This is a genomic window from Dyadobacter endophyticus (genome assembly GCF_014641595.1).
Classification (GTDB): domain Bacteria; phylum Bacteroidota; class Bacteroidia; order Cytophagales; family Spirosomataceae; genus Dyadobacter; species Dyadobacter endophyticus.
Map to the genome: position 1 here is coordinate 115344 of NZ_BMIA01000001.1, position 57671 is coordinate 173014.

Sequence of the window (57671 nt, forward strand, 5' to 3'; positions counted from 1 at the left end):
ACTCCGGGATGTACGGGATATGGTAGTGCGTATGACCTACCTGCCAGGCCTTTGTGGTCAAATCGGCAAACACAGAGGCTGCAAACGCGGGAAGCAATGCATCATATTGTAGCCTGCCCAGCAGGAATACTTCCAGTCCGAAAATGGCACCGGCCAATGGCGTGCCAAATACCGAACCAAATCCTGCTGCGATACCGGCAATCAGGATCAGCTTCCTATCCCGCGGGCGAAGCCGTAAGATCCGGGTGAACTGGTCTGATATCGAGCCCCCGATCTGCAGTGCCGTCCCCTCACGACCTGCCGATCCGCCAAACAGGTGTGTAGCAATTGTTCCGATCAGCACAAGTGGGGCCATCTTCAGGGGAATGATCTTAGAGGGATGGTGGATGTTTTCCAAAAGCAAATTATTACCCCTTTCCACATCTTTGCCCAGGTAATAATACAGGCATCCAATCGCAAAGCCCGCAACCGGCAGTAACCAGATCACCCAAGGGTAGCTTTCACGCCAACTGGTCGCCCAATCCAGCGATACCAAAAAAAGCGCAGACGCAGAGCCGACCAGAATGCCGATCAGGGCAGAGATCAGAAGCCACTTAATCAGAAAAAAAATAATGGGGTTTTTCCAGAAAAGAAAAGCAAGAGGACGCGGAAGCCGAAAACGTGGTGCTGACATATGTATATACCTATTAGATGAACAAAATAATTTTGATCCTAATAGGCGCCATCATCCCAATCGGGCGGTTCCAGCAGGAAGACACCATTTCCTGTATTGATACGCAAAATAACGATATAATACACAATCATCCAAAGAAGGAGCTGTAAAGATTATCATTTCCAGCAGTCACAGGCTTGTTAAAGCCACAACCTGAACCAAAATTCCAGGCAGTTTTATCCGCTCGCAAGACGGAACCCGGTTTACCAGAACTTTAGCCCTCGGGAATCATGCAGGATCTTCGACAGTCAGAGGTCCGACGCTCAAATCTTTCCCAAGGCTACCTTATAATCAGGATCTTCCAGAACACTAACCTCAATGACCGATTCGGCATTCCTGAGTAGTTGTTCTGCAATCCGGGCTTAGGTGACGCAGATGAAGCTCACTGACGTAGTCCACATCCATATTGTTGATCACCGAAAGGGGCATGTCCGGATATTCGGCTTGATTCGGGTCTTGAACTATACAAATCCCGCTACTTCTTTTGATTGCCCACATGCCTGAGGTGCCATCATCCAGCATTCCCCTTAATATGATCCCGACGGCATGGGAGGTAAAATGGAGTAATTGCTTGAAATTAATTTAAACAAATTTTGTCTCGCGCGTTGAAGCTACACAGGTACTCGGCCGCTTTTTTTTCAACTCGATACGGACCGATGTGAGGGCATTGATGGATCATTTGTGCCGTTTCAGATCAGAGTGGATATGCCTCAGTATAGTTTCAGCTAAAAAGTTTTCTTTGAAAAATCTCAGAATCGCGTGGGAGTTTTTCAAATTTGGCGGTCTATCTTCATAACAAGCCTTACCGCGCTTATCGGCAGGGTAAAAGAGTGAGAGAATTATTGCACGTATATAAATCCACGTAAGCCGAAGGCAACCGCTGATGATCCGGAACCTAAACCAAGATAATTCTGACGACCAAGTTCTGTTAAGCAGGATGAGGCTAGGGGATTATTTAGCTTTCGGGTCCATTTACGAGCGGTACTGGGCCAGACTTTTCAATGCGGCCTGTAAGCGCATGGGAGACGAGGAATCTGCCAAAGATATTACACAAGATATTTTTCTACAGCTTTGGCAACGCAGACAGGAGTTGGAAATTGATAATCTGCCAGCTTATCTGTTGACAGCGGTCAGAAATAATGTTTTCAAATACATGGAAAAATACCAGAGGTACACACCTATTTCCGAACTGGTCGAGCAACTGTTGTCATCGAGCGAGTATACCGATGGTCAATTGGCGGTAACCGAACTGACGGCGCGTTTTACAAAGCTGTTGGAGCGGCTCACCCCGTCACAGCAGGAGATTTTCAGGCTGCGGTTTGAGGAGGAAATGGGTACTCTGGATATTGCGAGGCGACTGAACATTGCCCAGAAAACGGTCCAAAATCAACTGACCAGAAGCATGGCGCATATTAGACAGGTAATCGGACTGATCGCTATTATGATAGTGGGCTGCCCCTGAAAGTGCCCAGAATGGTCTGTAGATGGTAAAACACACAAGCGTATCGACAAATGAGCAAGGAAGAGTTTTTGCAAATACTAGAAAAATACAGAAAAGGGTGTGCTACCGAAGAAGAGGAGGCCTTTTTGCTGGCATATTATGAGCTGTTTGAATCTGGTCAAGAGCGCACCGATCTGAAAGATGCGGAGGAAGTCAGAGGTCTGAGAGAAAGTATCAAATCAGAAATTGACCTGCGAGCTGCTGCTCTCACGGAAGTCGGCTCGGGAGGATCGAAACAAAGGATGCTGTATCGCTATTCGGCCTGGCTTGTAGCTGCAACATTTTTGATTTTCAGTAGTCTGTACTTTTTTGAAAGCCGCAAACCTGCTCAGGTAACGAAGATATCCCAAATGGGCCGGGTTCAAAAGAGCAGCCGGATTGTGCCGGGAAGCTACCAGGCGACCCTCACGCTCGGGAATGGTGAAATAGTAAGGTTAGACGATCAGCATACAGGATTGATTCGACAGCAAGACGGTGTTTCGGTGCAAAAGCCCGAAAACGGGCACTTGGTTTACAACGCCGGTAAAACTGCAAACTCAGCTAATCATACTGTTTCGACGCCGAGAGGCGGGCAGTACCAGCTCACTTTATCGGACGGTACCAGCGTATGGCTGAATGCGGCCACCTCAATCCGATTTCCGGCGGTATTCTCAGATACGATCCGAAGCGTTGAACTGCGTGGAGAAGCCTATTTCGAAGTGGCGCACGATGCCGACAGGCCGTTCCAGGTACGGTCAGACGGACAGTTGATCACGGTCTTGGGCACGCGCTTTAATGTGGCTGCTTATTCAGACGAACCTTCGACACGGACTACGCTGCTTGAAGGAAAGGTAAAAGTGATGACAATGAGTCCACAGGGCCAGCAGCGTACAGGTGAGGGTAAGGTTTTAAAGCCCGGGCAGCAATCGCTGCTGACAGGTGGCCTAATGCAGATAGCCGATGTTGATCCTGAAAATTCTGTGGCCTGGAAAAATGGTTATTTCAGATTTGATAAGGCAGATATCCGAAGTGTAATGAGGCAGATAGCCCGTTGGTACGATGTGGAAGTGGAGTATCGGGGCAAAGTGGGGGCGGATCTTTTTGCTGGCGAAATAAAACGTGACGAGGACATTGCCAACGTGCTGCGCATCATTCAACTCAACAATGTGGATGTACGGGTGACTGGGCGCAAGATCATTGTTAACTATTAATACGCTGCTTTTCAACATATACTTCCTGAATTTTACTACTTATATCTTCATAATCCTATGCTCCTCACTACCTACCGAAGGCTCGGTAGACGAGACAGGTCTGCCCGTGCGCAAAATTTATTTGCCACGCGGGTCACGCTGCTCGCTTCCCTGGCCCTGCTGCTAAACCTTAATGCGAAAGCATTTGCGCAAAACATTACGATTAAAGGTGAAAATATCTCGCTTGAAAATGTGCTGATCTCTATCGGTAAGCAGAGTGGACATTACTTTTTCTACAAATACAATGAAATCAAAGATGCACATCCCGTGTCGTTGGATTTGAAAAATGCAACGCTTGAAAGTGCGCTGAGCGAAAGTTTCCGGGGACAGCCTTTTGAGTACAAGATTGAGCGGAAAACGATTATCGTCAATAAAACCAAAGCGGAGCCAGCGGCCAAGCCAACAAAAAAGGAAACATCCGGGCGCGTTGTAGATGAAAAGGGCCAGCCGCTGCCCGGGGCGTCGGTGCGCGTGCAAAATTCAGATGCCGCCACGGCCACTGATGAAGCCGGGGTATTCACTTTTACGGATTTGCCTGCTGACGCGACGCTGCTGGTGACTTATACCGGTTTCGCCAGCCAGTATGTTCGCATTGCTGGGCAAGGCTCCATTACAGTGGTAATGCGCGAGGATCCTCAGAACCTGAATGCACTGGTGGTTGTCGGGTACGGGGCCCAGCAGCGGAAAGATATCACGGGTTCTATCAGTTCGATCAATGCAGAGAATATCAAAGACCAGGCGGTTTTTACCCTTGATAATGCGATGGCCGGACAAATGCCGGGTGTGCAAATCACCCAGGCGACGGGAGCTCCTGGGGGCGGCTCGTCGGTGCGAATCCGTGGCGCAGGTTCGTTGAGTGCAGGCAATGACCCGTTGTATGTCATCGACGGCTTTCCGGTTAGCGGGGATTTTAACCAGACCAATAACCCGCTTAATACGATCAATCCGTCGGACATTGCCGATATCCAGGTGTTAAAAGATGCGTCGGCTACGGCGATTTACGGCTCGCGCGGTTCAAACGGGGTTGTTATCATTACGACCAAATCGGGAAAAAGTGGGACATCCAAAATTGATTTCATTGTGAGCACCGGAATCCAGCAGGTAGAACGCATTCTGGACGTACTGAATGCCGGCGAGTATGCCGTTTACCTGAATGAAGCCCGTAATAATGCTTGGGTTAATTCGGGTCCAGGCAGAAGCGCCTCGGATCCCAATAGTGCCAGAACAAACAATGTGATGTACCAAATACCTGAGATCACGGCGAACCCTGCCGCGCTGGGAAGCGGTACAAACTGGCAAAGGGAAATTTTCCGCACAGCCAGCGTCAACAACTATCAGCTCAACTTCTCAGGAGGCAATGAGCGGACGCGCTTTTTTGTATCGGGAGGGTATCTCAACCAAAAGGGTATCATCCTTAATTCGGGAATGAAGCGCTATTCATTCAGGATCAATGTAGACTCCCAGGTACATACCCGCGTCAGAGTAGGCGCGAACCTGACGCCTTCCTATGTGACCAACGAGCTGGTAAATGCTGAGGGTAATTGGCAGGCGGGTGGCATCGTGCAGTCTGCAATTACGGCCGCACCCTTTATGAAGCCTTACGATTCTGAGGGGAACTACACGAAGATTACCGGTTTGGGCATAGGTACCAGCGAGGTTGATAATCCGGTAAAGCTCGCCAGGGAATCGTCTTATAAACAAGGGACTTTGAGATTGTTGGGAACCGCATTTGCAGAAATGACAATCCTCGACGGGCTTACCTTTAAAACATTGGTTGGTACTGATTTGCGTAGTTTTAAGGAAAATATATTCAGCCCTTCTATTGTCAACCCCAACAGCGTCAATGCTACAAAAGTGCCTACTGCGAATGCAGTCACTACGGACAACAAAAGCTGGCTGGCAGAATACACATTGAGCTACACCAAACAGTTTGGTAAACACGCATTGAGCGCATTGGCGGGTTACACGGCACAAAAAGACTATCTGGACAATAGCAGCATCGCTGCGACAAATTTTGCAAATGACCAGATTAAAACCATTAATGCAGCAGGACTGATCACCAGCGCAGCTACAACGCAGGAAGAATGGGCGCTATTGTCGTATCTGGCTAGGGTCAACTACGGCTACAACGACAAATATCTATTGACGACAACAGTGAGAAGGGATGGTTCTTCGCGTTTTGGAGCCGATAACAAATGGGGTTTTTTCCCGTCTTTGTCGCTCGGCTGGCGGCTGTCTGAGGAGCATTTTCTGAAAAACCTTAAATGGCTCAGTGAGCTTCGTCTTCGGGCCAGCTACGGGCTTACGGGCAATAATTTTATCAGCAACTACGGTCACATTGGGCTGACAGGGATTGAAAATTATATTTTTGGTGGCAGCGGCGGATCGATCGGCAATGGCATCAGGCTGTCCAACATTCCCAACAGCTTGCTCGGCTGGGAGAAAAATAATCAGCTTGATATCGGCCTCGAAGTAGGGTTGGCCCAAAATCGTTTTTCACTTACGCTTGACTATTATCTCAAAAACACTTCCGACCTTCTGCTCAATGTGCCTGTTCCCACACTCACTGGTTATTCGACAGCACTTCAGAACATCGGTAAAATCCGCAACCGTGGTCTGGAATTTGCGGCCACGAGCCGAAATCTGGTGAATAGGCTCAAATGGACGACGGACTTTAACATCTCGACAAACAAAGTCAAGGTTTTAGAGCTGGGGCCCGACGGTTCCCCCATTATTTCCCGTCAAACGACTTCTGCCAATGCATCGACGCATATCACGGCCATTGGCGGCGAGCCGGGCACTTTCTATGGTTACCGTGTAGCGGGCGTTTATCAAAACCAGCACGAAGTTGAAAACCTGCCGAATATTTCAGGAGAGTCCAAGCCCGGGCAGCTTCGGTTCGCAGATATCGACGGCGATGGTCGCATTACCAGCAACGACAGAACAGAGCTGGGCAGTCCGTTCCCGAATTTCACCTATGGGATGACCAACAAGCTGTCATTCAAAAACCTGGATTTCTCGGTAACCATTCAAGGGGTCCAGGGCTTTGAGGTACTGAATATGGCGCGCAGATATTACGGAAACTATGCAGGCTCCTACAATGTGCTCAAGAGCTCCTCCCAGGGATGGCGGTCGGAGCAGGAGCCGGGCAACGGCACTTCACCGATGGTCGACCGTAACTTTGGGGCTATGCCTGGAAGCAACCTGGTCAATAACGTAACATCCTTGTTTGTGGAGGATGGCTCATTTCTCCGTGTTCGGAATATTACCCTGGGCTACACAATCCCCGGGGGGATGCTAAGTCGGCTCCGGCTAGCCAACGCGAGGGTGAATTTCAGCGTACAGAATGCCTTCACTTTTACCCGTTACGAAGGGTACAACCCAGAGGTGAGCATACAGGGCGGTAGTACACTGGTGCCCGGCGTAGATGCGGGTGGTTACCCACTGGCGCGCACGTTTATGTTGGGAATAAGTCTTGGCCTTTAAATCAGAAAAGCGATGATAAATAACATTAAAATGAGGCTTTTGGTAGTTCTGTTGCTGTTTGTTGCCTCGGGGTGTAGCGACAATTTTCTTGACCTGGCACCTGTTTCACAGCTCAATGGAAACAGGTTCTTCAAAACCGAAGAGGATATTAAAAATGCCCTGACCGCCACATATGGTGCATTACAGGCACCTGGACTTTACTATTCTTCTATGCATGTGATCGGCGACCTGCGTTCGGACGATACCTGGATCCCGAATCCGAATGCAGGAGCAAACTTGCAGGAGGTCGACGAATTCAAAAATAATGCCTTCAATACGATTAGCAGCTCTACCTGGAGTGCGCACTATCAGGGCATCCAGTCGGCGAATATTGTCATTGCTAAAATCGCTGATGTTCCGATGGAAACTTCCTTAAAGGCTCGGTATATTGGAGAGGCCAAGTTTTTAAGGGCGCTTATGTATTTTAACCTTGTCCGCATTTTCGGCGACGTTCCACTGGTGTTGGAAGTGATTAACAACCCATCAGAAGGCTATGCCTACGGGAGGGAAGCTGCCGGAAATGTTTATGAGCAGATTGTCAGCGATTTAAAAGAGGCCGTGGCAGTATTGCCCGAGCAGATCGCCAGCGCGGAGATCGGACGCGCTACCAGGGGTGCTGCGATGGCGCTACTGGGCAAAGTTTACCTGACCCGGGCGCAATGGGACCTTGCTGCGCAAACATTGAAAGAGCTCATCGACAAGGGGACCTACCAGCTCCTGCCCAACTACACCAACCTATTCGGTGCTGCGAACGAGAATAACAGGGAATCTATTTTTGAAGTACAATTCAAAAAGGGCTCGTCGGGCGAAGGAAGTCCCTACACAAACCAGTTTGCCCCGATCGGATCGGGAACGGCGGTGACAGGGCTTGGTAATCCCTTAGGACAAAACATTCCTACCGATGCGATTGCGGCCGCTTACGAAACCGGGGACTTGCGAAAAAATGCGTCGATGCAAACCACCTACACACTCAACGGCAATACCGTTACGCACAACTATGTGGCGAAATACCTGGGGCAGCCGGCCGCGAATCTGGATAGCGACAACAACTGGATCGTGCTTCGGTACGCGGATGTACTGCTGATGTACGCGGAGGCCTTGAATGAGCTTGGCTTTGAGGCAAACGGGGAGGCATTTCTTTACCTTAACCAGGTGCGTAACCGTGCCGGGCTTGCCTCCAAAACGAGCAGTAATTCTGATCCGTCACTTCAAATCGCCTCACAGGCGGCGTTCAGACCCGCGATCGAACAGGAGCGGCGGATAGAGCTGGCATTCGAGGGCCATCGTTGGTTCGACCTGGTTAGGACCAACCGTGCGCTAGTTGTGCTGGCTCCGCTGGGAATGAAGGCGCACCATGTTTTGCTGCCAATACCCCAAAGCCAGATCGAGATTAATCCAGGTCTAGTGACCCAAAACCCGGGTTATAACTAATAAACCAAGCAGCGCGCACCGCAAACAAGTGCACGCTGTGTCCTTTTTTTCTTTTAGCAATGAGAACCTACTTTTTCTTTTGGTTGATCCTGATTTTGAAGTCCATGGCAGGCTTGGCGCAACCAGCCGTGACCCTTAATATTAAGGCCGATGGCTACCGCGGGATTTGGTACAGCAATCAGCCGTCTCGCGATGAATTTGCATATAAGTATAGCGGGGGACTGGGCACCTATCCTGCAAACCACTATCCGTTTTCAGTGTACGCGCAGAAGGTAAACAAGACCTTTTTTTGCTATGGCGGCACGGACGAAAACGGAAAGACGCTACTCCACATGGTATCCTTTTTCGATCACAAAACCGGGAAAGTTCCACGGCCCACCATCGTTCTTGATAAGCAGACGGACAATGCGCACGACAATCCGGTGATCAATATCGACGAGCAGGGGTATATCTGGATTTTCTCTACCGCCCACGGCACCAGTACGCCCTCGTTTATCCACAAAAGTACTAAGCCGTACGATATCGATACTTTTGAGCAGATCTTTGCGACCAAAGAACTAGCCGGCGGCAACGTGCCACTGAATAATTTCTCTTACCTGCAAAGCTGGTATGCTAGGGGAAACGGGTTTCTGAATCTGTTTACCCACTACGACAGAAATGTGATTCCGGATCAACCCCAAAAACCGAGGCGAACTATCTCCTACATGACAAGTCGAGACGGTATACATTATTCGGAATGGAAAGATATTGCCATGATCGGAGAAGGACACTACCAGACTAGCGGGAAGTTCGGGGACCGGAAAATCGGTACTGCATTTAACTATCATCCAGTCAAAGAGCGAGAAAACGGGTTGAACTACCGGACGAACCTGTATTATCTGGCGACCGACGATTTCGGAGAAACTTGGCAAGACGCGGCGGGTGCGAAACTCACGGTGCCTCTTACCCAAATTATGAACCCTTCGCTGGTATACGACTATGAATCCGAAGGCCTGAATGTGTACATTAATGACCTCACATTTGACAATAATGGTAACCCGGTCATACTTTTTCTTACAAGCAAAGGGTTCGAACCCGGGCCTGCTGGTGGCCCAAGGCAATGGCGCACTGCCCGTTTTGATGGCACGTCTTGGATAATCCTACCCGTAACCGCATCCGATCATAATTATGACATGGGTTCGCTTTATATTGATGAAAAGGGGAAATGGCTGATCGTCGGGCCAACAGCGGCCGGCCGTGAGCCTTATGGAACTGGTGGGGAAATGATACTTTGGACGAGTACTGATCAAGGCCGGTCCTGGACATCGAAACAACTGACGACCGCAAGTCGCCGAAACCATTCCTATGCCCGCAGGCCTGTGTCTGCCCATGATGATTTTTTTGCTTTCTGGGCGGATGGAAGCAGCCTATCAAAGTCAGTCTCGCATCTTTATTTCTGTAATAAAAAAGGAGATGTGTTCAGGTTGCCGTTAAAAATGAGCAAACGAAATCAAAATCCTGAACCAGTATATAGGTAAGTACGTGTTAAAGTATTATTTGCTTATCCGGCCCAAGCTCGGCTCAAAACGTTCAAATCCCGAAGCTCGAAAGAAACACCGTGTAAGGGCTCAAAACATATCCTGTCCGCTCAGCCTTCCACGATTTGCCCGTCGGCCATGTAAATTCTGCGATCGGCCCGGCGGGCGAAATCTTCGTCGTGCGTGACGACCAGGACGGTTTGCTGTCTTTCTTTGGCCAGCTCTTTGAACAGGCCAAAAACAGTTGCACTGTTGGCGCTGTCCAGGTTCCCGGTAGGCTCGTCGCCCATCACAATCGAAGGATCGTTGATCAGCGCCCTGGCGATGGCTACACGCTGCTGCTGGCCGCCGGAAAGCAATGCTGCCCGCTTGGCGGCCTGGCTGTCCACGTCCAGCAGTTTTAATAAATCCAAAGCCCGCTGTTCGATCTGCTCCTTGGGGTACAAACCCAGCTTGCGGGCCGGCAGCATGACATTTTCCAGGGAGGTAAATTCGGGAAGCAAGTAATGAAATTGAAACACAAAGCCGATATGCTGGTTACGGAATGCGGCGAGCCACCTGTTTGTCTTGCCTTTCATCTGTTCTCCGTTGATCATGATACTGCCTTCAAAGTCGGTATCCATCGTGGAGAGCAGGTATAGTAAAGTCGATTTACCACTACCTGACTTACCCGTAATAGCAACGAATTCCCCTGCCTTCACCTGGAAGCCGACATCTTTGAGTACCTGGTTGCGGACAGGTTCTATAAAATACTTATTCAGGTTTGCAACTTCGAGTACGTTCATAGAGCTATCCTCTTAAAATGGAAATAGGGTCCATCTTCGCGGCTTTTCTGGATGGCAAATATCCCGACAAGGCCGTCGTCAGTATACCGAATGTGAAGCCGGTGATATAGTAAACAGGTTTAAAACTGACGGGCAAATGATCGAGCGTGATCATTACGTCGCTGTTGAACGGGACTTTGGATACCGCATAGGAGATCAAAAAACCAAACACCAGGCCCATCACCGCGCCGGCAGCCCCGATCACCAGCGCCTGCGTTAAAAAGATGCCCCTGACATCCGAATCGGAAAAGCCGGTCGCTTTCAGGATGGCGATTTCCTTCATTTTTTCATAGATCATCATCGTCAGGATGTTGAATATACCGAAGCCTGCCACCAGCAAAATAGTACCCGCCACCCCGTAAACAATCATCCTTCTGAGCACATCCCCTTCCAAAAGAGAGGCGTTGTCCTTTTTCCAATCCGAGCCTTGATAATGGTACCTTGCCTGCCACTGCCCGGACATTTCCGGGGCCAATTCCTTGTCGAAAAGCTTCACTTTAATTTCCGTCAGATACGACGCGGGCACACCCAGCAGCTTTTGGACTGTCTTGATGCTGGCATAGCATTGCTGCTTGTCAATGTCGGTGAGGCCCGTTTTGAAAATCCCGGCTACTATCACCGGGAAATTTCCACCTTTTTCGGTGGTGATAAGGGTCTGATCGCCCGTTGTCACGTTCAGTCGTTTGGCCAGCCCTACGCCCATCAGGATGCTATTGGTTTTAACGTTGACTTCTTCATAGCTGCCTTCGATGACTTTACTGGACAGATTAAACAGCTGATCTTCCCTTTTCAGGTCAACACCGTTGATTTTGCCATTTAGTGAAGAAGAGCCAAGCCTGAAAAACACTTGCGTAGTGATCGCGCCCGAGGCGGCCTGAACGCGCGGATCGGCCCGCAGCTCCCCTAGCACCTGGTTAGCATCTTTTAAATTAAGCAGGATGTCTTTGGGTTTCTGATGGTGTACCTGGTTGATAACGCCCGGAAAACGCCTGTCCAGTAACGACTGGTCTGCTATCTGCACTTCATTGTACATCCGGAGATGGGGCGACTGCTGGAAAACCACATCCTGGGTATACTCGTTGGTACCCTGGATAAAGCTCACCATAAAAATGAACACGGTGATACCGAATGCAACGCCTGCGGTCGCAACCAGCGTCTGCCGCAGTTTGGCCTTCATATAAGTGGCGGCAATAGATGCCGACAAAGCGATATTGGTAAGCCGCTGCTTCATATCCGTTACGGGGCTTTTTCATAAACAAGGTCACCGGCTTTCAGCCCACTTTTAATCTCAATCCACGGACCGCTCCTTGCACCAGTATTCAATTTCTGTTTAACCACCTTACCGCCAGCCCCTGCTGTCCATATCGAGTCGCCCGGCAGCAGAAATGTGCTGGGTATGGCCAGCGCGTTGGCCTGGCGTATGAGGATATTGGCCTCGACCGAAGATTGCGGAAAGAAAGCGGCGGTGCCAGCTACACCGGCTTCTACCTTGAAACTGCGGTTTTCCTTTTGAATTACAGGCACAATCTTGCTTACTGTTGCCGTGAACTGTTTGCCTGCAAAGGCATCGGTTTCAAAAAAGACCTTTTGTCCCAGCTTCACCTGGGCAATATCCCTTTCATCTACCAGCAGTTCCAGTTTGAACCGACCGGCGCTGCCCGTTAGCAGGATTGGATCGCCGGCCGCCGCAGTGCTGCCTTCTGTGTGATAAATGCTGAACACTTTGCCGTCGATACTGCTGGTAAGGACATTGGTTTCCCTAAGCTCGCGCAGCTGGGCAAGCTGTTTGCTAACAGAAAGGACATTTCCCCTTTGGTCATCGCGTAGTGCCCGATACTGGTATTGCAAATTGTTATACTCCGTCAGGCTAGCCTGAGCTTTAATGGCGCGATGCCTGGCTTCCTGAGCCGGAACGGCCTTTTCTGCGGCAAGCTCCCGGTAATTTTGGGCTTCTGCCGAATCCTGCTCGTACTGCTTCCTGGCCAGAACTGCCTTTTGCCGCAGCTCCCGCGCCCTTGCCGAGCTGTCGGATGCATTTTGGCGCGCGAGCCTGAGCTGTTTGTCGAGTATGTCCAGCTGGGTATTTTGACTGGGTTGCCCCAGCACCGCCAATACCTGGCCTTTTTGGACCTGATTCCCCTGTGCAACCAGGATTTTCAGGATATGCTCGCTGGTGACGGCCTTGATCACCTCATATTCCGCAGGCATGATCTCGCCCGAGGCGTAAACAGCTTCATTGATGGCCTGGGTGGTCACCTTGAAACTTGCCGGTTCCTTTTTGCATGAAGACAGGGCTGCTAGGCCTGCCAGCGCCAGTATACAAAACTTTTTCATACACTTTAATTGCCTTGTAAGTATTCAAATTCAACGATTTGGATCAGGCATTGCATCCGGGCTGCCAGGCGCTTGCGTCTAACGACAGTCATTTCATCCTGTAACTGCTTCATTTGTATCATATCCATAATGCCCTTTTGTAATTTTTTTGTCGAGAGCCCGATATTGTCCCGGGCGAGCGCTTCCTTTTTTTGCAGGCTTGCGAGCTCCTGCCGGGCACGGTCATAGCCGATTTTTGCGGCCAGGAACGCCTTGTTGCCGCTGCTGATACCGGCCTGTCGTTCGGCCTCGGCCAGTAGCACACTTTCCTTGTCCTTTTTGAGCTGGTAGTGCATTTGCGCCATATCAAAGATGGGCATTGAAAGCCGGAGCCCTACATACCCTGAAGAAAACCATTTCGAGCGGGTGATAAAGCTGGCCTCACTGCCAAAGCCGAGCCGGCTATAACCGCTGACGGCAGATAGTTTTGGATATAATGCGGCCGTGGATTCTCTGACAGCAGCCCTGGCGATGTCAACGGTCAGGCTGTCTTGTGTAAAATCGGGTAAGCGTTGCGCATTGAAATCAGTTTGTGGAGCGGCTTCCGGAAACAAAATACCACCCGTATCGATCGGAATTGAATCGGCGAGGGGGAAGCCCATCCAGAATTTAAGGTCCAGCAGTGATTGCTGGTACGAAGCCTGGATACCGGCCGCTTCGTCACCCAGGTCTTCGAGTAATGTGAGTGATTGGTTTACCGCGATCTGATCCGTAATACCCTTCTCAAAGTTCAATGCGATTAACCGGTGGCTTTCCTGAAAATCCCGGACCCTGCCTTCCGCCGCATGGTAATCCTGCTGGTGCAGGACGGCAGCATAGTAGGCCATGCGGACATTTTTGGCCACCAGTTTTTGTTCTGAATGGTTCTGACTGGCCTTTAGCTGCTGTTCGAGCATCGAAGTTTTGATCTTCTTCCATCCTTCTGCATCGACCAGGCTGAGATTGGCTTGCAACCCGGCATTTCCCATCCAGGGTGTCCCCAGACGGACGGGAATAAACGTACCCTGCGGCTGACCGAGCAGTTCACCGGGAAAAACCTGGACAGGTATCTGCCAGTAATGATCCAATGAGGCCGAACCGGTTACTGCCGGCAGCAGCATGGCTTTCGACTGGCTGGCAGCCGTAGTGGCGACGGCCAATCGCTGTCGACCCGCCGATAGTTCCCGGTTATGAGCGGCTGCATATTCCAGACATTTATCCAAAGTCCAGACGGATTGTGCTGTACAAAACCGGGTTGCCATCATTGAAAGAGACAACCCAAGTCCCATTGCTAGCATCTTGTTCTTTAAGTTCATCATAAAAAGAACTAAAAAGTTAAAATTTTAACCGTCAAGCTCAATCGTCCGCTTCCAGCGTTCGAGAATAATGGGAAATTCGACCAGCAGCATCTTATAAAGAATAGCAACTTCACCCAATTCCTTATCGAACTGGTCCTGAATACCGCGCGCCCTGCGGACATCGTCCAGGATGCTAAAGAACTGCTGATAACGGGAGGTCATCTCTTTCTCATTGAAAAGGCTACGCATGTTCACAAAGAAAAAACGCCTGCGCTTTCCGCCGACAGTCCGGAAGCTGGCCATCCCTGACGCCGTCAGCATTTTAAGTGCGTTCGAGACGGCACTTTTACTCACATTGAAATACGCGACTAAATCCTCGAAAACCGCGCCCTCCTTGCCTGTTAGCAGTAGATAGGTGAAAACCCTTGCAGCTACCGGTGTTAGGCCCATATGCTCCAGGTGGCTGCTATGCTGTTCGATTCGTTCTCTATGCTGCTCCAAAATCCCTGTTATCTAACTAACAGTAAAAGTAATGTCATTTGGTTCTCAAAAACAAGAACCAGATGGTAATTATTTGTTAGTTTGATTATGCAACTACCGGAGCGACCTGAGATACAGTATGCCGGCACAGCCCGAAATGATGGAAGCGAGCAAAATACCGTAGCGGGCGCTGTCAACGTGAACGGGATCGGTGAAAGCAAGGCCGGTGATGAAAAGCGACATCGTAAAGCCAACCCCGGCCAGAAGGGCCACCCCAAATATATGCTTCCAGGTCGTCTGGGCGGGAAGCCGGGAGATACGTAGCCTCACCATCAGCCAAGTGAACGAAAACACGCCGATCAGCTTCCCCACAACAAGGCCGGAGATTACGCCGATGCTGACAGGGTTAACCAGTGAAGCAAAGAAGTTGCTTCCGATGTGCATACCGGAATTAGCCAGGGCAAAGACCGGCATGATCAGGAAGGCCACCCAGGGATGCAGCCCGTGCTCTATTTTTTGAAGCGGGGTCTCTGCATCCTGGCTAATTGTCTTGATCCGCTCGATGATATGATGCTGCTGGGCGGTCATAAGCGGCCCATGCAGCGGGATAGCCCGCTCGAACTGGTCGGTATAGTCCTTGATCTGATCAATGTATTCCGATTCGCGGATCTTGGTGCGAGCAGGTATTGAGAAAGCAACCAGGACACCCGCAATGGTTGCATGTACGCCCGAGAACAGGAAGCAAGCCCAAACAATGACACCCAGGATCACATAAATCAGCGTACTTCTCACACCCAGGAAATTAGCAGCGACCAAGGCGGTCAAAAAGATGGCAGCGAGTGCCAGATAAGCAAAGGATATTTGAGCAGTGTAGAAAAAAGCGATGACCAGGACTGCACCAAGGTCATCGGCTACGGCCAGCGCCGATAAAAATACCTTAACCGGAGCTGGGATGTGCTTACCTGCCAACGATAAAAGCCCGAGCGCAAAAGCAATATCGGTGGCCATCGGGATACCCCAACCTGAAATCGACGGCTGGTTAACATTGATGATACTATAAATCAACGCCGGGACCAGCATCCCGCCCAGGGCAGCCCCCATAGGAAGGCTTGCTTTTTTGACCGAAGACAGTTCACCTGCCATGAATTCGCGTTTGAGCTCAAGGCCGATCACAAAAAAGAACAAGGCCATCAGTCCGTCGTTGATCCAGACATGTAAGGGATGCTTGAAGGAGCCGTCTCCTAAACCAATGGAAAGCTCAGTTTCCCACAGGTAATGGTAGGACTCTGAAAAAGACGAGTTGACCCAAACAAGGGCTGCTATGACTGATACAAAAAGGATAATGCCGCCTGTAAATTCCTGGTGAATGAAGCGGTGAACAGGTTTTAATAAACGATCGATCGGAGATTTGGGCATCGGTAGCTGGTAAACTTTGGCCAAATATAGACTAAAAAAGGAGCTTTCGCCTGCGTCTCTTCTGTTCTGGCCAGTTAAGAAATAGTCCGATTATCTCCCTGTTTTTGGGATCGGGGGGCTAAGGCGATCATTTCACCTGCGGACTTACAAAGCCTGGAAGCCACAGCGCTAAAAAGAAGAAAACAACGCTAAATACCATGGCCAGCACGTAAATCCATCGCAGCTCCCTGAGCTTTGCTTGTCCTAATTTCTGTTAACGGGTACCTGTTGCGCTATGGAAAAAGGTAGGCCGAAATTTTGTAACCTAGATAGAACATCAAGCTACCTGCAAGCAGCCTCAGGACAGAGTTATTCCTGATCAGTACATAAGGCACGCTGCCAATAAAGCAATAAAAAATGTAAATCCAGATCGGGATCGGTAAAAAATAGAGGATCAGCCCCATAACAAACATCGGACCGTGAGCTCCTTCGGCGTACCGTTCATCCCTGCTGTTTTTGGTTTCGTTATAGCAATAGTCTCTAAAGCTTGAAAAGAAATCCCTGAGCGTAATTCATTATGGTTATATAGAAAACAAAAAGCGGCCTGTCCAAGCAGATAGGCCGTTTCAATTTACCCTCCATAAATAGTAGTGGAAATAGGACGCAAAAATGCATAAAAAGCCCGCATCCCGCAAATCAGAAGGGCTCTTCATGCCGCATAAAGGCATCTGGCCACCTGCTTTGCTGGAAGAGCCAAACCAGTACCAGGTTATAGCCACCGGCGAAATGTAAAACAAACTTGTCTTTTCGATGAACATACGCTACATTAGAATAACAATTAACGACATTGGTGCATGGTCAAACTATTTAAACTCTTGGGCTGGGCATTGGTATTGTCAGGCATCTGTGTGGTGTTCCTGGATCGTTCCCCTAATGCGGAGCTTCCGCTGCTGGTTGGGCTTTTCACGGTTTTTATCGCAGGGAAAAAAACAGAGGACGAACGGTCGCAGCAGCTGAAATCCTCTTCTGCTTATATCGCTTTGGTTCTGAGCTATGCCACCAAGCTGATCAGCTCAAATCTTTATGAGCATCATATACTTAGTTTCAGTCTGTCCGATATTAACTATTTTCTGATCCTGGTCTTTGGCATGGCGATCATTCTGTTTTACGCAAGGCTATATCTGTCTGCCAGATAAGGTATTAAAGCATGAAGAACTTTTGAAAGTCCGGCGGGCTAATGAAAATATCACGCAGGCCGAACTTGCAGCCGGGGTCGGTGTTTCCCGGCAAATGATCAATTCGATTGAAATCGGGAAATATGTCCCCTCTACGCTGCTCGCCCTTAAAATAGCCTCGGTCTTTGGTGCCAGCCTGGATGATATCTTTAAGCTGGAAGAAAGTGATTGGCAATAAAAGGCCTGTATAACTAATCTGGTTCCGTCGCATATGGGTTATGACTTTGCCATCAGGTTAAAGATCAATCCCGCAACTGGTCAATAGGAGTTCTTGCCATTTTTATCGAGTTGCTTCCAGACAAATCCAGGCCGCAAAAAACAAGCGGGCACGTTAATCCTGCGCTATCTGAATTTTGAATATAAGTTACAATCTAATGGCGTCTTATCGGCAGGATTTTGCTTTCTTTGGTACTTGCCCAATAGTATTTCTAAAATCTTAATATATCCCAATTTAATGGAGGAGGTTGTCAATTTTATCAATAGTTTGATATGGAGTAATGCACTTATAGCCCTTTGTCTTGCGACAGGAATTTACTTTTCAATAGTTACCCGTTTTTTGCAAGTCAGGTACATCAGAGATATGGTTGCACTGCTTTTCGGTGGTAAATCCTCCGATGTTGGCGTTTCTTCTTTTCAGGCATTTGCCATCGCCATTTCTGGCAGGGTAGGCACAGGCAATATCGCCGGTGTAGCCACAGCAATTGCCATGGGCGGACCTGGCGCGGTATTCTGGATGTGGGCCATTGCGTTTTTGGGGGCGGCCTCGGCTTATGTTGAAGCTACGTTGGGGCAAATTTATAAAACCGTCCAAGATGGTCAGTACCGTGGCGGCCCGGCTTATTATATTGAAAAAGGGCTCGGTATCAAATGGTACGCCAACCTTTTTGCATTCGCTACGATTCTAAGCTGTGCCCTTTTCTTGCCGGGCGTGCAGAGTAACAGTATCGCCACCAGCGCGCTCAGCGCATTCAATATCCCGGTCGAAATGACAGGCGGGGTCGTTACCATTTTGCTGGGACTAATCATCTTCGGCGGCGTGAAGCGCATTGGCAAAGTCGCTGAATTCGTAGTGCCGTTTATGGCCGGGGCCTACATATTGATGGCATTGATTGTTATCGGGCTAAATATCGGTGAAGTGCCTTCCGTATTCGCGTTGATATTCCGGTCAGCGTTTGACCTTGAACCTGCTTTCGGCGGGATTTTCGGAATGGCGGTTTTGTGGGGCGTCAAAAGGGGAGTTTATTCCAATGAGGCCGGACAGGGGACCGCTCCGCATGCGGCAGCTGCGGCCGAAACAAGTCATCCTGCCAAACAGGGTTTGGTGCAGGCCTTTTCGGTATATGTCGATACGCTTTTTGTTTGCACCGCCACCGCGCTGATGATCCTTTTTACCGGCCAGTACAACGTTGCCGATCCTGACGGCGGCTTTCTGGTCGAGAACATTCCCGGCGCAGCTATGGGTGCAGCATTTACCCAGAGTGCTATTAATGTGCATTTTCCTGCATTGGGTAGTGGTTTTGTAGCCGTAGCGTTGTTGTTTTTTGCATTTACCACCGTCATGGCCTATTACTACATTGCCGAGACCAACCTAAGTTATCTGCTGAAGGGAACAAGCAGCAAAGCATACCTATGGGGACTTCGCATCCTGATTATGGCTGCCACATTTTACGGTTCGGTCAAAACCGCCGAATTAGCCTGGACGGTGGGTGACATTGGGGTAGGACTTATGGCCTGGCTGAACATCATCGCCATTCTACTGCTGCGCAAACCAGCGTTGGTGGCGTTAAATGATTATCAAAGGCAAAAAGACAGGGGCCAAAATCCTGTGTTCAATCCCACAGAACTTGGGATCAAAAACACACAGGAGTGGGATTGAGAAGGGGCGCTGCGGATGTAATGTAAATGAGAAAATTTAGATATAAAGTTATCTATCTTGATGTATAATCAAGATAAAAACCGCTCGCTTATGTTAAGTGATAGAACGATCTACGGTCTGATAGTCTTTTACTGGCGCATTTATGGCCGTATTTAGTTCAGGCCTGGCATGCGTACAGCGTCGCTAGACCATTCTGCGAGATTCCCAGACCAGCCAAAAACCAAGTCCTTACGGGCGGGCTGGCGTTTTTGAGTGGCGTGCTTTGGACTTGGCTGTATTTTAGGCATTAACAATTTATGGAACATGGATCAGGCCCAAAAAGAAGAATTGCCACTGGATTGGTGGCACTTTATGATTATCGGAAGTTTTTTGTATTCGATGTTTTATACAGTAGCCGAGAAAATCGTGACGGTTGAAGGGCTACCATTCCAATATTTTGTATTGTCTTGAGTGCTAGCTTTTGCCATAGAAGCTGCACTATATTTTTCCATACGGAATTGGTCGGGACGCAGCAAGACTGCTGCGGTCGTGAGGATCGGATTTATCTGGCTAGGGGTTTGTCTATTTGTTGGCCGCTAAATTAAAGAGTATGAACTGGGTATTGGCTTCGGTAGGTATTTTGCTGATTTTGCTGGGTATAGCTATCTGGCGTTTCGGACTAGTTGGTTGGTTGAGCAATGTCCCTAAGGGAGGTGAAATCATTGACAAAAAGAAAGCGGCCAGACTTGGTGGGAGTTATTTAAGCCTAGTTGGGATATGCTTCATGGCTTTTGGATACGCTGTCGGAAATTTACCAGATCAGACGATAATGTTGATTGTAGCATGCTATATTCCAGTCAACATGGTCGTCTTGGTTTCGTACCTGGTGGTCCAGAGCAAGAACATGCGTAGGTAGTGTAGGATGACCGGGTTCGAAATTTAACGAGTATGGACAAGGAGAATTACCATTAAATCTGTTTGGTTTGACGAGAGAAGCATCGTTATTCGGATGACATCAGGTGAAGAGCGGAGTATGCTGCTGGAATGGTTTCCCAGACTTTTCAACGCTTCTCAGGCAGAGCGCGAGCAGTTTGAACTTTCCGCCTTCGGCATTCATTGGTCCAATCTAGATGAAGATTTAAGTTCTGAGGAATTTGAGTTTATCGGAGTGAAGTGTTGATGTCGAGAAAGTGGCGTAGGCGGCTGAACTGGGCTCACTGCCTGATGTTTTCGAGGATGATTTGTGAAAAGCAAACTTCTACGTTCTCAGAAGACAGAATTTCTGTGTCAGAATTTTCAAAACGCGAGGGCTATGCCAACGGTCTTCTTTGACTGTGACTCTTGTGTTTAGATAGTCAAGCCCTTGCATAAAGCCAATTAAAGCCGAAACGTGAATGTCCAGGTAGCATGTTAATTGAATCGGTTTAAGGCGGAGCTTTATGTCAGAACCGGTAATTGAGAATAAAGTTGGCATGTACCATGTTGACTTTATTAAATACATACCGGTCATTGCCATAAATCCTGCCTAGTTTGTCTTTGCGGACAACCAGCAGAAATGCGCTGAGTCCTTTCAGATATTGGTCAAATTGATAAGTAAGGCCTAAATTAACTTGTGAATAGCCAGGCATTCCATATTTGTTTAGCTGGAAATTCCTGACATCAGGCAAATGGAAATATCCTCCGCTCAGCGTTAGTTCAATATGCTTTCCCGGTTTAAAGCGGGTATTCACGGTAGCGGCTGTCAAGTCGCCGAATCCGTCGTTACGCTCACGGGGCATAAAGGTGTAGAACGGCTCTTTACCCCATTCTCTCGGCATCAAGTACCGCCCACCGGACCCGATGTGCGTTGCATTCAGATGCCAGTCAAATCTTGTAGACTCTTGTCCTACGCGTGTTGAGATTACTACCGAACCGCTGCCGGGCTGCGCGTAGGCTATTGAGGCGTCAGGGTTCCCCCCGTTTCCTGCGGTGTTCTGCATTGTGAACTGGGCACTTGCCAACCAGTTTGTTTCCCCTTTGGCTTGGAACCTCCACTCTGTTTTTACAAAAAACGTATTCAGGACATTGTCCACGTAGGTGTCCCATGCCTGTATCTCCCAGTTCTTTTTTCTGTAAGTAGCGCTAAAAACCGCGATGAAATCCGCATCTGTCTGTCCCTTGTACTGCGAGGATGTTCCGGCGGGGCCAATCCCAACGGGATACATTCCGATACTTTCGCCCACTCCGAACCAGCGCATGGTTGAGCGGGGCGAGATCCGCCATAGGTACTCGCCATGTAGTTTCAAATGTTGGCATTCCTGGATGTCCAGCACGGCACCCTCGGTCAAGGTCCGGCTCATACGTCCGTCCTGTGGGTTGATAAAGGGTGTTTCAGGAATCTGTCGACCGATGGTCAGTATGGATTTTTTGCCAAGATGAGCTTTGACGTATAATTCCTCCAGGCGACTAAGATCCTGGTGATTATTCGGGCGTTCGATATCAAAAAGACCAATTTCATAGCGGTTTACCATCGAGGTGGCCGGATCAGGACTGGCAAGATCCGATGAGGCCAGGTTGAATATGAAAAAGCTGCTGATCCCCAGCTGAAATCGCTGAAAGAACTTTGGTGTTTGGTAACCAATTCCGGCACCCACTGCCCAGGCGTGGTAATCGGTCAGGTGTTTTTGGTTTAGGGTTGCCGACCAGTAGGACCTGGCATGGCCGTAAAACTTCCCTGTTTTTAAGAAATGCCGAAACGTGTTCGTGTCCCTGACTGCCCCCTGCGACTTTTGTAGTTTTTGTGCTGAAAGCGGGGAATTAGTTAGCATCGGCCATAGGGCGAGAAGAAAAAGGTGTCTTTTCATAAATACAGGTTTTCTTCCTCAGGCGCTGCCATCGAAAGATATTTAGTATTTAAACTTTTATGTTGCTTTTGCCAGTCTTTTATTGGATTGAAAGGTCCATACTTGTGCTGTTTTTCGGGAAACGGATCGGCGTAGGGGCCAAAAGGGTGGTCGAATGGCTTACTTGCCGGATCGGGCCAGTCTTTACTCAGGTCCTTCTGAGGGCGGGGCATTGAATTTATGAAAGCAGCTACATCCCAGGCCTGCTCGTCAGTGAGCTGCGGGGCATCGTAAGAAGCGCCGAGCGGCATGTTGACCTTCACGTATCCTGCCAAATTGGAAATTCTGTAAAGCCCCGCCCCGGTATTGTAACTGTGCTTTCCCCAAAGAGGAGGAAATAAATAGTGCATTTCATCGGAGGCAAGGACGCCTTCGCCAGCCGTCTGATGACAGCTCTGACATTTTTGTTCGTATACCACTTTGCCCGCAACCGGGTCGGCAGCACGTTCAAGATCATGTATTTTATAGATCCCCGAGCCCTCAGGTAGCTTTCTAGGCGGAACACCCGTTCCCATCCATCTCATGTAAGCCAGTAAGGCCGTCATTTCATTACTTTGCTCATCGAGGCGCTCTCCGTTCAGGCTTCTCTCAAAACAATCGTTGATCCGTTTCGTCTGGGTTTCAATCTTTCCCGAGCGTGCCCTGAACTTGGGATATGTAGCCTCGACTGCGAAGTAGTTATTTCCCCAGGGTTTGCCGCCCGCGTCCAGGTGACAGTTCTGACAATTCATGCCATTGGACAAATGTTTTACACGGCCTTTCGGGCCCAGATAATCCGCTGTATGTACAATCAGTTCTTTTCCGTATCTGACCATTTGCTGCTCCGCCGGGGAGAGTTTTGAAATATCCTTTTCAGACGGGCCTTTCCACGGCATATGCGGGTCTTTATTGGCCGGTTTAATTTCAGTGACCTCCTTGCCGGTCGGTACAGCTGAACCGAATTCCCGCGCGCCGAACGGCACAGTAAGCAAGAGTATGAGCAATAACCCCAGAGCAACGCCCAAAAGGGCGACAAGCAGCTTTAGCGAGCGGATTAATTTAACAACTGAATCATCGGGAGACATCATTAATGACGATTATGTATATACGCATGTTGCATTGATTTGAGCTTTTCATGTCTTCTCATTTTGCTATTACGGAAAGTATTGTGTGGTGGTGTGGCTTACAGCATCCATTGAACGGGTCACGATTTGAAGAAAATTTCTTTTGAAATGATATAGATGCCCATCACGAGCACAAACCAGCCAAAAAACTTTTTGAGCTTTTCGCCTGATATAAATTTGGCAAGGAACGATCCAAGAAAGATTCCCACTATGGATAGCGATGTAAATTCCAAAAGGAAAGTCCAGTCAATGGTCGTATTTGAAATATCACCAGCAAAACCAATCAGTGATTTAGCTGCAATGACCAGTAGGGAAGTCCCAACTGCCATTTTCATGGGCAGTTTTGCCAATAAAACCAATGCCGGGATGATTAGAAACCCACCTCCCGCGCCAACAATGCCGGTGAGCATACCTACCACCCCTCCTTCAAGCCCGATCAGCGGATAGTTGAATTCAAGCTCGCCGCGGGCTTCTTCCGGCTCTGATTTATTTTCTTTGATCATCGAATAGGAGGAAGCCAGCATCACCAGGGCGAAAAAGAGCATGATCCCCATATTTTTGGTTACTTCCAAGCCGCCAAGGGTAAACAGTGAATCCGGTATGATCGGAACGAAGTATTTTCGTGTGAGAAATACGGCGACAAAGGAAGGAATGGCAAAAACAAGGGCCGCTTTGTAGTTGACAAGCCCTTTGCGCATAAAATTGAATGAGCCTGCCAACGAAGTGGTACCTACAACAAAAAGGGAATATGCCGTTGAAAGCACCGGATTGATACCCATTACGTATACGAGCACTGGCAATGTGAGTATACTGCCTCCGCCGCCGATTAGCCCAAGGCTTATCCCGATCAATATGGAGGCCGAAAATCCCAAAACTTCTGTGGAGTTCATGTTTTGATGAGATTATTGAATTAATTACCCTGCAAAAGTACCTGCCGCAAAAGCCCTGGTCAGTGATAAATGTTACACATGAAAAATTACATCAGCGATTTGTAGGAACTCCAATACAGTTTCGGCAAAAAAGTACCGAAGAGCAGATCGCCGAAATTGATCACCATGTTACCCTGCAATCCCCGCCACTTTGTAACAAATGTCACAAAGCATTAGGCTGCTTTTGTGCAACTTGGCGGCCCAACATAAATAAGACACAAATGAATGTTTTCAGACTCGCAAGCCTGGCCATACTTATGGCACCCTCGCTTTCGGCCATCGCACAGAAGGCAGATCCACCTGTATTCAATGTTGCCCGGGCAACAAAAAAAATGTATAAAGCGATTTATCAGCTTAATTCCGACGATGATAAGAAAATAAAGGCGACGCTGAAGAACATCCAGAACGCGCTGGATGATCCGCGATTGAAAGGGAAAATACAGATTGAGTTGATTGTACACGGAGGCGGTGTGGCGCTTTACATGAAGGATGGCCCTTATCAGGCCGAACTTGAGGCACTGCTGAATAAGGGTGTAATACTGGCTCAATGCGAAAATACCTTGCGGGAAAGAAAGATTGGTAAGCAGCAACTGTGGCCATTTGTTTCATTTGTGCCCAGCGCGAACGGTGAACTGATCATACGGCAGGCCGATGGCTGGGCTTACATACATCCTTAATAATTCCTCAAAAATGTATAAGGCAATCATACAGCTGACCTCGGACGATAGAAGAGTGTATCGCAGTATGATCCGGCAGGTCAACAACCTGCTGGATTATTTTAGCGGCGACATCCAGGTCAGGATAGTTTGCCATGGTGCGTCTCTGCCGTTCTGTATGGCTGAGAGCAACGTGTTCCAGAGTGAAATCCAGGCGCTGCTCTTGCGTAGAGTTGTCGTTGTCGTGTGTCACAACATGCTCGTTTCAAATGGCAAATCAGAAACCGGCCTCATTGCCGGCCTGGAAATAATCCCTTCCGCAATAGCGGACCTGGTAATTAAACAACAGCAAGGATGGAGTTATGTAAAGGCTGGCTAATGAGCATTGACATAGTTTATTTTCTGACCAACGAACTGATCAATAGTCCGCCCATCACAGCACCATAAAGGGTTGAATTAACCGGGTTGGACGTAATGGGGCATGTACCAGAAGAGCAGCCTATAAAATGGTAATACAAATAACCTAAGACTGACCCGATCGCTATGCCCGCTAAAGGATACCAGATTGAAGCTTTTTTCATCATTGAATAAAGTTTTCGGCACATCAACGCAAGATTATTGAGTGCATAGTGAAAATAACAGGGGATAGGTTCCAACCGCTCTCCCCTGGTTTTTAATCTCAGTGGGGTAGCTGCTCCCTGAAACGTCCGTACACCCAGGTTCCCGCCACAGCGCTTAGTAAGGTCGCCATTACTACCGTTGCCCCTACGCCAATCTGCGCGAATAAAGGACCGGGGCAGGCGCCGGTAAGCCCCCAGCCCAATCCAAATATCAGCCCGCCATAAATTTGTCCTTTGTTGAATTTTTTATCAGAGAAAGTAATTTCTTCTCCATGTATGGTCTTGATTTTCAAAGTTTTGATCAGCCATACGGAGAGCATTCCTACGAGCACCGCGCCGCCTATAATCCCATACATGTGAAAAGACTGAAGACGGAACATTTCCTGTATCCTGAACCAGCTGATCACTTCGGCTTTGACAAATACGATACCGAACAATACACCTGTAATTAGATATTTAAAGTTGTAATACCACTTGTGGTCCTGTTGGCTTTCATTGATACACATCGCGTCGGTTGCGCGGACTTCGTGTTCTTTCTCTTTGGTTATTTCAAATGTGGAGTTGCTCATATACTACAGCATTAGTTTTTTAAAATTCGAAAAAATGAAATTCTGACGGGTGTTCAGCGGCGTAATGTGATCAACATGGAGGCTTTCGACCAATCGAAAACGTTGGCTGAAAACCTCTGCAAGCGAGCTGTGATCATATTGCGTCACCGGCAATCCACTGCACTTTGCCGGTCCGGTCATCGAAAAAGTACCCAGTATGAGATTCCCCTCATTGATCGATTTCTCAACGATTCCGACATACTTTTCGATGTCCTGCTTGTCGGTTAAAAAATGAAAAGTAGCTCTGTCATGCCAAACCCGGTAGGCTCGTGATGGAATAAAGTCTAGAACGTTGCTGACAATCCAGGTCACCCGGCCGGATAACGAGCCCAGTCGGGCCTTTGCACGATTGATTGCCGTTTGTGAGATATCCAGAACGGTAATATCTGTAAAGCCCGCTTGTAACAGGTAGTCAACCAGCATGCTTTCCCCCCCACCAATGTCAATGATGGGACCGTTTTTATCGAGTTGCAAGGCGTCTATCAAGGTCAGGGAAGTGTCTGGCCTGGGCTGAGTCCAGCTCATCTGGTCGGATTGTTTGGTTCTATATACATCCTCCCAATGTGTTTTTAATGCGTCATCTATCATATTTATAAACTGAGAATGATCGGCAATATCCAGTTAGCCATCACAAATCCTCCAATCATAAAACAGATTGTAGCTACCAAAGATGGCCATTGTAATGTGGACAGACCCATAATGGCATGCCCGCTCGTACATCCTCCGGCGTAGCGAGCCCCAAATCCTACCAGAAAGCCTCCGCCAACCATCATGATCAGGCCGGAAGCGGTGAATAGGTTTTCCCAGCTCACAATGTCGGTGGGTACCATCGAAGAAAAGTCCGTTATACCATATACGGCGAGCTCTTTTACCAGATTTTCGTTAACCTTGATGGAAGCGGGGTTGGTCAGCAAATGTGCCGCGATCGCGCCTCCCAGAAAAATCCCCAGTACAAATACCAGGTTCCAGGTTTCTTTTTTCCATTCATATTTAAAGAACGGAATTCCGGCCGGAAGGCACGCGGCGCAGGCATGCCTCAATGAAGACGATATCCCAAATGACTTGTTGCCAAGAATCAGCAGGGCGGGCACGGTCAGGCCGATAAGTGGCCCTGCTACGTACCAGGGCCATGGTTGCTTGATTATTTCCAGCATGTCAGTGTTTCGTAGTTTAGATTTTCTGTTTGAGGCTATCCCATGAGCCTCCGTTGTAGGCGTCTACGCCGGCAGATCTCAACATGCTTTCGGCCATGCCGCTCCTTGCGCCACTCCGGCAGCATGTAATTACTGGTTTGCCTTTTTTGAGCAGCATCTCCGCCTTTGCATTGATCTGATCCAGGGGAATGTTGATGCTCCCCGGAATATGCCCTGCTGTGAACTCCTGAGCAGAGCGAACATCTACAACAAGCGCCCCTTGCTGAACAAGGGTTTTGTAATCCAAACTTTTTGATCCGAATAATGATGATAAGATTCCCATAAGTTTACTTTTTTCTTTTGGTAGAGATACCCAGCACGGAATACAATGGGCAATAATTCAACAATGAAGTCAGCAGCAGCACCGAACCGATCACAATCAGCGCGATTCCGAAAACTCCCGATGTTACTTCCATGAAGTATAGCACCAAGGCTCCAAGGAGGACTAGCACGCGGACTATTTTGTCCGCGTTTTCCAAGTTTGATTTCATCACATGGTTGGTTTAACTGGTTAAAGATTAAATTCTAGGTCAGAAACGGACGGGCGTTTCCGGAATACTGTTTTGATTCGTTTCTAATGACAGGCAGGTATCCCGGCTGGCTTCTACAACATGGTACTCGGGCATACGTAATTGCTTACCGGCACAAGTCCCGATTCTTTAATGGCTTTAAAGCCTCCCTGAACGTCAATCAGATTATCGTATCCTCTTGATTTAAGGATGGAGTTAAAAATCATCGAACGGTATCCTCCGGCGCAGTGGACCAGGTAGGTTTTATCTTTGCCGATCTCAGCCAGGCGGTCATTCAGGTAATCCAGCGGTATATTTTCGGAGCCGATCACGTGCTCGGAAAAGTGCTCACTTGCCTTGCGTACATCAAGCACGGTCAGGGAAGGGGCCTTTTTGAGAAGCTCTGCCATTTCGATGGCCGTTACCGATTCTATCTGATCTGTTTCCTTTCCTGCCTTTTCCCAGGCCTGAAAACCACCTTTGAGGTAGCCGATAGTGTAATCGTAGCCGACCCTTGCCAGTCTGGTTACGACCTCTTCTTCTCTGCCCTGGTCGGCAATGACCAGTATTTTCTGGTTGATATCGGGAATCATCGCGCCAACCCAGGGGGCAAAACTGCCATCAATCCCGATATTGATCGAATTGGGTATAAATCCCTGGGCAAAGACGCCGGCATCACGGGTATCGAGCAATAGCGCGTCGGTTTCATTGGCTGCGGCTTCAAAGGCATCGGGATAGAGCGCAGCGTTTCCGCGCTGGAGTACCGTATCGATGCTTTCGTACCCCTTGATGTTCATCATGACGTTTTCGGGGAAGTATGCAGGCGGAGGCATCAGCCCGTCAGTTACTTCTTTCACAAACTCCTGCTCGGTCATATCAGCGCGTAGCGCATAATTGAACAGTTTCTGATTGCCTAGTGTATCGGTTGTCTCTTTGCTCATATTTTTACCACATGCGCTGCCTGCGCCGTGAGCCGGATAGACCATGATATCATCGGAAAGCGGCATGATCTTGTTGCGCAGTGAATGGTACAGATGCCGGGCCAGTTTATCCTGGGTAAGGTCTGCCACCACCTTTTGCGCCAGATCCGGACGGCCGACATCCCCGATAAATAGAGTGTCGCCGGTAAAAAGCCCTATATCCTTTCCATTTTCATCGGAGAGAAGAAAGCAGGTGCTCTCCATCGTATGCCCTGGAGTGTGCAGCACTTTGATTGTGGCACTACCTACTTTCAGTAGCTCACCATCCTGTGCAACATGGGCGGGGAATCCCGGCTTGGCGGTGGGGCCAAATACGATTTGCGCTCCGGTTTTTTCAGCCAAATCAATGTGGCCGGAGACAAAATCAGCATGAAAGTGCGTTTCAAGTACATACCTGATTTTTGCCCCGTCTTTTTGGGCCCGTTTGATATACGGTTCGACCTCGCGAAGGGGGTCAATTACGACTGCCTCACCGTTGCTTTCAATGTAATAGGCGCCCTGTGCCAGACAGCCTGTATAGATTTGTTCGATTCGCATAGCTTTCCTTGTTTGTTTTTCTAAAAGAATGATACAAATTTCGGAATGGGAGGCGAGCCCGTCAGTGATATTTGTCACGTAAGGGAAAATTTCCAGGCAAAATAAATTCGACGGGCCTTTTGAAAATCTGTATTTCGTAAAATGTTGCTAATCAGCTTGCTATTCGAGCGTGCTTTTAAGGTCTTTGATCGCGCTAAACTCTGTTTTGTAAGTAGACAGCGAGGTCGCAGGACGAATTGTGAGATCTTTCACCCGGAATTGCTGGGTAAGGCCCTACTTGATGGCAACATTATCTAGCTCACCTGAGTCCTTGGGCATCTCGCAGATATGTTGCGCTGGTAATGAAGGTAATTGCAGAAAGTCGTGTTTTTCGGGTAACGGCAGAAAAGCTCGTCAAAGTATTTGCTGTGACTTTCCGTAGAAGCGATGATCGTCCAGCAGCGCCTTCCTCTCGGCTCAGTTGGGTAGCTGGCCCCCCAGTGAGATAAATGTACCTGATCCCTCGGTGGGCCAGACTTTGATCATGTTGGCCTGGCTTCCTTTTTATATTTGCATGCTTCCGCCGCCTGCCAAAGCACGGCCAATCCGACGCTACTTTTCCCAATACAATTGAAGACGCAAATTCATCACGTGATTATTTTGATCGTGTTTCTGCCTAGTCGGAGCATTCCTCTTTGTTCCATCTTCTTTAACAGACGAGATACAACCTCCCTGGATGAATTCAGATCTACGGCAATTTGTTGGTGAGTGATCGGTATTTCATCATTGTTCAGGAGTCTCTGTTGGTTTTTAAGATAAAACTCCAGCCGTTCGTCCATGCTTCGAAAAGCAATACTGTCTACAACCAACAAAAGTTCTTCAAACCGGGACCGGTAAGTTTCCAACACGAAATAGTACCAGCTTTTATAGCTTGTCATCAGCTCATCCATCAGTGCGATGGGGACGAGTATCGCTTTTGTGAGCTCTACCGCCCTGGCGGAGATCTGACTCTGTTCTTTTTTTGTCGCGCAGATCATGGATAATGCGCATGCATTGCCGGGGCCCAGTTGATAAATAAAAAATTCGTTGCCATCCTGGTCTTCCCGGTACAGCTTTACGCCTCCTTGCACGATAAGCATGGTGGATTTAAAATATTGTCCCGGTCGCATCAACTGCTCATCACTTTCGAATTCCCGTAGGACGCTGTGTTCGGCCAGCTTCCTGGCCAGCTCCGTCTCAAATTGGCTAAAATGGGTCTGCAAAAATTCTCTTATTGCAGCCTTCTCTGTGTGTACGTTCATTTTCTGACAAAATTGGGAAAGCTGCAAATTTACAAAATCGTCACCGCCGATATGTGACTCTGGTCACATAGTCGCATAAAACTTCGAAGAGCGCTCGACAGATTTTTCTATCTTTGGACCGTTGTTTCAGGGGATTTTATTCGAAGGTTGAGCAGGTCTTTGTAGTAGCCAGGCGCTCAAGGCTTGACTCTTTGCTAGCAAAGGAGTCGAGCCCTGAGACGTTTTTCAAGTTCAGCGATAAACCGGGAACACAAATAACGAGATCGCAGGCTCGTTCGTAAACAATTCCAAACACAGGATTAATGAACCTGGCCAAAATGTTTGGGCATCTTTGATATCATTGGTCAGCGGTGCCTTCTGTTCAGTGTCTTCTGATCAGACCAAGCTAACGGGCAGCCGGAAGCTTTTATTCCACAATATCGCGGATCATCTTACGCACTTCGAGGCTAGTCATGCTACTCAATCTCGGCGTCGTTTGGGTGAAAATAATGCCTGCGATTTTGTGCTTGGAATCCTGCCATGGATGTGTACCAAATAGCCCGGGACTGCTACTTTCCAATACACGGCCATTGGTATCGACTACATCGAGCCAGTTGCCGACACCGTAGCGGACCGGCCTTTGAGGCGTCGGTGAGAATGGATTGGTGGCGTATGGTGTCCCGGTGATTTCCGCGTTTTCAGTCTGGTCGCTAAGCATGACCCCGATAGCGTTTTCACTTAGTACGCGATTGCCGTTATAGGTGCCCGGTTAACCAACATTTCCAGGAATTTCAGGTAGTCGGCAGCGGTAGTGTGCGCATTGGGAACTCGTAATACTATACGCCAAAATCCGCTGGCGGATAATGAGCAGGATTATATTTTTATCAAATCCGATGCCAAAACCTACAAGATAACATTGAGCGATATCGACTATCTGGAAGCCTACAGCGAATATGTTTTTATCCACCGCAGCGCCGATCGCCTGATGTCGCTAATGCAGCTCGGAAAAATGGAAGAGATCTTGCCAGCCTCGCAGTTCATAAGGGTGCACCGTTCTTTTATCATTCAGTTTTCAAAGATCGAAGCCATTCAGGACAATTCAATATGGATCGGCAAAAAAGAGATCCCTGTAAGCAGGACGTATCGCGACGCGCTGACCGAGCGCGTTCAACAACGGAACCTTTCCGGCAAACCTGATTTATAATGCATTCGGAAAATATCATCTGACTTTAATATAGCCGTCAGTCATTTTTGAAAATCTATTGGTTTGTAGCAGTACCACACTCTCAGAAACGGAGATGATACTGTCGGGGAGCAGCGGTCTGCTCAGGGAAGCAACATTCTGGTAAACTGCTCAGGTATCCGGCGCTCGCGCTCATACCTGTTCGTTTTCTTGGTTTGCCGCGCCAAAGAGCTGCTCTAATAGCTCGTCAATCAGAAGATTGCTCTTTTTTTCAAACTCTTCTTCATTGAGAATCCCATTATTAAATGAGCGTGAAAGCTCATCCAGATCAGCCTTGATTCTGTCCAGATTTTCCTGTCTGAGTCTGGCCAGAAACTTAGCGCGACCTAGCCGGTTGGCAAAGTAAATGATCGCAGGGCAAAAAGCGCCTACCGCCAGGATAACGAGTAAGAAAACTAACATCTAATTCAAGCTTCACTTAATGCACATGGTTTTCGGTATTAGGCAACCATATTAGGGCGATTTCCGGCTCAACGTTACATTTTCTCACCAAGAGTTGCCCGGTGTTTGACTCCCCGCCTGATGGTAAGCTGACGTTTTCAATGCTTTCGTTTCCCAATGCCTGCTAAGTCGGTATTGTACTTGCAGGAAGCCAAATGGACACAGAAGTCTGATTGGTTTTGGAAACGACTTGAAGGGTCCCCTGATGGATGTCGATGATTTTCTTTGCGATGGTTAGCCCTAATCCAAAGCCAGGAATCTTGCCTACATTATTAGCCCGCATCATAGGCATGAAAATCTCCGAAATCTGTTTATCCGGAATCCCTATTCCTTGGTCGGTGACAGTAATGGCCATTTGACTACCAGTTAAATCCACATCCAATGAAATAGGTTTTTTTTCTGAATACTTGCTGGCGTTGTCAAGGATATTGATCAGCACGGTCCTGAGAAGGATCGAGCTGCCCATAACGTGCGTAAGCTGACTCCTTTCTGTAAATGTATCTGATAATGCGAAATCTATCTTTTGATTGGGATGCTTTTCTCCGAAGTAAGATATCGTATCCAGGATTGTATCAACAATGTTGACATCTTGCTGCATCTTAACGGATTGCAGTCCTTCGACCTCAGCAAGCTGAAGCAGAGAATTGGCTAAATTGATTGCGTCTTCCAGCCGCAGCAAAGCTTTTTCCATGCTGAGGCGAGTATCGGTAAGCTGTTTGTCGTATGCAATCGAAGTTTCAAGAATCCCTTTCACTACTGTCAAAGGCGTACGGATTTCGTGCGACGCATAGGCGACAAAATGCTCCTGGCTGTCGGCGAGCACTTGCAGTCTTCCCAAAAGTTCATTGAATGAGCCAGCCAGATAAGCTGCCTCGTCAGCTTTGGAAGTGCTTTGGAGCCTAAATGAAAAATCGTTGGCAGCAGAGGGGTTCATTTGCTCTATCAACTGATCAAAAGGGCGCATCGACCGGCGTGCAAACCAGAAACCTGCAAAAGCGACAATGACCAGTAATACGATGTTTCCTACAAACAATATGAAAAGAAGGCTGTTGGAGGCTTGCCTGCCGGGTAGGTCGTAGGCGGTCACAACCGATACATAGCGCTGCCCGCCGATGATAAATGAAAGCGCTACTCCTTCCTTAGGTTTGTTCCATGGAGGCGCATCATACGTGAACTGTACTTCTCCCTTTCGTGCCTGAGCCAGCAGTCCTTTGGTGAGCTTGTGGTCGTCTGGTCCAGAGGACTTATAAATGACATTATTGGCTGGCCCAAGAATGGTTTCATGCTGATCTGGCAGGGTGAGGTAGCCCGAGCTGTGAAATTCGACACGGTTTTGAAAGTACAGCTGTCCGGCTAGCGCACGCCGCTGCAACCGGTTGCGCATCAGAGACCGGCGGTAGGATTCATAGGTCTGGTAAATGAAAAGTGAAAACAGCAGTAGCAAAGATGCTACCAGTGCGGCAAACCAGATTGTAATCCGCTGCTTGATGCTCATGGCTCAGCCCCTAACATATATCCAACGCCAAATACAGTGTGTAGCAACTTGGGCTCCGTCCGGTCCACCTTTCTTCGCAGGTAGTTGATATAAACGTCCACCACATTGGTATTGCTGTTGAAGTGCACGTCCCAGACATTTTCAAGCAGGTCGATCCGGTTGACTACCCGCCCCTGGTTGAGCATCAGGTATTCCAGCAATGCATATTCACGCGCGGTTAATTCAACCCTTTCGCCCCCACGCCACACCCGGTGCGAATCGGTCTCAATAGCAAGGTCAAGCACTTCCAACCGCTTCGGGCGCGGTGCGCGGGCCGGGTGTCTTCGGGCCAGCGCTTTCAGTCGGAAAAGCAATTCCTTAAAGGCAAAAGGTTTGGCAAGGTAATCGTCCGCGCCCGCTTCGAAGCCCAATACCTTATTATCCAGGCTGCCCAACGCTGTGAGCATGATTACAGGAACAGCCGGCCAGTTTTGCTTGATAAAGCGGCAAAGGTCCAGCCCATTGACACCCGGCAGGTTTACGTCCAGCACCACCACATCAAACCGGTTTTCGTTGACCATAGTGCGCCCGATAACTCCATCGAAAGCGATTGAGACACCTATCCCCTCAGAGACCAGGCCTTTTTGGATGAACTGTGTTAGTTCGACATCATCTTCTACGACTAATACATTCATGTGCATTGGTTGTTTATGTTACCAAATTAACAACCCTTGGCCTTAGAAAACCTATAAAAATGGTTCCTCTAATCAACTTTTAATAACCTTCTAACTACCCTATAAGAAGTTGCCTGTTTACTTTGGGTTTCAAATCCTGACGCGCAATGGATACTGATAATCAATGGACTGTGTTTTTTGTCGAAAATGATGAAGATGATGTTGTTTTCTTTGAAATGGCTGTAAGCCAAACTCACCCTGATTGCCTTGTCGAACGCTTCGAGTCATTTGAAAGCTTAATTGACGGGGTTACTTTCCATGGTTCCTTACACTGTATCATCATATTTATCAACGTGCGCGTGCTTGCCGGATCCGGATTTGATATACTTGACCAGATCCGCAAAAGCCCTGCCTTTGACCATGTACCGGTTTTTATATTATCGGCCAATGTTGACCCACAAATTATTTCCAATGCATATAACCGGCAAGCTAATAGCTATTTATTCAAGCCTGTAACTTTCACTCAGTGGAGAGAATTACTACGCCCGGCAGTTTTATTTGCGAAGAACCTATAAACCAATATGTTAAGATTACCGCGTACGCTTGTTTTTACTTTAATAGCCTTTGCCACCCATCCCGCCGCGCAAGGGCAGCTGCTCAGCATGGAGCAGGCGGTGAGTTCGGCGGTCGAAAAATATCCTACCATTGAAGCCCAAAGGGCAGCGCTGGCGGCATTTCAGGCCAGTGACAGGGTGTTAAAAGACAGCCGTTTACCGAATGTTCGCCTGCATGACCAGATCGATATCGGCACAGCGAACGGCCTGTCGGGTTCGTATTTTTCGATGGGGATGATCGTTCCGACCTCGGGGGGCCGAAGGCCGGAAAACCGGATGGATCTGACCTCTGGCAACATTGCTTTGGCAACAGCGGACTGGGAAGTCTACAATTTTGGCCGCTTTAAAGCAGAAGACCAGCTTGTTAGCGCGGACATTGCTATCGGACAAGCTGGCGTAGAAAGGGAAGCGTTTTTGCTCAGGCAAGCAGTGGTTGGAACCTATCTGGATGTACTATGGAGAGGAAGGATCTTGCAGATTGAATCCCGTAACCTGGCCAGGGCTGACACGGTCAGTAAAATTATTAATAACCTGGTCAGCAACGGCATCAGGCCAGGGCTTGACTCATCGCTTGCAAGCGTGGAGCTTTCGCGTGCAAGGCTCAACTACTACGAGATCGATGAGGGGCTCAGGCGTTCATTTTTGCAACTGGCCATGCTCACTGGCAGGACAATTAGCGAGCTCGTGATTGATACCACATTCCATGAGCAGGCGCTAGTTGGTGTGCCATTAGACTTACAGGTAGGCCCTGCCCACCCGCTGCTTCACTACCAGGCTAGTTTATTAAGCCGTCAGCAAACCGAAGTGGGCGTGATCCGCAGCGCAGCCTTGCCCAGGGTTTCAGTGATGACCGCTGCCTGGGCCCGTGGGACAAGCCTAGACCTAGATAACAATTTCGGGCCGCTCGGGTCAGGTTTTGGTTACAGCCGCACCAACTTTTTGGTGGGTTTGGCTGCAACTGTCAACCTGGTTGATTTCCGGCGCGTCAAAAGCCGACTGCAAGTCCAGCAGTTCAGAATCAAAGAAGCGGATACAAAGCTGGAATTCGAAAGGATGAAACTGGAAAATACGCTGGCTTCCTCCGACTCGGTGATGTCCATCATGCGCCAGGCGTTGCGGGAGTTGCCCACCGCGATCAGGTCTGCCGAGAGCGCCTATAAACAGCGGCTTTCCCTCTATAATAACGGTATCGAAAATATCCTGGGGCTGACAGATGCAATGCAGCTGCTGACCAAAGTCGAAAAACAGGCAGTTGATGTACAGCGGCGCGCTGTCGAGCTCAGGCTGCAACGCGCCTATGCTACCAGTGACTTCGATGAGTTTTTTAGTTTTTTCCGCCGGCCGTAAAATTATTTTCCCATGTTGAACCTATCATTAAAACGTCCGATTGCGGTACTGGTTTTTGTTACCGGGCTGGTGGTATTCTCCGTCATGTCTGCTACCAAGATCCCGGTCGACATTTTTCCCAAACTGAATTCGCCGGTTATTTATGTTATTGAGCCTTACGGTGGTATGTCCCCTGCTCAGATGGAGGGCTTTTTTGCCACCCGTATGCAGGACCAATTTCTTTATATTGGAGGTATTAAGGAAATTTCCAGCAGGAGCGTGCAAGGCCTGACGATCGTCAAACTGTCCTTTTTTGAGGGAAGCGATATGGCGCAGGCTGCAGCCGAGGTGGCTATCCAAGTTAATCGGGCCATGAAATTCTTTCCACCAGGCGCGCTGCCCCCCCAGGTGGTCCGGTACGATGCTTCATCTGTGCCGATTGGTGATTTGGTTTTTAGCAGCAAAACCAGGCCGCTCAAAGAAATCCATGAACTTGCCGTAACGAGGATCCGGCCATTGTTCTCGACGGTTCCCGGCCTTACAGCCCCGCCGCCAATCGGTACCAATGCGCGCACAATCGTCATTAACCTGGACCCGCAAAAGGTTCGCGCTCTGAATATTTCACCCGACGAAGTGGTGGAGGCCCTCGCCTCTAACAACGCGATGACCCCTTCGGGTAATATCCGGGTAGATAACACTACTTATATTACCACGTTGAACTCACTAGAAGAGCAGGTCGCAGATTTTGGTCAGATCCCGGTCAGCACCCAGGGCCGCAGGACAGTTCTTTTAAGGGATATTGCCAATGTAGCTGATGGTTCAGATGTTACAGCTGGCTATGCGCTCGTCAACGGTAGCCGGTCCTCTTATATCCCGGTTGTAAAGACGGCTGACGCCTCAACCTGGGATGTGGTGACAGCGCTGAAAGCAAGGCTACCAGAAATGCGCAGCCTGCTGCCGGACGATATCCAGGTGAATTACGAGTTCGACCAATCGGTATTTGTGATCAATTCTGTGAAAAGCCTGCTCTTCGAAGGGGGCCTGGGCGCATTATTGACCGGGCTGATGGTGCTGATATTTTTGGGCGATTGGCGCTCCTCGCTGATTGTTATCATTACGATCCCTGTATCAATTATAGCCGCAGTGCTCTGTTTGAACCTTGCCGGTCAGACCATCAATATTATGACACTTTCGGGTTTGGCGCTCGCGATCGGGGTACTTGTCGATCAGGCTACGGTGACCATAGAAAATATTCATCAGCACCTTGAGATGGGTAAGCCCAAAAGATTGGCGATCTACGAGGCGTGCCGGGAAGTAGCCCTGCCGCTTTTATTGATCCTGCTTTGTATTATCGCCGTATTCGCACCCTCATTTATCATGTCCGGCGTCCCCCGTGCGATGTTTTTGCCCCTTTCTCTTTCGATCGGGTTTGCAATGACAGTGTCCTACCTGCTCGCTCAGAGCCTGGTTCCGATCCTGGCCAACTGGATGCTTAAAGAGCACCAGGGGCATGCGCATCAGACTGAAACTGCCAAGCCGTCTACTTTTTTCGACAAGGTCCGGGCAGGGTTTATCTCACAAAACCGAAGACTGCTTACCGTCAATAAGCTGGTCGTTGGAGTCTATGCAGTTCTAATCATCGGCCTGGCCGCATGGGGATTTTCAGCGATCGGTAAGGACATGCTTCCGCAAATAAACTCCGGTCAGATGGTAATCCGGATGAAAACCCCGGATGGAACGCGCCTGGAAAGGACCGAAGAGCAGGTCGGCAAACTGTTGGCGCTGGTTAACGATGCGGCCGACGGGCATCTGGAAGTTTCGTCCGCCTACGTAGGGGTTGTACCTACCAACTATGCAACCTCCAATTTGTATGTAAGTACCAGCGGTCCGAACGATGCGGTGATCAAAGTGGGGCTGGCAGCGGAATATAAAACCAACATTCAAGACTTGAAAGAACGTATCCGCAGGATGGTACATCAGGAAATGCCCGACATTACGCTTTCGTTCGAACCAGCAGATCTGACAGAAAAGCTCATGAGCGGCGGGGCATTCACACCCATTGAGGTGCAGGTTGCCGGGCGCAACATGAAGGAAATCGAGGGGTATGCATCCAGATTGATAGAAAAGCTCTCGGAAGATGAGCACCTGCGTGATGTGCGCATTGTGCAGCCGCTCAAATTCCCTGTGATCAACATCAAGCTAGACCGTCAAAAGCTGGCAGTGATGGGGCTAAGCCTTCAGGCTGCCGCCCGTTCTATCACCGCGTCGACTTCATCGAGCCGGTACACTGAGAAAAACCAGTGGCTTGACCAGAACTCGGCCTACACATATCAAGTGCAGGTGCAGATTCCTGAATTTGCTATGCGCAACCTGGGCCAATTGCAGGAAGTGCCTCTCGTGGCAGGGCAAGCACGTCCTGTGCTGGCGGATGTCGCTACGTTTTCGGTTGATACCTTGCCAGGAGAATATTCCAGGACCGGGCCCAGGCGCTTTGTGACGGTTTCTGCCAATATGCACCATCAGGATCTTGGCACGGCAACCACATCGGTAGAAAATGCGATCGCTTCGCTTGGTCAAGCGCCCAAAGGTATTGCCATCGAGGTAAAGGGGATGTCCTCACTTTTGACTGAGACGCTGGACAGTCTTCAAATTGGGTTGAGTATCGCAATTTTAGTCATATTTCTGCTTTTGGCGGCAAACTACCAGTCCCTTAAACTTTCACTGGTAATCCTTTCAACGGTTCCAGCCGTCATCGCCGGATCGATCGCAGCATTGCTCCTGACTGGAAGCACCTTGAACCTTCAATCCTATATGGGTATCATCATGTCCACCGGTATTTCGGTGGCTAACGCGATCCTGATCGTGACCAATGCCGAGCGTTTGCGCTGGGAGTACCGGGATGCCGAAAAAGCGGCGCTGGATAGCGCGGGACTGCGGTTAAGGCCGGTTTTAATGACCAGCTTTGCGATGGTGGCCGGTATGGTACCGATGGCGCTCGGCACCGGTGAAGCCGGCGAGCAGGTTGCGCCGCTGGGACGCGCTGTAATCGGCGGACTGGTAGCATCCACCCTGGCTGCCCTTTATATCGTACCCCAGGTGTATGCGCTGCTGCAAAAGAAAACACCGTTGCAAGATCCTTCATTGTTGCCCGATCATTCTGTGGCAATACATACATCACTTTCAGCAAACGGCTCCCATAAATCTGAACAAGCACTAAGCAATGAAAACTAATCCATATAACTGTTTAATACTAATGTTAGGGCTGGGCGTTTTTTCCGCCTGTTCTTCCTCCGAATCATCCACGCCCAAGGAATCAAAAAAACAAAAAGGCAAAAACGAGATTTCCTTTAAAATTGGCGAAGTATCACAAGGTTCAGTCGGGCAAGAGATCCAGTTGCCGGGCGAGTTCCTTGCTTTTCAGGAAGTCAGCATTTACCCGAAGGCCGATGGCTTTGTGCAGAAAGTGCTGGTCGACCGGGGCTCTCCGGTACGCAAAGGGGAAGTATTGATGGTGCTGGAAGCGCCCGAGACCGAGCAGCAACTGGTGGCGGCGCGTTCGAATTTTTTAAAAGCCCAGGCCATGCTCGTGGCCAGCAAGGAGCACTACCGGCGGTTGAAAGCCAGTACGCGCATAACGGGCTCGGTATCCGCGCTCGATTTGGAAAGCGCGTATGCTAAAATGATGGCCGACAGCGCGTCGGCGATGGGGGAAAAGGCCAACTTTGACGCCTTGACAGAGATCAAAAGCTACCTGACCGTCAGGGCACCGTTCGATGGGATTATCACAGAGCGTAACGTCCACCCCGGGGCATTGGTGGGTTCAGGCCTTCGGCAGGTGGGGCCGATGCTTAACCTGCAACAGCAGGACCGGTTAAGACTCGTGGTGGATGTGCCTGAAAATTATAGCCTGGGCCTAAAAAAAGGCAAACCGGTTAGCTACTATTTGAATGCGATGCCAGGACAGACTTTCAAAGGGAGCATCAGCCGCCGGTCAGGCAACATGAACTTGAAGTTCAGGTCCGAAACTGTGGAAATCGATGTCAATAATGCAAGCCGCGGGATTAAACCAGGGATGTTCGCCGAAGTGATGCTAACACCCGAAGCAACCCAGGGTGCATTGACCGTACCGAGCACCGCCGTTATCGTTTCAACCGAACGCCAGTATGTGATCAAAGTTAACCCAGAAGGTAACGCCGAGTTTGTAGATGTGCGCCTGGGGCAGCAGGCAAAGATGACAGAGGTGTTCGGAAACCTCAAAAAAGGAGATAAGATTATTGTAAACCCGCGAAATGACCTCAGGCAGGGAACGAAGGTAGTGGCAAGCAGGTAAACCGTGGTTAGGTAATAGCGATACACCCTACATCAAATGGTACACTCAAATAGTGACTTTCTGCATTTGTGTTTGTCGCTAACCGGAAAAGCTGCGCAACGACAAGCTTCGGAATGGCTTCATCGATGAAGCCATCCGGATTGTGACCCGGCCGGTTGAAGGGAAAATGTTCATTGACGGGTTATAGCCACTATTTGTTTTACAAGGTCCTTGGCGAGATGTATTGTGCGGGAATGAAAGCGGGCCATGCGGGTATTGGGGTAACAGCGGCAATCGGCGATCAAATGACAAAAAAGGTAGACACTTTAAGTGCCACCCAGAAACTTGCCTTGGAGGTAGCCCCTTTTATCAAAGCATTAAGGGAAACGGGATACACTTCACTGAATGAAATTGCAAATAAATTAAATGAGCTAGATAGGCCATCCCCAAACGGGGCAAAGTGGGATAAGCGATTAGTCGAGAAGGTACAGGATTTGATTATTAAAATCGAAAATGAAAGACAGCATAATATTTGAGTATTTTGATTAAATACATGTAAATATAAGTTAATAAAAATCAAAACTTTAATGCACTCATTTTTATTTTAATCTTTAAGAACGTATGGCGTAAACGCTATGCATGAGCAGATAATGCTTAATCCACTGCGATTGTGTCGCAGTGGATTTTTGAGTATTTTTTAGATTTACTTATCGGAAAAAGATGTTCTTAAATTGCATTTGATATTTGCTTGAAAACACTAATTTAGTAATCATTTTTTGGTGTGATAATATCGCACTATGTTCGTTTAGAGGAAAGCCAGCACTCACTGAGTGCTGGCTTTTTATTTTTTATTGAACACGTAAATTTTAGATAAATATGGCAGAAAACTCAATTCGTGAAAATAAAGATTACAAACCCAATGATCACCTGGCAAATGAGCGGACATATCTTGCCTGGGTAAGAACTGGCGTTGGGATCATGGCATTTGGGTTTGTTGTCGTCAAATTCTCCCTATTTATTACCCAGATTAATGTTGTTCTTGAAAGGCCGGTCAAAATTTACTCGCACGGGTATTCCAAAATCATCGGGGTTGTATTGATCCTTTTCGGGATCTCTTCGATACTGCTCGCGTTCGTCCAGTTTCACATCACAGACACAGAGCTGAAAAGTGGAACCTACCGCCCAAGGATCTGGCTGACTAATCTGTTGACCGTTGTGCTGGTGTTAATTAGTGTCCTTCTTGTGGTTTATTTGATGCTGAGTGTAAACTTTCAAGACTATTTAACTCAATGAAATCCAAGCTATGGCAAAAACCTTCACATTATACTATCGATACCTGGCGACTTTCTTCGTACTTATAGTAGCATTGTTCTTATTTAATCGCAAGCCAGAGCCCACTGTTAATGAGCTTTTTATGGAGTCCGGCCTTAACAGCTGATATCGAAGGCACTGTCAGAAATGAAGATGGCGCATTGCTATCAAATGTCAATGTGCTCATTAAGGGAACGCAGGGTATCACGCGCACCAGCGCTGCCGGACGATTTTCGATCTCAGTCAATGCCGGTGAGGAAGCTACACTGGGTTTTTCTTTGGCTGGTTACCAGTTACAGGAGGTCCATTTGGGCAGTCAGACTTCGCTGGATGTCATGCTGAAAGCTGAATCAAACCAATCCAGATAGTCATGATATCTCGCTTTCAGGTTTGACGACGCGGTATCACTGGTAATTCCCGTTTGTTCTCCGAAATTCCTGTTTGCCCTACTAGCACTCGGTAATTTACGAGCAAGAAATCTGACAATTGACAGGAAAACTGCATGGGAGGCCAATTTAGAATCTGAGGATGTGGTTATAAATATTCTGGCTGAGCACATCGAGAAGATTAGTATTCGATACTAAAAGATCTTGCAGATTGATTGTATAGTTGAATGCATATTTATGAGTTGTACGCAGATAACGAAATGGTGCTCCTGGTTAATTCTTCTTTTTTTGGCCAACTGTCATCAACGTCAAGCAGATAATGGAAAAATGATTGATTTGACTTACCGAGATGGTGTTAACTCATTTTCTGTCAAATTTACCGGTAGTGACACTATCTGGATAAAAAACAACTATCGAGATGCCGAACTTGGTAAAGCGGATCAAGAAGCGAATTACTTTCTTTTGAGCAAAACTCAGGTCAATCAGTTCGACAGCCTCTTAGAGGAATACGATACTGACGCGATGGATTCGAGTTGGGCAGGGGCCGTTGCTATCGGCTGGCAATATATACTCGCCATACGATCTTCTTCCTCTGCGCAAACTTACCTGCATAATAGTGTAAACTCCGAGAACGTTGATCCTGTCGCCGAGCTATTGATAGACATCAGCCAGAAATCTAAGTGGCTCCCTACGTTGCATGAGCATAAATTCTGCTCCGAAATGTATTTGTCGAGACATATTTGGGCAATAGGTGTTTTTAGGTCAAAACCATGCTGCGGATTTCCTTCCGTCCAATACCTTTTAAACCGGTTGAAATCGTCTCTTCTGCACTCGGCGCATGGCCGGTGCCCTGCGGAAAATGCGGTAGCTTCATCCAAGAAGAACAGTTCTGTCCAGCGGTTTGGAGTCATAACGACACGGTGACGCCCCTTAAACTGAAGCAGACAGGTGATCCACGGCCTTACACTAAATACTCGTATTATTTCTTTGCGGTCATTGTGAATTACGCCGCGATTCCCCGTCCAATGTCCCCGCGCAGCGGTACAGATCACTTGCCCGTAAGGGTCTACGCGATTTTGAAGCATATGGCAGTCTGTTTCTATTTATACAGGGAACTTCGCTGAATCATCATGAAATAGTATACCGCGAATGTGCAAAGCCTCGGTCACTCAAATCCTTGCCGACCTTCATTGGTAGGAGTAGACAGCATGCCTACCTCCTTTTTCTGTGCTTTATAAACTATAAGGTGAGGTTAACCATATGAAACAAGGCAGGTTACAAGATAGCCCGAATTGATCAGGATACGAAGCGATTAGCATTTACAGGAAGCCAATGCAGCAATAAGGATATAAGTTTTTGCAGTACCGGTCGCGGTAGCTCCGTTGTCGGCACCGAAACGACTCGAAAGACCCTGCAAATTGTCAGTTCGGTTACAACGATCGAATCTAAATTCGCATCTTAGTCTAAAATCAGGAAACTATGAATAAGGTATTGCTCTTCATTTTGACTTTGATTGCTTTTGTCCAATGCAAAAATGATAGCCCTCTAGCATTGGCCGATATTCGGTCTATTGTCGGCGAGTGGCGAATGACTGCTTATAGGGGGAAGGATGGAAGCACGACGGTACCCGATACAACTGGACAAAGCAGATCCCTGTTAATCGAGATTCGGGCTGATGGTGTGATCGTCGACGGGTATGGAAGACTGTCATGCTGCCCTCCTTTAAAATATTTCTTTAATGATAGAGAATTCGTTCCCCAGCCAACCGCTCCCGTTGAATATCCACACTGTCTTTTAGTTCTTTGCGGATCATGCCCGGAAATGAGGATAAGTATGCCTGCGCCCGACACTCTGCTCGTGCAAAGTTGTGGGGGAGGAACGTCGACGTATGTTCGGGAAAAGTAGATATTGTACATTTTTCGAACTAAATCAAAACTTGTGCTGCCAGATCGGAAACTGCTCCCATTGTCTGGCTACAACTACTGGGGTTTCATGACGGCCGGCTACGATTGGGTCGTGAAAATAGCTAAGCCAATTTGTTTACCCGCCGAGTTGGCTACCTTTGTTTTATTTTTGAAAATATGTTCAGGAATAAGGGCAAAAGCAGAAGACCGGTCCACAACCTTAGGCTTGCATCTTTGTTATCCTTGGTGGCAGGAATTGTAAATGTGACGGGCTTCTTCGCGGTTGCCGTGTTGACTACAGACGTTACCGGCCACTTCGCTTATTTTGCTGATAATGTAATCAAGCGGGATTTTTCCGGTGCACGGGCCTTTTTGGTCTACATTCTTTGCTACCTGGTAGGGGCTTTCCTCTCTAATACCATTTTGGAAACCGGGTTTCGCCTCGCGCGGCGCTACGCCCAGGCTATTCCGGTATTAGTTGAAATTTTATTGTTGTCCGCAGTCGTTTTTCCCGGAGTCGACACAATTCACAAAGCTGCCACGGCAACGGCCTGTATCTTGCTTTTTGCCGTGGGACTACAGAATGCGACGGTAACGCGTATTTCAGACGGCGTGGTCAATGACCTGTTATGTAATGCGATGTGCATCTGAAAACTCATCCGAATCTTCCAGTTTAATAGTCTGTATCAGTGTTAAAAGTCTGGTTAAGTGTTCGATTGACATCCCCGCATCTCCAGCTGGAAGGATTTGGCATCAATGATGATCGAGACCTTATTAGACGTTACACCAAGGCTGGGCAAAACAATTATTTACTCTACGACTACGAAGCACGTAAACTCTATGAGTTCGTCCACGAAGCAAACCACCAACCAGATGAGCCCTATATGTTTGCCAATGCGGTAACAGTCTATCGGCTGAGATATCCCAGAAATGGAGACAGGTGAGTAGGGCTAGGTTCTCTGTCGAGAATTTTTAGGATGTTTAAAAGGTTCCACTGTGGATACCGTGTGGTGGGATTTTCTCACATCTGAAACCAACAGAAGTTTGAACAGCCGGAAATACATTTGAGCCGGCCGGCGGCCGGTCAGTCCTCCCAAACCGAAAGTTATAGCCAGCGTGTGAAGCCTTGCCCTAAAGAAGAAGTGGAGGTTTGAATTTTTATCTATTTCTAGTTTCTTGGCAAACGTTGCTGGTGCTGAAACGCCCTTCGAAGCGGTAAAAGGGGCGTCTGCGATTATTCATCTCGCGGCGGTGTTTCGCACGACAGACTGGGGAATCCGCAGCCACTGATCACCCCCGGCGTATCAAAAGACCAAAAAGCGGCTTCCAATAGACGCCGGTGGATTCCATAGCCACCGTGTCAATACGGCATTCCTGTAACCAATCGGCAATTTCATCCAAACCACAACTCATCGTCCCAAACGTTCGGACTGGCGTTTGCGCCCTGTCCCCTGGTACAGCGACTGCATGAATGGTGTCACCAATGTCAATACCGGCCGCATTCGGATTTACGATCGTCATCGAAGCTGCTTTTACTGCTGACTTTTGATACCCTTTTACCTGTTTCATCGCAAACATAGATTTTGGTATAATCAAAAGGCAAAGTGCGAAGCCCTCCGGTTTGATCAAGTATATTCTCCTATACGGGGTCGAACCCCAATTTGAAACCTAAGAAACCAGAAGAACCAAACTTCCCCAAGAATTCGGGATTCAATGCTCACAATAGTCTTAGCTGCAAAGCACTCCGCCTTGCCCAAATTTACGAGGTCTCGTAATGTTATTTCTCACTAAACATAATGCCGTTATTTATAGACTTCCCACATTCCCATCGTAAAACTCATTTAAAAGTATCACACCATTCATGATTAGTTAATGAATGGTGTGATTACCTTCCTCGCTACTTGGTATGGCGCTGTAATCGTGCATCTAGTAGTGGGGTACGAGCCGCCAGTCCCTTGACTTGGACTCATACCGGTTTATCTTGCCGTACAACCTCACAGTCTGAACGCCGGCGAGCGCCTGTTACCCTTTAAGTTGTATATTACCGCGATTTCAGCCGAAGATGGCCTTAACTAGCTCCGTGTCCATGTACTCACGGACTTCGGTAATTTTTCCGTCTTGCAAACGAAGCACGATGCCGTAAAGGTTGTTGTAATCGAGCCCGTCCTTGGTTTTGGATTCGCCCACCGCCTCCACGAAAACCTGATCACCCTCCGCAATCGCGTTAGTAACCGTAATTTTGATGGGGCCTTCCAGACGATTGAGCAATACCGGCACGTAGTTGTCCAAAATATCCTTCTTGCCGCGATATGTTCCTGTGAACAGGTGGTTGCCGAAGTAGGTAAGCGTAATGTTATCGGCCATGCTATCGAAGTAGCCCGCGACATTCCCTGCCTTCAAAGAGGCATAGGCTTGCAACACGATTTGCTTGTTTAATTCAGTTGAATTACTCGAAATGTCATTGTTTGATTGTGTCATGATTTTCTGATTTTTAAATTAATAATTGTTCAACAAAACTACTCCCTCGCAGTACCATCGAGCGATGACAAATGATAAAAAAGAACGTTGATAAATATCAACGGATGTGTATATTCGTTCATGGTTGGCGGCGCGGGACTTGGCTTACGGGCCAAGCTTGGTTAGTGCTAGATGTACACTTAGGGAGGGTGGCCACGTGCAGTACTACCACGAAGGATAGTGCAGCTCAAACCCTAAATTTTCGCATCATGCATGATTCACTGATTTCATATATTAATAGGTACTCCGGAGTCCCCTTGGACGCGCAGGAAGAGGATCTTATCCGAAGGATGTTTTTTTTCAAGAGACTTAAAAAGCGGCAGTATTTCCTTCAGCAGGGCGAAGTCTGCGGGCATTTTTGTTTTATTGTCAGCGGAGCAATGAGGCAGTACAGCATTGATGAGAAGGGAGCCGAGCATGTCATACAACTGGGCATCGAGAATTGGTGGATGGGCGACAGGGAAAGCATCGTCACGCTGACGCCATCAAAATACAATATAGATGCGTGGGAAAATTGCCAGCTGCTTACAATTAGCCACGCAGATACCATCTCTCTGCTAGACCAAATACCCTCAGTAAGGAAGATGCTTCAAATAATGGAAGAGAAGAACTCGATCGCCAACCAGAAGCGCTTGAATTCTACGATCAGCCTTGCCGCGGATTCCCGTTATGCAGAATTTGTAAAGGAGTATCCCAATTTCATGCAGCGATTTCCACAACACATCATTGCCTCCTATCTTGGAATTACCAAGGAGACACTGAGCAGGGTTCGTAGGGGCACCGTTCTTTGATCTTTGTCCGACGAGTGTCTCAATAAAGCAAGAAAATACAATCTTTGTCCATTAAAGTTCTGGTACAAAACGTAAGTACTCAGCTATGACAACTTTCAGGCGCATCGAATTGAAAAAGCTGGCCGAAGATCGGTGATTTTCGTAGCAGAATTCCGCCCTCGTGAATAGCTCCAATAGAGGCTTGTTCAAGCTCTATCAGGCCAAACCAGGCTGCAAATTTTTCAATAAATCGCCATTGATAAACACGTTCTGGCGCCAGGGTAAATCCTGGATGTTCCGATGGAATTGGTTGTTGTAAATTGGGAAAGGCCTGCATGACTTTGGAAGCGTAAAAGCTAGCCTTACGGTGTTGCGCACCATACCGGTGTAGCAAATACAGTGAGTATGCCCAGCCGAAGTATCCGGCCTGCGTATCTGCAAGGTCAAGGTAACCCCAGTTGAAACGAGTAGTGAAAATGTCAAGCAGCTCCCAGAACCGGACTTCCCGCCGTTTGGACAAGGACTTTTGACCGGCCTGAGTGAGTGACAAGGCATTGCCCCGCTTTTTCACATCGGACCCGACCAGAAGGCAAGGGCTCAAGGTTTCGAGAGAAAAGTATAATGTTATACTGACGCTCAAAGAAGCAGGTAAAATTGACGGCGGGATCACAGAATACCGTGGGAGCCTGAAAATACAACACGGAACTAAAAAGCGCAGGTTTAAGGTCCACGGTCGTTATTACCCGTGATAATTTTGTTCAGCGCGATAAGGATTTCCCTTGATCGAACCAACTTTCATCCCGCTGTGTCTTTGCTGTCCACCCGTTATTCAAGTCGAAAGTGGGTCAAAGTTATAAGGGTCGTTGAATGCTGCCTGCATTTTGGACCTTTAACCAACGGAACGTTAACGCAACTAATAGTGTCTTCGCCAAAGTATTGCCAAAAAGCCTGATTGGTCCGGCTTTTTGGTATGTTTTTGCGCACTGGGATGATCTTGGCCACTACATGTATGAGGGCAGACTTCCAATCGATAACAATTGGTGGAAAATGTGGTCAGGCCTATCGCAGTCGGAAGTAAAAATTTTTTGTTCGCCGGTAGCCACTAACGCTGGAGAATTCAGTGTGGTTCTAGAAATATCTACTAATTAAGTAGGGTAATCTTCAATTTGACTTCATCTTCTATTAGTTCTGATCTGGGGGAGCTAACCACATGCGATTCGAGTGGTGCACTTAGAATAATTATAAACTAGAGGTAGTTGAAAGGACTTTTTTGGGTGGGGATTTGACCAATACTGGCCGAGTCATTTCGAAATGCTTATCACCGAGATGCTGACCTGCCGTCTGGACTGCTTTTTATCAAGTCCTCAGAAAGGTTGCGTCTTGTTGCGGCAGACGTGGATAGGCACGTCCGCGATCTGGAAAGCAAGTGATCATGCGCCGGCCTGGATCGAGCTGTTGGATGAATAAAGTTTTGGTTTCACCTTAAAAACGATGCATTATGCCTTGGTATCATGGGGATTACCCACCATCTTATAAAAATCAGCCAAAGAAAATCCGCGAGAAAGCGGTCGAAATCGCCAATGCTTTACTGGCCGACAGCGTTGAGGAAGGCGTCGCGATTGCTACCGGCTTAAAAAATACAAGGGAGTTTTTCAAACGCGAGAAAGACGAGCAATAAGCACGGCAACTGGTGCCCTAATGCATTTTAAGTACGTCGCCAATTTGGCTTGTAAATTCTGTGATCGATGCCGTTTTTTGTATGATCTTATCTCAGCAACTAAAATTATGTCATCGACGGAAGACATTTGGTCATAGAAGTAAATGCCAGTCTTTCTCTTTGCTGATAGTAAAGCTGTAATGCAGTAAAGCTGCTTTCCGTTTTAAGAAACTTTTTTGTGTCTCCCGCTGGAAAGCAGCCTGCCGTTTGTTATACTCAATGTGCAATCAACACCTTCTTGTGATCTGTGGTGCTGCCATTTTTGATCTGCATAATGTAAATGCCTGCCGGCGCATTGCCTAACCTGATCTTTTTATCGTGCGGGCCTTTGCCTTTTACTTTGGTGTCATACCACACCCTGCCGAGGACGTCCGTTACTGTGACCCTGGCGTCGCCTTCCAGTATATTGAACCTGGCATTGAACTCTCCCGGTGAGGGGTTCGGGAATACGTTCAGCTTAGATTTTGGTTCGACGGATTCGAATGTTAGCTCGGGAGCTCCCGCCCTCGCGCCGGAATGCAGGCTATTGATACAAATCCTATCCTGCCTGATGCTCGCCCCCGGAGCGCCTTCGATCCGCAGTATATTGTTTCCAGCTCTGAGCGGGATCATGAAGATCTCTTCGCGGAAAACGATATTCCAGCTATGGGTGGCAGGAATGGCGAGAGCATAATAGATGTAGCCATCATTACCGGCGAGCGAAATTTTTGGGCTGGAACTTGCCGCATATTGCAGCGATAGCCTGTACATGCCGTCAGCCGGCACACCGTTGATCGCATAATTCACATAATGATTGTAATTGTTTTCATCGCCTCGGGTAGCGCCGCCAGAAGCATTGGGGTCACTGGTGATTGGGCCGGAGCCGTCCTGAGTTTCCGCATCCACACACATACCGAATTCCTCGTTCGCAGGGGGTGGGCAGCTAGTGATCCTTAATGTGTATTCAACGGTTTTGGTTTCACATCCGGGTTTTGATCCCGTCACAGTGTATACGTAGTCGCCGATTTCACCGGGTGTAGTCAGGTTGACGACCTGGCCTGTCGTATTGTTCAGGCCAGGGCCATTCCAGGAGTAGGTTACGTTGTCGCAATCATATTCGAGGCATCGGGCAAACATCACGATCGGTTTGGAGCAGGTTACGTTGTAGGAAACGACCTCCGGGTAAAAGTAAAAGCGGCATGGCGCCACGCCCCAATCAACACGGATCGCCACGGAATCTGCTTTTGAGATGCATCCGGGTTTGGAGGCGGTCACATAATAAGTATAGTATCCGGTGGTCGCTGGCGAGGTGAGGCTAACGGTTTCTCCGGTAGCATTGATATCATTTCCCGTCCAGGTGTAGGTCACACCTGCACAATTCCCGGTGCAGTTGGCGGTGAAAGACATGGGCTTGCTCCGGTCGTATATTGGGGCATTGGATGCGGGGGCTATGTCGAATGCACATGCCGGCTGGCCGCTTCCCGGACCGGTCACGCAGATTTTATCCTGGCGAATACTGTTGCCCGGTAGCCCCTGTATCCTGATCACGTTATTGCCTTGGTTGAGCATTACTGAGAAGGTTTCTTCCCGCCAAACGATGTTCCAGGAGTGGGTAGGCGGAAAATTCGCCGACGAAATAGCGATGTTCCCATTTACGGAGATACTGGCTTGCGCGGCCCCACCGGCATAATAACGCACTGTTACCTGATGCGTGCCGGTTGTTTGCACCCCATCGACTGCGTAGTCGACATAGTGGTCATAATTGTTTTCTTCGCCTCTGGTGCTTCCGTTGGACGCATTCGGATCGCTGGTGACCGGACCATTTCCGCTTCCGTTTTCGGATTCAATGCATGCTGTGAACTGATCTTGAACCAATGCAGCGCTTTCGTAAAACGGTGCAACAACGTTTTCTGCCCATGCGGACATCGGGATCACAAAGGAAATGAAGACGTAAATGAAGTGTTTCATGATCATTGTGTTTTGTAAATGGATAGGTTGAGAAGTGAATTTTAATAGTACAAGTTAACCTTGCAATGATTCAACTAAATCCATGGACACTGATTGCTTGCAAAAGCGTGGCAGGTAGCATCAATGAAAAACGGCAGCCCGCCAGCGAGCACATTATCATATGTGGCAGTTAAAAGAGAAAGAAGGGAGTGCGGGTGTGGGCCAATGGAAAATATAGGGTTGCCGATCATCCGATTCTCGGCAGATTTATTACCAGGCGAAATTTGCTGATGAAAAAGAGATAGGGGAGGGCTGAAAATGGAGTGTTTAGTGCAAGAGAAGTTAGCATGGTCGCTGGAATAGGTAAGGTTATTTCATAATTTGCGATTCGGAAGCCTTCGGAATTAGGCTAAATTTTTTGACAAGCAAAGCGGGTTACCGAATGTTTTGACTTGAATTGAGCCAGAGTGATTCATCTACAAGGATTCGAAAAAGAAGAAATTTTTGAACAGAAAAAGTACATTTTGAGGTGCTTACCGTCATCCCGCTGGGATTCAAATCTGTGACCCAAATATAGAGAGTAGCCGTGAGATCCGATGAGTGTTATGTAATGGCTATGTGCATCTGAAAATTCAGTCTAACCTTCCAGTTTAATAGTCTGTATCAGTGTTAAAAGTCGGGTTAAGTGTTCGATTGACATTCCCGCATCTCCCCTAAATCCGAGTAACGGGATAGCCTATTCTTAACCTTTGCGATGCTCTCGCTTACTTTCGATTTTCTTCCAAGATAGCAGCGCGAGGTTGTCCAGATGCTTTATACCCTAACATCTTGTTGGACTCCTGCAGAGGTACGTCATTATTAAACATTCTTTATCCAACGGTGGTTAGCTTCATAAGCGTCCAGCCGGCTGATTGTACCATTGATATTCCGGATTCTTCTTACATCAGCAATTTCTTTTGAGTTGGCATTATAGCGATAGTTGGTTTTCATATTTTGGGTAACGCCAGGCAAGCATGTGACGCTGAGGCTGCATCAACTGGGAGTGGATTGCTATTCGTGAAAGCCCTTTCCGCTGGGCAAGAGCAACCAGTTGATCGGAACGAAATTAACTTACGCAGCATTCAGATTTAAAATAAGCTAGATCATCTTGGTTACAAAATACCTTTTTGCTACTTCCTTTGGGCTTAACATTGATCATAAAGCAGACGCATTAGCTCTGTGTCTATTTTTATGGCAGAAGGTTGGAAAAATACGAGAGACAGGGAGGCGGTGTTCATTGGACGGGCGGCGTTGTAAGTATTGTGATACTTGATTACTACCACATAATCGTCAATTTTTGTCTTTTGTCTGATCCTGTTTAGATTTGTTTTTAAAGCGCTTCTGGCGTGTAGTTTGAGCACGGGAGTAGGTCGAATGAGGAAAATGGTAATTCAAAATAAGGTACAATTCGAACGACCGGATACAGCAGTTCAACTGTGCTCTTTTTTAAGCGTTGTTGTAAAGTAGGGCGTCAGATGAACATACATCGCGTTGCGGAATTGTCCGGCAGTGCCGCTTTTCAGGACGTCGAAAAGATCGGCGTGAGAAACCGGATTGGGTAAATCCATATGAACGCCCTTATCTAAATACTCCTTGAATACATGATCGAAGACTGGGAACAATAGCGTCTGAAATCGTCTGAATGTATCATTGCCGGTCATTTCATACAGTTTACCATGAAATTCGATCTCGTCTTCCCGCGAGAGTGATTTCAAGCCTTTCTGCTTATTGACGATCGCTTCGAGCTCTTCGAGGTCTTTATCGGTTTTACGGGCGAACAGGAACTCGGCGATTCCCATTTCAAGAATCAATCGTAGCTCAAAAAGGTCTTTCTGGTTGTCGTGGCTTAGGATCGACGGGCTCATTACCTTCTCAATACCCGCGAAAAGGTCGGGTTGCGCCATAATCATCCCGCGCCGCGTGCGGCTTTCGATCAGGCCCAGCATCCTTAGCCGACTCAACGCTTCGCGGACTACATTGCGACTCACATTCAGTTTTTGTGCAATCTCGGTTTCGTTGGGCAACGAATCTCCCGGTTTGAAACCATTGTCCATCAGATATTCCCTTAGAATGTTTTCTACCCTGTCGGTCATCGACAGGCTCTCCATGGGGCCTAGTGCGCTCGCTTTCATTGATCTCAGTTTCCTTTTGCGGGCAAAGGTAAGGCAAAGATGGCTACATCGACAAGTTTTATAATATTTTCATACAAACACTTTTATATTAAAATCCTATAATTACATTTGTAGGACAAATAAACAAACAATCATTCTTTTGTATTTCTGACAATTCCCGATATAAACCTTTATGATTTGAAATTTTATGCGTTACATTAAAAGCAAAACGATCAAAACACTGATGATTCTAGCGGGCCTGTGGTTTGCGGTTTCGGCGGTGTATGCGCAAGATCTGGTAGTTTCCGGACAGGTGAAGTCCGGCCAGGACAGTCAGCCGTTGCCCTTTGTGACTGTCGTGGTAAAAGGTAGTCAGCAGGGAGTGAATACGGACGCCGAAGGGAAATATAAGATCAGCGTAGCCAGTGAAAGCATTTTGATCTTTAGCTTCGTAGGCTATCGTACGCATGAAGAGCGGGTTGGAAGCAGGAACGAGGTGAATGTGGTCCTGGAACCCGACCAGAATAACCTGAATGAAGTGGTGGTGGTGGGTTATGGAAAGCAGGAACGCGAAAACATCACTTCCTCCATCTCCAAGCTCGACAGCAAGGTTCTTGAGAATATTCCTTTCGCTAATGCCGCTTCGGCTCTGCAAGGCTCCATTGCTGGTTTGCGGGTGCAGAGCACGTCGGGATTGCCCGGTAATGCGCCACGTATTATCCTGCGGGGAGGGACGTCGATCAACAACCCGGACGGCTCGGCGCCGCTTTTCATCATCGACGGCGTGATCCGCTCCAATATGAATGACATCAGCTCGGAAGAGATTGAGTCCATGCAGGTGTTGAAGGATGCGGCTGCTACGGCCATTTACGGGGCCAGGGCTTCTAACGGTGTGGTAATCATCACAACGCGGTCGGGAAAGGCGGGCAAGGTGCGGGTTTCGTATCAGTACGATGCCACCATGTCGAGCCTTGCCAAGGGATACGATCTGCTTTCCGCGCGCGACTGGCTCTATTTTCAGCGGCTGGGGACCGTGGCTTCGTCGGTCAAGAACCCCGCCAACCTCAACAAGCTGACGTTGCCCAACAGCTCCGGCACCGGGAACGATCTGACGAATAATACCGCTTATACGACTCAGTATCTGACGCCTGCCAACGAGTATAAACTCAAAGAGGGATGGGAAAGCATGCCCGATCCGGTCGATCTGAGCAAAACGCTGCTTTTTAAAGGTACCGACTATCAGGACCTTCTTTTCAGGACGGCTTTGTCTCAAAACCATCATGTTTCGGTCAGCGGCGGCACGGAAAAGGCGACTTATAGCGCCGGGCTCGGTTATATGGATGCCGAGGGCATCGCCATCACCACCAAATACCGGAGGCTGAACTTTGACCTGAATGGTGACCTGACCGTGAGCAACAAGCTCCGTTTTTACAGCAGGTTGATGTTTTCCAGTTCGGGTAATAATCAAGGCATTTCCGACAATGCGCTTTTCGAGCGGTCCATCGGCCTGGCTCCGACGGCCAAATATGCCTACGAGGATGGCACGCTGGCGCCCGGAACGGGCCAGAGTATCGGTAATCCGGTGTATCATCTCAATAAAATCAAGGCTAAGAACAACCGGGATAACCTGACGCTGGCAATCGGCTCGCATTGGGATATTTTGCCGGGTCTCTCTTTCGATCCTCAGCTCTCGCTGTTCAAATCCACGCTCGAAGCGCGGTCTTTCCAGGAAGCATTTTATAACGGGCCGGGCTTGTACGTGGATACGCGCAGCGCGACCGGATCTTTTGATAAAACCGAACAATACCAGGCCGATGGTGTGCTGACTTATGCCAAAGCGTTGGCTGGGAAGCACAATCTGGAAGTGAAGGCAGGTATTTCCTACTTTAATCGGATCAACACTGGGTTGAGTGCGACGGGTAGAAAGGCCGCGTCCGACCTGGTACCAACCCTGAATGCATCGGCTGAGCCGGTAGCGGTTGGCGGATCGGAGAGCAGTCAGGCATTGATCGGCTATTTCTCGCGGATCAATTACGATTTTGACCAGAAATACCTGGTATCGCTCAGCGCGCGCTACGACGGGGCCTCCAATCTGGGGCGTAACAACCAATGGGGTGTGTTCCCGGGCGTGTCGGTCGGCTGGAACCTGCATCGGGAGGAGTTCTGGAAGATATTACCCGAAAATCTGCTGCGCGTGAAATTGCGGGCAAGCTATGGCGTGAATGGTAACATCAGCGGCCTGGGCGACTTTACCGCGCAGGGAAATTACAGCGTCGGCAACCAGTACTCGACCAATGCGGCGGTACTGAATACAACCATTTCCAATTCGGATCTGAAATGGGAACGTTCCAAAACCTTTGACCTCGGGGCCGATGTAGGTTTTTTTGGGAACAGGATCAGTTTGCTCTTTGACTATTACCGCAGGGTCACTGATAACCTGTTAACCTCGCTAAGCCTTCCTATGTCGACCGGCTTTTCGAGCGTGCTCACTAATCTGGGAAGCCTGGAAAACAAAGGCGTGGAGCTTGAATTGAGCGCCCGCGTGCTTCCGGCCAGCAGCGCCGTCAATTGGAATGTCTCTTTCAATGCAGCGCAGACCAAGCATAAAATCCTCAGCCTGCCTTACAATGGCATTGAAAACAACCGTATCGGCGGTGTCTACGTTTGGAACCCGGCTACGAACGGCTATGCCTGGATGGGCGGCCTGCAAGAGGGCGGCCGGATCGGCGATATGTATACTTACAAGCAGTTGAGCATTTACGCCACCGACGAGGAAGCCGCCGCAGGCCCCGTGGATAACCTGGTAACGGGTGCCAACAAGACGAAATATGGCGGGGATGTGAATTGGCAGGATGCGGATCAAAACAAGGTGATCGACGAGAAGGACAGGGTGTATGTAGGAAATCCCTACCCGGTCTGGACGGGCGGTTTTACCAATTCATTGGAATACAAAGGGATCAGTCTGCTGCTGCGGATGGATTACACGACCGGTCACACGATTCAGAATTATCCCAGGGCGCAGATGATCGGCCAGTTTCAAGGGGAAATAGGGCTGCTTTCGGACGTGAAAAGATCCTGGCAGAAACCCGGCGACATTACCGATATTCCCCGGTTCTACTGGGCTGATCAGCAGGTACAGAATAACCTGTACCGCGGAGGTATCGGCGGCGGGAACTCGATGTATTACGAAAAGGGAGATTACCTGGCCGTGCGAGAGCTTACCCTGGCGTACAGCATTCCCAAATCGATCTTGAACAGGGCGAAAATCAACGGTTTGCGGCTTAACGTGACGGCAAACAACCTGCATTACTTCACCGGTTACAAGGGATTGAACCCCGAGGAGGGGGGAGTCGACAGGGGAAGGTACCCAATACCCCGCTCGATTATCCTGGGCTTGAATATTTCATTGTAAAACCATCATGACAATTCAGATGAAGATAAAATATAAAATGCTGACTTGCCTGGCGTTGTCATTTGCCGGGTTGAACCAGTCCTGCACCGATAACCTCGATGTCGCGCCGGTGAGCGTGATCACTGAGGACTCTTACTGGAAATCGGAAAACGACGCGAATGGTGCTTTAAACGGCCTGTATGTGCTTTTGAGAAGACAGGCATCCGAAAACCTGTACCTGTGGGGCGAAGGCCGGAGCGAGGTAATGGGCCTGGGCGTGCAGGGTTCGGGCGGCCGGGAGCGGTATCATGATAACAGCCTGGACGTGACCACCGCAGGACCCAACTGGCTGGGGATGTATTACATCGTTCATCAGGCCAACCTGATCCTGAAATATGTGCCACAAATCACCTTTACTTCCGAGGCTAATAAAAACAATATCCTCGCCCAGGCGTACACCATGCGGGCATACACCTACTTCACCATGGCCAAAACCTGGGGAGACTTGCCGTTGGTAACCGAACCGACCGAGGGCTACGACCCGGCCACCATTCAAAAGCCCCGCACACCGGTAGCCGAGATTTTCTCTTTTGTCAAGGAGGACATCGCCAAGGCTAACCAGCTTTTTGGTGAATCCAATGCTCTGGCGCAGGGACGGCAGTTCTGGTCGAAACCCGCATTGAATGCCCTGAAAGCGGACGTGTTCCTTTGGACTGCCAAAAGACTCGGCGGCGGCGAGACCGATTTTAACATCGCGTTGGCCGCCATTACCGAGGCAGAGAAAGCGGATGTGAGTCTCCTGCCCAAATTCGAGGACATTTTTGACTATACCAACAAAGGCAACAAGGAGATTCTGATGGCGGTGCGTTTCAAGGATATCGAAGCGAC

General features: G+C 48.5%; 54 protein-coding genes and 1 riboswitch (2 of these 55 cut by a window edge). Of the genes, 25 read left to right on the plus strand and 29 right to left on the minus strand.

What is annotated here, in order from left to right; translation table 11 throughout:
- Positions 1-673, minus strand: the 5' portion of a protein-coding gene (locus IEY24_RS00530; protein WP_188927626.1) for a voltage-gated chloride channel family protein. Its footprint begins 656 nt before the window's first position; the window shows 673 of its 1329 coding nt (coding positions 1-673); it begins with the start codon at positions 671-673; its stop codon lies beyond the left edge, outside the window.
- Between the two features lie 35 nt (positions 674-708).
- Positions 709-774: riboswitch (Fluoride riboswitch) on the minus strand.
- Between the two features lie 253 nt (positions 775-1027).
- On the minus strand, positions 1028-1294 hold the full coding sequence (locus tag IEY24_RS00535) for a chemotaxis protein CheB (protein WP_438821067.1): 267 nt from the start codon (positions 1292-1294) through the stop codon (positions 1028-1030).
- A 355-nt stretch (positions 1295-1649) separates the two neighbouring features.
- Between IEY24_RS00535 and IEY24_RS00540 the strand changes: the two genes are divergently transcribed.
- The 5 genes from IEY24_RS00540 to IEY24_RS00560 are packed head-to-tail and all read left to right on the plus strand — an operon-like array spanning position 1650 to position 9915.
- Positions 1650-2174 carry a sigma-70 family RNA polymerase sigma factor gene (locus IEY24_RS00540; protein ID WP_188927628.1) on the plus strand — a complete coding sequence of 175 codons (525 nt, stop codon included), beginning with the start codon at positions 1650-1652 and terminating at the stop codon, positions 2172-2174.
- Positions 2175-2224: 50 nt separating this feature from the next.
- The gene (locus IEY24_RS00545; protein ID WP_188927630.1) at positions 2225-3403 is read left to right on the plus strand and encodes a FecR family protein; all 1179 of its coding nucleotides are present in this window, start codon (positions 2225-2227) and stop codon (positions 3401-3403) included.
- Positions 3404-3460: 57 nt separating this feature from the next.
- The gene (locus tag IEY24_RS00550) at positions 3461-6928 is read left to right on the plus strand and encodes a TonB-dependent receptor (RefSeq protein WP_188927632.1); all 3468 of its coding nucleotides are present in this window, start codon (positions 3461-3463) and stop codon (positions 6926-6928) included.
- Positions 6929-6940: 12 nt separating this feature from the next.
- Positions 6941-8398, plus strand: a complete 1458-nt coding sequence (locus IEY24_RS00555) for a RagB/SusD family nutrient uptake outer membrane protein (protein ID WP_188927634.1) — start codon at positions 6941-6943, stop codon at positions 8396-8398.
- Between the two features lie 59 nt (positions 8399-8457).
- Positions 8458-9915, plus strand: a complete 1458-nt coding sequence (locus IEY24_RS00560) for a BNR-4 repeat-containing protein (protein ID WP_188927636.1) — start codon at positions 8458-8460, stop codon at positions 9913-9915.
- A gap of 110 nt (positions 9916-10025) precedes the next feature.
- Here the strand turns inward: IEY24_RS00560 and IEY24_RS00565 are convergent, their stop codons facing one another.
- The 6 genes from IEY24_RS00565 to nhaA all read right to left on the minus strand — a co-directional run bounded on the left by IEY24_RS00565 (position 10026) and on the right by nhaA (position 16285).
- A complete protein-coding gene (locus IEY24_RS00565; RefSeq protein ID WP_188927638.1) occupies positions 10026-10700 on the minus strand; it encodes an ABC transporter ATP-binding protein in 675 nt (224 codons plus the stop codon).
- Between the two features lie 4 nt (positions 10701-10704).
- On the minus strand, positions 10705-11970 hold the full coding sequence (locus IEY24_RS00570) for an ABC transporter permease (RefSeq protein ID WP_229221061.1): 1266 nt from the start codon (positions 11968-11970) through the stop codon (positions 10705-10707).
- A 5-nt stretch (positions 11971-11975) separates the two neighbouring features.
- Entirely contained in the window at positions 11976-13073 is a 1098-nt protein-coding gene (locus tag IEY24_RS00575; RefSeq protein ID WP_188927640.1) for an efflux RND transporter periplasmic adaptor subunit, read from the minus strand.
- A 5-nt stretch (positions 13074-13078) separates the two neighbouring features.
- Positions 13079-14410 carry a TolC family protein gene (locus IEY24_RS00580; protein ID WP_188927642.1) on the minus strand — a complete coding sequence of 444 codons (1332 nt, stop codon included), beginning with the start codon at positions 14408-14410 and terminating at the stop codon, positions 13079-13081.
- 24 nt (positions 14411-14434) lie between these two features.
- Positions 14435-14890 carry a GbsR/MarR family transcriptional regulator gene (locus IEY24_RS00585; protein WP_188927644.1) on the minus strand — a complete coding sequence of 152 codons (456 nt, stop codon included), beginning with the start codon at positions 14888-14890 and terminating at the stop codon, positions 14435-14437.
- Positions 14891-14983: 93 nt separating this feature from the next.
- Positions 14984-16285 carry a Na+/H+ antiporter NhaA gene (nhaA, locus tag IEY24_RS00590; RefSeq protein WP_188927646.1) on the minus strand — a complete coding sequence of 434 codons (1302 nt, stop codon included), beginning with the start codon at positions 16283-16285 and terminating at the stop codon, positions 14984-14986.
- A gap of 648 nt (positions 16286-16933) precedes the next feature.
- Here nhaA and IEY24_RS32905 point away from each other — a divergent pair.
- The 5 genes from IEY24_RS32905 to IEY24_RS00610 all read left to right on the plus strand — a co-directional run bounded on the left by IEY24_RS32905 (position 16934) and on the right by IEY24_RS00610 (position 20534).
- Entirely contained in the window at positions 16934-17056 is a 123-nt protein-coding gene (locus tag IEY24_RS32905; protein ID WP_262892311.1) for a hypothetical protein, read from the plus strand.
- Between the two features lie 62 nt (positions 17057-17118).
- The gene (locus tag IEY24_RS00595; protein ID WP_188927648.1) at positions 17119-17460 is read left to right on the plus strand and encodes a hypothetical protein; all 342 of its coding nucleotides are present in this window, start codon (positions 17119-17121) and stop codon (positions 17458-17460) included.
- A gap of 22 nt (positions 17461-17482) precedes the next feature.
- Positions 17483-17677 carry a helix-turn-helix transcriptional regulator gene (locus IEY24_RS00600; protein ID WP_188927650.1) on the plus strand — a complete coding sequence of 65 codons (195 nt, stop codon included), beginning with the start codon at positions 17483-17485 and terminating at the stop codon, positions 17675-17677.
- Between the two features lie 276 nt (positions 17678-17953).
- Positions 17954-19375, plus strand: a complete 1422-nt coding sequence (locus IEY24_RS00605; protein WP_188927652.1) for an alanine/glycine:cation symporter family protein — start codon at positions 17954-17956, stop codon at positions 19373-19375.
- A 946-nt stretch (positions 19376-20321) separates the two neighbouring features.
- On the plus strand, positions 20322-20534 hold the full coding sequence (locus tag IEY24_RS00610; RefSeq protein ID WP_262892344.1) for a DUF2442 domain-containing protein: 213 nt from the start codon (positions 20322-20324) through the stop codon (positions 20532-20534).
- 262 nt (positions 20535-20796) lie between these two features.
- On the opposite strand, the gene IEY24_RS00615 is transcribed toward IEY24_RS00610, so the two are convergent.
- From IEY24_RS00615 to IEY24_RS00625, 3 genes are all read right to left on the minus strand, one after another.
- Complete coding sequence (locus tag IEY24_RS00615; RefSeq protein WP_188927654.1) at positions 20797-22197, minus strand: OprD family outer membrane porin; 1401 nt, start codon at positions 22195-22197, stop codon at positions 20797-20799.
- On the minus strand, positions 22194-23303 hold the full coding sequence (locus tag IEY24_RS00620) for a c-type cytochrome (protein ID WP_229221073.1): 1110 nt from the start codon (positions 23301-23303) through the stop codon (positions 22194-22196). Before IEY24_RS00620 ends, IEY24_RS00615 begins: the two co-directional genes overlap by 4 nt.
- A gap of 116 nt (positions 23304-23419) precedes the next feature.
- Positions 23420-24229, minus strand: a complete 810-nt coding sequence (locus IEY24_RS00625) for a sulfite exporter TauE/SafE family protein (protein WP_188927656.1) — start codon at positions 24227-24229, stop codon at positions 23420-23422.
- A 260-nt stretch (positions 24230-24489) separates the two neighbouring features.
- Between IEY24_RS00625 and IEY24_RS00630 the strand changes: the two genes are divergently transcribed.
- Both IEY24_RS00630 and IEY24_RS00635 read left to right on the plus strand, forming a co-directional pair.
- Positions 24490-24945 (plus strand): DsrE family protein, encoded by a 456-nt coding sequence (locus IEY24_RS00630; RefSeq protein WP_188927658.1) that lies wholly within the window; start codon positions 24490-24492, stop codon positions 24943-24945.
- Between the two features lie 13 nt (positions 24946-24958).
- The gene (locus tag IEY24_RS00635; RefSeq protein WP_188927660.1) at positions 24959-25303 is read left to right on the plus strand and encodes a DsrE family protein; all 345 of its coding nucleotides are present in this window, start codon (positions 24959-24961) and stop codon (positions 25301-25303) included.
- A gap of 16 nt (positions 25304-25319) precedes the next feature.
- Here the strand turns inward: IEY24_RS00635 and IEY24_RS32690 are convergent, their stop codons facing one another.
- The 9 genes from IEY24_RS32690 to IEY24_RS00675 all read right to left on the minus strand — a co-directional run bounded on the left by IEY24_RS32690 (position 25320) and on the right by IEY24_RS00675 (position 31348).
- Positions 25320-25529, minus strand: coding sequence for a DUF6132 family protein (locus tag IEY24_RS32690; protein WP_308420576.1), 210 nt, complete (start codon positions 25527-25529; stop codon positions 25320-25322).
- 74 nt (positions 25530-25603) lie between these two features.
- The gene (locus IEY24_RS00640) at positions 25604-26050 is read right to left on the minus strand and encodes a DUF6691 family protein (RefSeq protein WP_229222059.1); all 447 of its coding nucleotides are present in this window, start codon (positions 26048-26050) and stop codon (positions 25604-25606) included.
- A gap of 66 nt (positions 26051-26116) precedes the next feature.
- On the minus strand, positions 26117-26677 hold the full coding sequence (locus IEY24_RS00645; protein WP_229221075.1) for a class I SAM-dependent methyltransferase: 561 nt from the start codon (positions 26675-26677) through the stop codon (positions 26117-26119).
- Positions 26678-26742: 65 nt separating this feature from the next.
- Positions 26743-27306: a YeeE/YedE family protein gene (locus tag IEY24_RS00650; RefSeq protein WP_188927666.1), complete on the minus strand. Its 564-nt coding sequence runs from the start codon at positions 27304-27306 to the stop codon at positions 26743-26745.
- Between the two features lie 16 nt (positions 27307-27322).
- On the minus strand, positions 27323-27628 hold the full coding sequence (locus IEY24_RS00655) for a rhodanese-like domain-containing protein (RefSeq protein WP_188927668.1): 306 nt from the start codon (positions 27626-27628) through the stop codon (positions 27323-27325).
- Between the two features lie 4 nt (positions 27629-27632).
- Positions 27633-27836 carry a YgaP family membrane protein gene (locus tag IEY24_RS00660; protein ID WP_188927670.1) on the minus strand — a complete coding sequence of 68 codons (204 nt, stop codon included), beginning with the start codon at positions 27834-27836 and terminating at the stop codon, positions 27633-27635.
- Positions 27837-27949: 113 nt separating this feature from the next.
- Positions 27950-29371 (minus strand): MBL fold metallo-hydrolase, encoded by a 1422-nt coding sequence (locus IEY24_RS00665; RefSeq protein WP_188927672.1) that lies wholly within the window; start codon positions 29369-29371, stop codon positions 27950-27952.
- A 626-nt stretch (positions 29372-29997) separates the two neighbouring features.
- Entirely contained in the window at positions 29998-30651 is a 654-nt protein-coding gene (locus tag IEY24_RS00670) for a Crp/Fnr family transcriptional regulator (RefSeq protein ID WP_188927673.1), read from the minus strand.
- A gap of 406 nt (positions 30652-31057) precedes the next feature.
- Positions 31058-31348, minus strand: coding sequence for a hypothetical protein (locus IEY24_RS00675; RefSeq protein ID WP_188927676.1), 291 nt, complete (start codon positions 31346-31348; stop codon positions 31058-31060).
- Between the two features lie 102 nt (positions 31349-31450).
- Between IEY24_RS00675 and IEY24_RS00680 the strand changes: the two genes are divergently transcribed.
- The gene (locus IEY24_RS00680; RefSeq protein WP_188927678.1) at positions 31451-31834 is read left to right on the plus strand and encodes a LytR/AlgR family response regulator transcription factor; all 384 of its coding nucleotides are present in this window, start codon (positions 31451-31453) and stop codon (positions 31832-31834) included.
- Positions 31835-32005: 171 nt separating this feature from the next.
- Here IEY24_RS00680 and IEY24_RS00685 read toward each other — a convergent pair whose 3' ends face one another.
- The 3 genes from IEY24_RS00685 to IEY24_RS00695 all read right to left on the minus strand — a co-directional run bounded on the left by IEY24_RS00685 (position 32006) and on the right by IEY24_RS00695 (position 34483).
- A complete protein-coding gene (locus IEY24_RS00685) occupies positions 32006-32275 on the minus strand; it encodes a hypothetical protein (protein ID WP_188927681.1) in 270 nt (89 codons plus the stop codon).
- A 163-nt stretch (positions 32276-32438) separates the two neighbouring features.
- Positions 32439-33809, minus strand: coding sequence for a sensor histidine kinase (locus IEY24_RS00690; RefSeq protein ID WP_188927683.1), 1371 nt, complete (start codon positions 33807-33809; stop codon positions 32439-32441).
- Positions 33806-34483 (minus strand): response regulator transcription factor, encoded by a 678-nt coding sequence (locus tag IEY24_RS00695; protein ID WP_188927684.1) that lies wholly within the window; start codon positions 34481-34483, stop codon positions 33806-33808. The genes IEY24_RS00690 and IEY24_RS00695 overlap by 4 nt, the downstream gene beginning before the upstream one ends.
- 146 nt (positions 34484-34629) lie before the next feature.
- Between IEY24_RS00695 and IEY24_RS00700 the strand changes: the two genes are divergently transcribed.
- From IEY24_RS00700 to IEY24_RS00735, 8 genes are all read left to right on the plus strand, one after another.
- Positions 34630-35037, plus strand: coding sequence for a response regulator (locus IEY24_RS00700; RefSeq protein ID WP_188927685.1), 408 nt, complete (start codon positions 34630-34632; stop codon positions 35035-35037).
- A gap of 6 nt (positions 35038-35043) precedes the next feature.
- A complete protein-coding gene (locus tag IEY24_RS00705; protein ID WP_188927686.1) occupies positions 35044-36423 on the plus strand; it encodes a TolC family protein in 1380 nt (459 codons plus the stop codon).
- Positions 36424-36435: 12 nt separating this feature from the next.
- The gene (locus IEY24_RS00710) at positions 36436-39633 is read left to right on the plus strand and encodes an efflux RND transporter permease subunit (protein ID WP_188927687.1); all 3198 of its coding nucleotides are present in this window, start codon (positions 36436-36438) and stop codon (positions 39631-39633) included.
- Positions 39623-40732 carry an efflux RND transporter periplasmic adaptor subunit gene (locus IEY24_RS00715; protein ID WP_188927689.1) on the plus strand — a complete coding sequence of 370 codons (1110 nt, stop codon included), beginning with the start codon at positions 39623-39625 and terminating at the stop codon, positions 40730-40732. Before IEY24_RS00710 ends, IEY24_RS00715 begins: the two co-directional genes overlap by 11 nt.
- A gap of 233 nt (positions 40733-40965) precedes the next feature.
- A complete protein-coding gene (locus IEY24_RS00720; protein ID WP_188927691.1) occupies positions 40966-41247 on the plus strand; it encodes a hypothetical protein in 282 nt (93 codons plus the stop codon).
- Positions 41248-41587: 340 nt separating this feature from the next.
- The gene (locus IEY24_RS00725; protein ID WP_188927693.1) at positions 41588-42004 is read left to right on the plus strand and encodes a YidH family protein; all 417 of its coding nucleotides are present in this window, start codon (positions 41588-41590) and stop codon (positions 42002-42004) included.
- A 110-nt stretch (positions 42005-42114) separates the two neighbouring features.
- Positions 42115-42390 (plus strand): carboxypeptidase-like regulatory domain-containing protein, encoded by a 276-nt coding sequence (locus tag IEY24_RS00730; RefSeq protein ID WP_188927695.1) that lies wholly within the window; start codon positions 42115-42117, stop codon positions 42388-42390.
- A 2099-nt stretch (positions 42391-44489) separates the two neighbouring features.
- Positions 44490-44963: a YoaK family protein gene (locus IEY24_RS00735; RefSeq protein ID WP_188927697.1), complete on the plus strand. Its 474-nt coding sequence runs from the start codon at positions 44490-44492 to the stop codon at positions 44961-44963.
- 639 nt (positions 44964-45602) lie between these two features.
- Here the strand turns inward: IEY24_RS00735 and IEY24_RS00740 are convergent.
- Positions 45603-45881: a hypothetical protein gene (locus tag IEY24_RS00740; RefSeq protein WP_188927699.1), complete on the minus strand. Its 279-nt coding sequence runs from the start codon at positions 45879-45881 to the stop codon at positions 45603-45605.
- 483 nt (positions 45882-46364) lie between these two features.
- The gene (locus IEY24_RS00745) at positions 46365-46790 is read right to left on the minus strand and encodes a nuclear transport factor 2 family protein (protein ID WP_188927702.1); all 426 of its coding nucleotides are present in this window, start codon (positions 46788-46790) and stop codon (positions 46365-46367) included.
- A 248-nt stretch (positions 46791-47038) separates the two neighbouring features.
- Between IEY24_RS00745 and IEY24_RS00750 the strand changes: the two genes are divergently transcribed.
- Positions 47039-47620, plus strand: coding sequence for a Crp/Fnr family transcriptional regulator (locus tag IEY24_RS00750; protein ID WP_188927703.1), 582 nt, complete (start codon positions 47039-47041; stop codon positions 47618-47620).
- Between the two features lie 79 nt (positions 47621-47699).
- On the opposite strand, the gene IEY24_RS00755 is transcribed toward IEY24_RS00750, so the two are convergent.
- Positions 47700-48239: a hypothetical protein gene (locus tag IEY24_RS00755; protein WP_188927704.1), complete on the minus strand. Its 540-nt coding sequence runs from the start codon at positions 48237-48239 to the stop codon at positions 47700-47702.
- A gap of 858 nt (positions 48240-49097) precedes the next feature.
- Here IEY24_RS00755 and IEY24_RS00770 point away from each other — a divergent pair.
- The gene (locus tag IEY24_RS00770) at positions 49098-49277 is read left to right on the plus strand and encodes a DUF2188 domain-containing protein (protein WP_188927705.1); all 180 of its coding nucleotides are present in this window, start codon (positions 49098-49100) and stop codon (positions 49275-49277) included.
- A 255-nt stretch (positions 49278-49532) separates the two neighbouring features.
- Here IEY24_RS00770 and IEY24_RS00775 read toward each other — a convergent pair whose 3' ends face one another.
- From IEY24_RS00775 to IEY24_RS00780, 3 genes are all read right to left on the minus strand, one after another.
- Positions 49533-51263 (minus strand): T9SS type A sorting domain-containing protein, encoded by a 1731-nt coding sequence (locus IEY24_RS00775; protein ID WP_188927706.1) that lies wholly within the window; start codon positions 51261-51263, stop codon positions 49533-49535.
- A gap of 837 nt (positions 51264-52100) precedes the next feature.
- Positions 52101-52232 carry a hypothetical protein gene (locus IEY24_RS32910; protein ID WP_262892312.1) on the minus strand — a complete coding sequence of 44 codons (132 nt, stop codon included), beginning with the start codon at positions 52230-52232 and terminating at the stop codon, positions 52101-52103.
- Positions 52233-52711: 479 nt separating this feature from the next.
- A complete protein-coding gene (locus IEY24_RS00780; protein WP_188927708.1) occupies positions 52712-53413 on the minus strand; it encodes a FadR/GntR family transcriptional regulator in 702 nt (233 codons plus the stop codon).
- Between the two features lie 187 nt (positions 53414-53600).
- On the opposite strand from IEY24_RS00780, the gene IEY24_RS00785 reads away from it, so the two are divergent.
- Positions 53601-56804: a SusC/RagA family TonB-linked outer membrane protein gene (locus tag IEY24_RS00785; RefSeq protein WP_188927710.1), complete on the plus strand. Its 3204-nt coding sequence runs from the start codon at positions 53601-53603 to the stop codon at positions 56802-56804.
- Between the two features lie 19 nt (positions 56805-56823).
- Positions 56824-57671, plus strand: the 5' portion of a protein-coding gene (locus tag IEY24_RS00790; RefSeq protein WP_188927712.1) for a RagB/SusD family nutrient uptake outer membrane protein. Its footprint extends 634 nt past the window's final position; the window shows 848 of its 1482 coding nt (coding positions 1-848); it begins with the start codon at positions 56824-56826; its stop codon lies off the right edge, out of view.

Excerpts from the sequence above, each read along its gene's own strand:
- IEY24_RS00630 (WP_188927658.1), top strand. The coding sequence starts at position 24,490 with ATGAATGTTTTCAGACTCGCAAGCCTGGCCATACTTATGGCACCCTCG.
- IEY24_RS00575 (WP_188927640.1), bottom strand. The coding sequence starts at position 13,073 with ATGAAAAAGTTTTGTATACTGGCGCTGGCAGGCCTAGCAGCCCTGTCT.
- IEY24_RS00700 (WP_188927685.1), top strand. The coding sequence starts at position 34,630 with ATGGATACTGATAATCAATGGACTGTGTTTTTTGTCGAAAATGATGAA.
- IEY24_RS00725 (WP_188927693.1), top strand. The coding sequence starts at position 41,588 with ATGGCAGAAAACTCAATTCGTGAAAATAAAGATTACAAACCCAATGAT.
- IEY24_RS00775 (WP_188927706.1), bottom strand. The coding sequence starts at position 51,263 with ATGAAACACTTCATTTACGTCTTCATTTCCTTTGTGATCCCGATGTCC.
- IEY24_RS00715 (WP_188927689.1), top strand. The coding sequence starts at position 39,623 with ATGAAAACTAATCCATATAACTGTTTAATACTAATGTTAGGGCTGGGC.
- IEY24_RS00675 (WP_188927676.1), bottom strand. The coding sequence starts at position 31,348 with ATGCTTAGCGACCAGACTGAAAACGCGGAAATCACCGGGACACCATAC.
- IEY24_RS00730 (WP_188927695.1), top strand. The coding sequence starts at position 42,115 with ATGAGCTTTTTATGGAGTCCGGCCTTAACAGCTGATATCGAAGGCACT.
- IEY24_RS00695 (WP_188927684.1), bottom strand. The coding sequence starts at position 34,483 with ATGAATGTATTAGTCGTAGAAGATGATGTCGAACTAACACAGTTCATC.
- IEY24_RS00620 (WP_229221073.1), bottom strand. The coding sequence starts at position 23,303 with ATGATGTCTCCCGATGATTCAGTTGTTAAATTAATCCGCTCGCTAAAG.
- IEY24_RS00665 (WP_188927672.1), bottom strand. The coding sequence starts at position 29,371 with ATGCGAATCGAACAAATCTATACAGGCTGTCTGGCACAGGGCGCCTAT.
- IEY24_RS00785 (WP_188927710.1), top strand. The coding sequence starts at position 53,601 with ATGCGTTACATTAAAAGCAAAACGATCAAAACACTGATGATTCTAGCG.
- IEY24_RS00550 (WP_188927632.1), top strand. The coding sequence starts at position 3,461 with ATGCTCCTCACTACCTACCGAAGGCTCGGTAGACGAGACAGGTCTGCC.
- IEY24_RS00605 (WP_188927652.1), top strand. The coding sequence starts at position 17,954 with ATGGAGGAGGTTGTCAATTTTATCAATAGTTTGATATGGAGTAATGCA.
- IEY24_RS00705 (WP_188927686.1), top strand. The coding sequence starts at position 35,044 with ATGTTAAGATTACCGCGTACGCTTGTTTTTACTTTAATAGCCTTTGCC.
- IEY24_RS00645 (WP_229221075.1), bottom strand. The coding sequence starts at position 26,677 with ATGAGCTGGACTCAGCCCAGGCCAGACACTTCCCTGACCTTGATAGAC.
- IEY24_RS00655 (WP_188927668.1), bottom strand. The coding sequence starts at position 27,628 with ATGGGAATCTTATCATCATTATTCGGATCAAAAAGTTTGGATTACAAA.
- IEY24_RS00740 (WP_188927699.1), bottom strand. The coding sequence starts at position 45,881 with ATGAAACAGGTAAAAGGGTATCAAAAGTCAGCAGTAAAAGCAGCTTCG.
- IEY24_RS00555 (WP_188927634.1), top strand. The coding sequence starts at position 6,941 with ATGATAAATAACATTAAAATGAGGCTTTTGGTAGTTCTGTTGCTGTTT.
- IEY24_RS32690 (WP_308420576.1), bottom strand. The coding sequence starts at position 25,529 with ATGTGCCGAAAACTTTATTCAATGATGAAAAAAGCTTCAATCTGGTAT.
- IEY24_RS00710 (WP_188927687.1), top strand. The coding sequence starts at position 36,436 with ATGTTGAACCTATCATTAAAACGTCCGATTGCGGTACTGGTTTTTGTT.
- IEY24_RS00685 (WP_188927681.1), bottom strand. The coding sequence starts at position 32,275 with ATGTTAGTTTTCTTACTCGTTATCCTGGCGGTAGGCGCTTTTTGCCCT.
- IEY24_RS00780 (WP_188927708.1), bottom strand. The coding sequence starts at position 53,413 with ATGAAAGCGAGCGCACTAGGCCCCATGGAGAGCCTGTCGATGACCGAC.
- IEY24_RS00625 (WP_188927656.1), bottom strand. The coding sequence starts at position 24,229 with ATGAACTCCACAGAAGTTTTGGGATTTTCGGCCTCCATATTGATCGGG.
- IEY24_RS00690 (WP_188927683.1), bottom strand. The coding sequence starts at position 33,809 with ATGAGCATCAAGCAGCGGATTACAATCTGGTTTGCCGCACTGGTAGCA.
- IEY24_RS00650 (WP_188927666.1), bottom strand. The coding sequence starts at position 27,306 with ATGCTGGAAATAATCAAGCAACCATGGCCCTGGTACGTAGCAGGGCCA.
- IEY24_RS00745 (WP_188927702.1), bottom strand. The coding sequence starts at position 46,790 with ATGACACAATCAAACAATGACATTTCGAGTAATTCAACTGAATTAAAC.
- IEY24_RS00545 (WP_188927630.1), top strand. The coding sequence starts at position 2,225 with ATGAGCAAGGAAGAGTTTTTGCAAATACTAGAAAAATACAGAAAAGGG.
- IEY24_RS00540 (WP_188927628.1), top strand. The coding sequence starts at position 1,650 with ATGAGGCTAGGGGATTATTTAGCTTTCGGGTCCATTTACGAGCGGTAC.
- IEY24_RS00595 (WP_188927648.1), top strand. The coding sequence starts at position 17,119 with ATGGTCAAACTATTTAAACTCTTGGGCTGGGCATTGGTATTGTCAGGC.
- IEY24_RS00770 (WP_188927705.1), top strand. The coding sequence starts at position 49,098 with ATGCCTTGGTATCATGGGGATTACCCACCATCTTATAAAAATCAGCCA.
- IEY24_RS00565 (WP_188927638.1), bottom strand. The coding sequence starts at position 10,700 with ATGAACGTACTCGAAGTTGCAAACCTGAATAAGTATTTTATAGAACCT.
- IEY24_RS00670 (WP_188927673.1), bottom strand. The coding sequence starts at position 30,651 with ATGAACGTACACACAGAGAAGGCTGCAATAAGAGAATTTTTGCAGACC.
- IEY24_RS00660 (WP_188927670.1), bottom strand. The coding sequence starts at position 27,836 with ATGAAATCAAACTTGGAAAACGCGGACAAAATAGTCCGCGTGCTAGTC.
- IEY24_RS00580 (WP_188927642.1), bottom strand. The coding sequence starts at position 14,410 with ATGATGAACTTAAAGAACAAGATGCTAGCAATGGGACTTGGGTTGTCT.
- IEY24_RS00570 (WP_229221061.1), bottom strand. The coding sequence starts at position 11,970 with ATGAAGCAGCGGCTTACCAATATCGCTTTGTCGGCATCTATTGCCGCC.
- IEY24_RS32910 (WP_262892312.1), bottom strand. The coding sequence starts at position 52,232 with ATGAAAACCAACTATCGCTATAATGCCAACTCAAAAGAAATTGCTGAT.
- IEY24_RS32905 (WP_262892311.1), top strand. The coding sequence starts at position 16,934 with ATGCATAAAAAGCCCGCATCCCGCAAATCAGAAGGGCTCTTCATGCCG.
- IEY24_RS00735 (WP_188927697.1), top strand. The coding sequence starts at position 44,490 with ATGTTCAGGAATAAGGGCAAAAGCAGAAGACCGGTCCACAACCTTAGG.
- IEY24_RS00720 (WP_188927691.1), top strand. The coding sequence starts at position 40,966 with ATGAAAGCGGGCCATGCGGGTATTGGGGTAACAGCGGCAATCGGCGAT.
- IEY24_RS00640 (WP_229222059.1), bottom strand. The coding sequence starts at position 26,050 with ATGTGTATCAATGAAAGCCAACAGGACCACAAGTGGTATTACAACTTT.
- nhaA (WP_188927646.1), bottom strand. The coding sequence starts at position 16,285 with ATGCCCAAATCTCCGATCGATCGTTTATTAAAACCTGTTCACCGCTTC.
- IEY24_RS00635 (WP_188927660.1), top strand. The coding sequence starts at position 24,959 with ATGTATAAGGCAATCATACAGCTGACCTCGGACGATAGAAGAGTGTAT.
- IEY24_RS00560 (WP_188927636.1), top strand. The coding sequence starts at position 8,458 with ATGAGAACCTACTTTTTCTTTTGGTTGATCCTGATTTTGAAGTCCATG.
- IEY24_RS00615 (WP_188927654.1), bottom strand. The coding sequence starts at position 22,197 with ATGAAAAGACACCTTTTTCTTCTCGCCCTATGGCCGATGCTAACTAAT.
- IEY24_RS00750 (WP_188927703.1), top strand. The coding sequence starts at position 47,039 with ATGCATGATTCACTGATTTCATATATTAATAGGTACTCCGGAGTCCCC.